Source organism: Streptomyces tyrfis (assembly GCF_037034285.1).
Lineage (GTDB): Bacteria > Actinomycetota > Actinomycetes > Streptomycetales > Streptomycetaceae > Streptomyces.
In genome coordinates, this window is sequence record NZ_JBAGJZ010000045.1 from 1 (window position 1) to 55,954 (window position 55,954).

The 55,954-nt window shown below is 72.5% G+C and carries 55 protein-coding genes and 1 pseudogene (1 of these 56 cut by a window edge); 32 read left to right on the forward strand and 24 right to left on the reverse strand.

Annotated features, from left to right (window positions below):
- Positions 1 to 140 precede the first annotated feature (140 nt).
- Positions 141 to 269 carry a morphogenic membrane protein MmpB gene (gene mmpB, locus WA762_RS27800; protein ID WP_335939263.1) on the forward strand — a complete coding sequence of 43 codons (129 nt, stop codon included), beginning with the start codon at positions 141 to 143 and terminating at the stop codon, positions 267 to 269.
- Between the two features lie 115 nt (positions 270 to 384).
- Positions 385 to 999 (forward strand): Maf family protein, encoded by a 615-nt coding sequence (locus tag WA762_RS27805; protein WP_335939264.1) that lies wholly within the window; start codon positions 385 to 387, stop codon positions 997 to 999.
- A 42-nt stretch (positions 1,000 to 1,041) separates the two neighbouring features.
- Here the strand turns inward: WA762_RS27805 and WA762_RS27810 are convergent, their stop codons facing one another.
- Positions 1,042 to 1,521, reverse strand: coding sequence for a hypothetical protein (locus WA762_RS27810; RefSeq protein ID WP_335939265.1), 480 nt, complete (start codon positions 1,519 to 1,521; stop codon positions 1,042 to 1,044).
- A gap of 389 nt (positions 1,522 to 1,910) precedes the next feature.
- Between WA762_RS27810 and WA762_RS27815 the strand changes: the two genes are divergently transcribed.
- Together WA762_RS27815 and WA762_RS27820 are read left to right on the forward strand one after the other, a co-directional pair.
- Positions 1,911 to 3,674: an acetyl/propionyl/methylcrotonyl-CoA carboxylase subunit alpha gene (locus WA762_RS27815; RefSeq protein ID WP_335939266.1), complete on the forward strand. Its 1,764-nt coding sequence runs from the start codon at positions 1,911 to 1,913 to the stop codon at positions 3,672 to 3,674.
- Between the two features lie 257 nt (positions 3,675 to 3,931).
- Positions 3,932 to 4,495 (forward strand): TetR/AcrR family transcriptional regulator, encoded by a 564-nt coding sequence (locus WA762_RS27820; RefSeq protein ID WP_443080699.1) that lies wholly within the window; start codon positions 3,932 to 3,934, stop codon positions 4,493 to 4,495.
- A 304-nt stretch (positions 4,496 to 4,799) separates the two neighbouring features.
- Here the strand turns inward: WA762_RS27820 and WA762_RS27825 are convergent, their stop codons facing one another.
- Complete coding sequence (locus WA762_RS27825; protein WP_335939268.1) at positions 4,800 to 5,783, reverse strand: DeoR/GlpR family DNA-binding transcription regulator; 984 nt, start codon at positions 5,781 to 5,783, stop codon at positions 4,800 to 4,802.
- 196 nt (positions 5,784 to 5,979) lie between these two features.
- The gene (locus WA762_RS27830) at positions 5,980 to 7,419 is read right to left on the reverse strand and encodes an NAD(P)H-quinone dehydrogenase (protein ID WP_335939322.1); all 1,440 of its coding nucleotides are present in this window, start codon (positions 7,417 to 7,419) and stop codon (positions 5,980 to 5,982) included.
- Positions 7,420 to 7,717: 298 nt separating this feature from the next.
- Here WA762_RS27830 and WA762_RS27835 point away from each other — a divergent pair, with 298 nt between their 5' ends.
- The 4 genes from WA762_RS27835 to WA762_RS27850 all read left to right on the forward strand — a co-directional run bounded on the left by WA762_RS27835 (position 7,718) and on the right by WA762_RS27850 (position 11,603).
- The gene (locus tag WA762_RS27835) at positions 7,718 to 8,155 is read left to right on the forward strand and encodes a gamma-glutamylcyclotransferase family protein (protein ID WP_335939269.1); all 438 of its coding nucleotides are present in this window, start codon (positions 7,718 to 7,720) and stop codon (positions 8,153 to 8,155) included.
- 102 nt (positions 8,156 to 8,257) lie between these two features.
- Entirely contained in the window at positions 8,258 to 9,082 is an 825-nt protein-coding gene (locus WA762_RS27840) for a purine-nucleoside phosphorylase (RefSeq protein WP_335939270.1), read from the forward strand.
- 216 nt (positions 9,083 to 9,298) lie between these two features.
- On the forward strand, positions 9,299 to 10,957 hold the full coding sequence (locus tag WA762_RS27845) for a phospho-sugar mutase (protein ID WP_335939271.1): 1,659 nt from the start codon (positions 9,299 to 9,301) through the stop codon (positions 10,955 to 10,957).
- A gap of 256 nt (positions 10,958 to 11,213) precedes the next feature.
- Entirely contained in the window at positions 11,214 to 11,603 is a 390-nt protein-coding gene (locus WA762_RS27850) for a hypothetical protein (protein ID WP_335939272.1), read from the forward strand.
- A 117-nt stretch (positions 11,604 to 11,720) separates the two neighbouring features.
- Here WA762_RS27850 and WA762_RS27855 read toward each other — a convergent pair whose 3' ends face one another.
- Positions 11,721 to 12,155: a hypothetical protein gene (locus WA762_RS27855; RefSeq protein ID WP_335939273.1), complete on the reverse strand. Its 435-nt coding sequence runs from the start codon at positions 12,153 to 12,155 to the stop codon at positions 11,721 to 11,723.
- Positions 12,156 to 12,354: 199 nt separating this feature from the next.
- On the opposite strand from WA762_RS27855, the gene WA762_RS27860 reads away from it, so the two are divergent.
- The 4 genes from WA762_RS27860 (at position 12,355) to WA762_RS27875 (ending at position 15,717) form a co-directional block, all read left to right on the forward strand.
- Positions 12,355 to 13,131: a hypothetical protein gene (locus WA762_RS27860; protein WP_335939274.1), complete on the forward strand. Its 777-nt coding sequence runs from the start codon at positions 12,355 to 12,357 to the stop codon at positions 13,129 to 13,131.
- Positions 13,132 to 13,424: 293 nt separating this feature from the next.
- Complete coding sequence (locus WA762_RS27865) at positions 13,425 to 14,045, forward strand: TetR/AcrR family transcriptional regulator (protein ID WP_335939275.1); 621 nt, start codon at positions 13,425 to 13,427, stop codon at positions 14,043 to 14,045.
- Positions 14,042 to 15,130: a DMT family transporter gene (locus WA762_RS27870; protein ID WP_335939276.1), complete on the forward strand. Its 1,089-nt coding sequence runs from the start codon at positions 14,042 to 14,044 to the stop codon at positions 15,128 to 15,130. Before WA762_RS27865 ends, WA762_RS27870 begins: the two co-directional genes overlap by 4 nt.
- Complete coding sequence (locus tag WA762_RS27875) at positions 15,115 to 15,717, forward strand: dihydrofolate reductase family protein (RefSeq protein WP_335939277.1); 603 nt, start codon at positions 15,115 to 15,117, stop codon at positions 15,715 to 15,717. Before WA762_RS27870 ends, WA762_RS27875 begins: the two co-directional genes overlap by 16 nt.
- Before the next feature lie 134 nt (positions 15,718 to 15,851).
- On the opposite strand, the gene WA762_RS27880 is transcribed toward WA762_RS27875, so the two are convergent.
- The gene (locus WA762_RS27880) at positions 15,852 to 16,622 is read right to left on the reverse strand and encodes a PH domain-containing protein (RefSeq protein ID WP_443080695.1); all 771 of its coding nucleotides are present in this window, start codon (positions 16,620 to 16,622) and stop codon (positions 15,852 to 15,854) included.
- Positions 16,623 to 16,749: 127 nt separating this feature from the next.
- Between WA762_RS27880 and deoC the strand changes: the two genes are divergently transcribed.
- The 3 genes from deoC to WA762_RS27895 are packed head-to-tail and all read left to right on the forward strand — an operon-like array spanning position 16,750 to position 20,148.
- Complete coding sequence (gene deoC, locus WA762_RS27885; protein ID WP_335939323.1) at positions 16,750 to 17,799, forward strand: deoxyribose-phosphate aldolase; 1,050 nt, start codon at positions 16,750 to 16,752, stop codon at positions 17,797 to 17,799.
- Positions 17,800 to 17,804: 5 nt separating this feature from the next.
- Positions 17,805 to 19,244, forward strand: coding sequence for an aldehyde dehydrogenase family protein (locus WA762_RS27890; protein ID WP_335939278.1), 1,440 nt, complete (start codon positions 17,805 to 17,807; stop codon positions 19,242 to 19,244).
- A complete protein-coding gene (locus WA762_RS27895; protein WP_335939279.1) occupies positions 19,234 to 20,148 on the forward strand; it encodes an aldehyde dehydrogenase family protein in 915 nt (304 codons plus the stop codon). Before WA762_RS27890 ends, WA762_RS27895 begins: the two co-directional genes overlap by 11 nt.
- A 295-nt stretch (positions 20,149 to 20,443) precedes the next feature.
- On the opposite strand, the gene WA762_RS27900 is transcribed toward WA762_RS27895, so the two are convergent.
- Entirely contained in the window at positions 20,444 to 20,857 is a 414-nt protein-coding gene (locus WA762_RS27900; RefSeq protein ID WP_335939280.1) for a hypothetical protein, read from the reverse strand.
- A 61-nt stretch (positions 20,858 to 20,918) separates the two neighbouring features.
- Here WA762_RS27900 and WA762_RS27905 point away from each other — a divergent pair, with 61 nt between their 5' ends.
- Entirely contained in the window at positions 20,919 to 21,626 is a 708-nt protein-coding gene (locus WA762_RS27905) for a uridine kinase family protein (RefSeq protein WP_335939281.1), read from the forward strand.
- Between the two features lie 403 nt (positions 21,627 to 22,029).
- Here the strand turns inward: WA762_RS27905 and WA762_RS27910 are convergent, their stop codons facing one another.
- Entirely contained in the window at positions 22,030 to 22,866 is an 837-nt protein-coding gene (locus WA762_RS27910; protein WP_335939282.1) for a SigE family RNA polymerase sigma factor, read from the reverse strand.
- Between the two features lie 191 nt (positions 22,867 to 23,057).
- Here WA762_RS27910 and afsQ1 point away from each other — a divergent pair, with 191 nt between their 5' ends.
- From afsQ1 to WA762_RS27935, 5 genes are all read left to right on the forward strand, one after another.
- Positions 23,058 to 23,735, forward strand: a complete 678-nt coding sequence (gene afsQ1 / locus WA762_RS27915) for a two-component system response regulator AfsQ1 (protein ID WP_335939324.1) — start codon at positions 23,058 to 23,060, stop codon at positions 23,733 to 23,735.
- Entirely contained in the window at positions 23,732 to 25,294 is a 1,563-nt protein-coding gene (locus tag WA762_RS27920; protein WP_335939283.1) for a HAMP domain-containing sensor histidine kinase, read from the forward strand. Before afsQ1 ends, WA762_RS27920 begins: the two co-directional genes overlap by 4 nt.
- The gene (locus tag WA762_RS27925) at positions 25,294 to 25,992 is read left to right on the forward strand and encodes a hypothetical protein (RefSeq protein ID WP_335939284.1); all 699 of its coding nucleotides are present in this window, start codon (positions 25,294 to 25,296) and stop codon (positions 25,990 to 25,992) included. The genes WA762_RS27920 and WA762_RS27925 overlap by 1 nt, the downstream gene beginning before the upstream one ends.
- Positions 25,993 to 26,195: 203 nt before the next feature.
- Positions 26,196 to 26,744, forward strand: coding sequence for a VanZ family protein (locus WA762_RS27930; RefSeq protein WP_335939285.1), 549 nt, complete (start codon positions 26,196 to 26,198; stop codon positions 26,742 to 26,744).
- Positions 26,745 to 26,837: 93 nt separating this feature from the next.
- Positions 26,838 to 27,041: a PspC domain-containing protein gene (locus tag WA762_RS27935; RefSeq protein ID WP_335939286.1), complete on the forward strand. Its 204-nt coding sequence runs from the start codon at positions 26,838 to 26,840 to the stop codon at positions 27,039 to 27,041.
- Between the two features lie 94 nt (positions 27,042 to 27,135).
- On the opposite strand, the gene WA762_RS27940 is transcribed toward WA762_RS27935, so the two are convergent.
- Positions 27,136 to 27,453: a hypothetical protein gene (locus WA762_RS27940; protein WP_335939287.1), complete on the reverse strand. Its 318-nt coding sequence runs from the start codon at positions 27,451 to 27,453 to the stop codon at positions 27,136 to 27,138.
- A gap of 147 nt (positions 27,454 to 27,600) precedes the next feature.
- Positions 27,601 to 28,755 carry an adenosine deaminase gene (locus WA762_RS27945; protein ID WP_335939288.1) on the reverse strand — a complete coding sequence of 385 codons (1,155 nt, stop codon included), beginning with the start codon at positions 28,753 to 28,755 and terminating at the stop codon, positions 27,601 to 27,603.
- Between the two features lie 102 nt (positions 28,756 to 28,857).
- Between WA762_RS27945 and WA762_RS27950 the strand changes: the two genes are divergently transcribed.
- Together WA762_RS27950 and WA762_RS27955 are read left to right on the forward strand one after the other, a co-directional pair.
- Positions 28,858 to 29,625, forward strand: a complete 768-nt coding sequence (locus tag WA762_RS27950) for an alpha/beta hydrolase (protein ID WP_335939289.1) — start codon at positions 28,858 to 28,860, stop codon at positions 29,623 to 29,625.
- Positions 29,626 to 29,694: 69 nt separating this feature from the next.
- Positions 29,695 to 30,339 carry a dihydrofolate reductase family protein gene (locus WA762_RS27955; RefSeq protein WP_335939290.1) on the forward strand — a complete coding sequence of 215 codons (645 nt, stop codon included), beginning with the start codon at positions 29,695 to 29,697 and terminating at the stop codon, positions 30,337 to 30,339.
- A gap of 493 nt (positions 30,340 to 30,832) precedes the next feature.
- Here the strand turns inward: WA762_RS27955 and WA762_RS27960 are convergent.
- Positions 30,833 to 30,989, reverse strand: a pseudogene (locus tag WA762_RS27960) (transcriptional regulator); the annotation flags it as partial.
- A gap of 76 nt (positions 30,990 to 31,065) precedes the next feature.
- On the opposite strand from WA762_RS27960, the gene WA762_RS27965 reads away from it, so the two are divergent.
- Positions 31,066 to 31,590, forward strand: coding sequence for a MepB family protein (locus tag WA762_RS27965; protein WP_335939291.1), 525 nt, complete (start codon positions 31,066 to 31,068; stop codon positions 31,588 to 31,590).
- Between the two features lie 496 nt (positions 31,591 to 32,086).
- Here WA762_RS27965 and WA762_RS27970 read toward each other — a convergent pair whose 3' ends face one another.
- Both WA762_RS27970 and WA762_RS27975 read right to left on the reverse strand, forming a co-directional pair.
- On the reverse strand, positions 32,087 to 32,692 hold the full coding sequence (locus WA762_RS27970; RefSeq protein WP_335939292.1) for a hypothetical protein: 606 nt from the start codon (positions 32,690 to 32,692) through the stop codon (positions 32,087 to 32,089).
- A gap of 425 nt (positions 32,693 to 33,117) precedes the next feature.
- On the reverse strand, positions 33,118 to 33,312 hold the full coding sequence (locus WA762_RS27975; protein WP_443080696.1) for a hypothetical protein: 195 nt from the start codon (positions 33,310 to 33,312) through the stop codon (positions 33,118 to 33,120).
- 160 nt (positions 33,313 to 33,472) lie between these two features.
- Between WA762_RS27975 and WA762_RS27980 the strand changes: the two genes are divergently transcribed.
- The 3 genes from WA762_RS27980 (at position 33,473) to WA762_RS27990 (ending at position 34,961) form a co-directional block, all read left to right on the forward strand.
- Positions 33,473 to 34,312: a helix-turn-helix domain-containing protein gene (locus WA762_RS27980; protein ID WP_335939294.1), complete on the forward strand. Its 840-nt coding sequence runs from the start codon at positions 33,473 to 33,475 to the stop codon at positions 34,310 to 34,312.
- Positions 34,309 to 34,524, forward strand: coding sequence for a DUF397 domain-containing protein (locus WA762_RS27985; protein ID WP_335939295.1), 216 nt, complete (start codon positions 34,309 to 34,311; stop codon positions 34,522 to 34,524). The genes WA762_RS27980 and WA762_RS27985 overlap by 4 nt, the downstream gene beginning before the upstream one ends.
- Positions 34,525 to 34,745: 221 nt before the next feature.
- Complete coding sequence (locus WA762_RS27990) at positions 34,746 to 34,961, forward strand: DUF397 domain-containing protein (protein WP_335939296.1); 216 nt, start codon at positions 34,746 to 34,748, stop codon at positions 34,959 to 34,961.
- A gap of 54 nt (positions 34,962 to 35,015) precedes the next feature.
- Here WA762_RS27990 and WA762_RS27995 read toward each other — a convergent pair whose 3' ends face one another.
- Entirely contained in the window at positions 35,016 to 35,969 is a 954-nt protein-coding gene (locus tag WA762_RS27995; RefSeq protein WP_335939297.1) for a LysR family transcriptional regulator, read from the reverse strand.
- A gap of 62 nt (positions 35,970 to 36,031) precedes the next feature.
- Here WA762_RS27995 and WA762_RS28000 point away from each other — a divergent pair, with 62 nt between their 5' ends.
- The gene (locus WA762_RS28000) at positions 36,032 to 37,372 is read left to right on the forward strand and encodes an MFS transporter (RefSeq protein WP_335939298.1); all 1,341 of its coding nucleotides are present in this window, start codon (positions 36,032 to 36,034) and stop codon (positions 37,370 to 37,372) included.
- 169 nt (positions 37,373 to 37,541) lie between these two features.
- On the opposite strand, the gene WA762_RS28005 is transcribed toward WA762_RS28000, so the two are convergent.
- Positions 37,542 to 38,012: an alpha/beta fold hydrolase gene (locus WA762_RS28005; RefSeq protein WP_335939299.1), complete on the reverse strand. Its 471-nt coding sequence runs from the start codon at positions 38,010 to 38,012 to the stop codon at positions 37,542 to 37,544.
- Between the two features lie 78 nt (positions 38,013 to 38,090).
- Between WA762_RS28005 and WA762_RS28010 the strand changes: the two genes are divergently transcribed.
- Together WA762_RS28010 and WA762_RS28015 are read left to right on the forward strand one after the other, a co-directional pair.
- Entirely contained in the window at positions 38,091 to 38,807 is a 717-nt protein-coding gene (locus WA762_RS28010) for a L,D-transpeptidase (protein WP_335939300.1), read from the forward strand.
- A 270-nt stretch (positions 38,808 to 39,077) separates the two neighbouring features.
- Entirely contained in the window at positions 39,078 to 40,076 is a 999-nt protein-coding gene (locus WA762_RS28015; RefSeq protein ID WP_335939301.1) for a sigma-70 family RNA polymerase sigma factor, read from the forward strand.
- Between the two features lie 186 nt (positions 40,077 to 40,262).
- On the opposite strand, the gene WA762_RS28020 is transcribed toward WA762_RS28015, so the two are convergent.
- Complete coding sequence (locus WA762_RS28020; protein ID WP_335939302.1) at positions 40,263 to 40,607, reverse strand: STAS domain-containing protein; 345 nt, start codon at positions 40,605 to 40,607, stop codon at positions 40,263 to 40,265.
- A gap of 383 nt (positions 40,608 to 40,990) precedes the next feature.
- Between WA762_RS28020 and WA762_RS28025 the strand changes: the two genes are divergently transcribed.
- Positions 40,991 to 44,323: a S8 family peptidase gene (locus WA762_RS28025; RefSeq protein ID WP_443080697.1), complete on the forward strand. Its 3,333-nt coding sequence runs from the start codon at positions 40,991 to 40,993 to the stop codon at positions 44,321 to 44,323.
- A gap of 257 nt (positions 44,324 to 44,580) precedes the next feature.
- Here the strand turns inward: WA762_RS28025 and WA762_RS28030 are convergent, their stop codons facing one another.
- From WA762_RS28030 to WA762_RS28060, 7 genes are all read right to left on the reverse strand, one after another.
- Positions 44,581 to 45,858: a thymidine phosphorylase gene (locus WA762_RS28030; protein WP_335939303.1), complete on the reverse strand. Its 1,278-nt coding sequence runs from the start codon at positions 45,856 to 45,858 to the stop codon at positions 44,581 to 44,583.
- A 155-nt stretch (positions 45,859 to 46,013) separates the two neighbouring features.
- Positions 46,014 to 46,415, reverse strand: a complete 402-nt coding sequence (locus WA762_RS28035) for a cytidine deaminase (RefSeq protein WP_335939304.1) — start codon at positions 46,413 to 46,415, stop codon at positions 46,014 to 46,016.
- Positions 46,412 to 47,677 carry an ABC transporter permease gene (locus WA762_RS28040; RefSeq protein ID WP_335939305.1) on the reverse strand — a complete coding sequence of 422 codons (1,266 nt, stop codon included), beginning with the start codon at positions 47,675 to 47,677 and terminating at the stop codon, positions 46,412 to 46,414. Before WA762_RS28040 ends, WA762_RS28035 begins: the two co-directional genes overlap by 4 nt.
- Positions 47,674 to 48,792 carry an ABC transporter permease gene (locus WA762_RS28045; RefSeq protein ID WP_335939306.1) on the reverse strand — a complete coding sequence of 373 codons (1,119 nt, stop codon included), beginning with the start codon at positions 48,790 to 48,792 and terminating at the stop codon, positions 47,674 to 47,676. Before WA762_RS28045 ends, WA762_RS28040 begins: the two co-directional genes overlap by 4 nt.
- The gene (locus WA762_RS28050) at positions 48,792 to 50,387 is read right to left on the reverse strand and encodes an ABC transporter ATP-binding protein (RefSeq protein WP_335939307.1); all 1,596 of its coding nucleotides are present in this window, start codon (positions 50,385 to 50,387) and stop codon (positions 48,792 to 48,794) included. The genes WA762_RS28045 and WA762_RS28050 overlap by 1 nt, the downstream gene beginning before the upstream one ends.
- 271 nt (positions 50,388 to 50,658) lie before the next feature.
- Positions 50,659 to 51,708: a BMP family lipoprotein gene (locus WA762_RS28055; protein WP_335939308.1), complete on the reverse strand. Its 1,050-nt coding sequence runs from the start codon at positions 51,706 to 51,708 to the stop codon at positions 50,659 to 50,661.
- 138 nt (positions 51,709 to 51,846) lie between these two features.
- A complete protein-coding gene (locus tag WA762_RS28060; protein WP_335939326.1) occupies positions 51,847 to 53,076 on the reverse strand; it encodes an amidohydrolase in 1,230 nt (409 codons plus the stop codon).
- A 439-nt stretch (positions 53,077 to 53,515) separates the two neighbouring features.
- On the opposite strand from WA762_RS28060, the gene WA762_RS28065 reads away from it, so the two are divergent.
- On the forward strand, positions 53,516 to 53,860 hold the full coding sequence (locus WA762_RS28065; protein ID WP_335939309.1) for a hypothetical protein: 345 nt from the start codon (positions 53,516 to 53,518) through the stop codon (positions 53,858 to 53,860).
- A 105-nt stretch (positions 53,861 to 53,965) separates the two neighbouring features.
- Here the strand turns inward: WA762_RS28065 and WA762_RS28070 are convergent, their stop codons facing one another.
- Both WA762_RS28070 and WA762_RS28075 read right to left on the reverse strand, forming a co-directional pair.
- Positions 53,966 to 55,021 (reverse strand): hypothetical protein, encoded by a 1,056-nt coding sequence (locus WA762_RS28070; protein ID WP_335939310.1) that lies wholly within the window; start codon positions 55,019 to 55,021, stop codon positions 53,966 to 53,968.
- Positions 55,022 to 55,032: 11 nt separating this feature from the next.
- Positions 55,033 to 55,954 carry the 3' portion of an N-acetylneuraminate synthase family protein gene (locus WA762_RS28075; RefSeq protein ID WP_335939311.1) on the reverse strand. 11 nt of this gene lie beyond the right edge of the window, so 922 of the gene's 933 nt are visible here — the last part of the coding sequence; the start codon falls outside the window, past its right edge; its stop codon occupies positions 55,033 to 55,035.

The following is a 55,954-nucleotide window of genomic DNA, read 5'->3' on the forward strand; positions in this document are numbered from 1 at the left end:
CGGGGCGGCCCGGGCCCGGGCGCCCGCCCGCCCGGGCCCGGACCTCCGGCGTGTCGCGGCACGATCTGGCCCGTAGGCACCACGGCGCCTGAGTACGCGTACTCAGGCGCCGTGGTGCGCCGCCGCATCAGGATCGGTCCATGCTGTGGTCCGACCCCGAGAACAAGCCGCCGAAGGAACTGCGCGACGCCCAGGACATGATCCGTCGCGCGGGGCTGGTGCTCGCTCTCGCGATGGTCGTCGCGATGCTGGTGCTCGGCACCCGCTGAGGACCGGGCCGGATCGGAATCGGGTCGCATCGGGACTCGCGGGATTCGGGTCGGGGCCCGGGGTCCGCGGGACGAGGACGGTGCCGGGCGAGACCCCCGCCGCGCCCCTTCTACCATGGCGTGCATGACTGATCAGCGCCGTCTCGTGCTCGCCTCCGCCTCTCCCGCCCGGCTCGGTCTGCTGCGGCAGGCCGGATTCACGCCCGAGGTGATCGTCAGCGGGGTGGACGAGGACGCGCTCAGCGCCGCCACACCGGCCGAGCTGGCGCTGGTGCTCGCGCGGGCGAAGGCCGCCGCGGTGGCCGGCCTGCCGGAGGCGGCCGGCGCCCTGGTCATCGGGTGCGACTCGGTGCTGGAGCTCGACGGCGAGGCGCTCGGCAAGCCCGCCGACGCCGAGGAGGCCACGGCCCGCTGGAAGTCCATGCGCGGCCGCGCCGGCGTGCTGCGGACCGGCCACAGCGTGATCGACACCGCGACCGGGCGCACGGCCGCGGCGACCGCGTCCACCACGGTCCGCTTCGGCGAGCCGACGGACGCCGAGATCGCCGCCTACGTGGCCTCGGGCGAGCCGCTCCATGTGGCGGGCGCCTTCACCCTGGACGGCCGGTCGGCGCCGTTCGTCGACTCGATCGAGGGCGACCACGGCAACGTCATCGGCCTCTCGCTGCCGCTGCTCCGCCGCCTCCTGGGCGAACTGGGGCTCTCCGTCACCGACCTGTGGGCCGCCTGAGCCCGTCAGGCAGCCGCCGGGGCCGCCCGGTCCGCCCGCCGGTCAGGCAGCCGCCGGGGCGCCCGGCCCGGGGTCGTCCGCGGCGGCCCCGCCCCCGGGGGCGCGTCCGGCGGGGACGCCGTCCTCGGGCCCGTACGCCACCAGCGTCAGCACGACCAGGCCCAGCACCGCCATCAGGCACGCGAACGCGGTCCAGCCGACCAGCCCCACCGCCAGCGCCCCCAGCACCCCGTGCGCCACCGCGCAGCCGATCAGCGCGATGCGGCCGAGCCGCCCCGGGGCCCGGTCGCGCACCCCGGTCGCCAGCAGCACCAGCCCGCACAGCAGCAGCCCGAGCCCGAACACGCCGCCCATGGCCCAGGTGCCGTCGGCCATGGCGCCGGACTCCATGCCCGCCAGGGACATGTCCTGGTTCCTGACGACCGTCGCCAGGACGCCGTTGACGAACACCACTCCCACGGCCTCCGCGAACAGCGCGAGCGCGGCCACGAACGCCACCGGTCTGCGGACCACGACGCCCACCCCCTGTTACCAGTAGTAAGTCCGACAGCGCGGACCCTACAGGGAGGCACCCCCTGCCCGTGAAGAGCCCGGAGGCCCCTCCTGAAAGAGCCCGGCGCGCGGCCGGCGCCGGGGCGGGGCCTCGCGCGCCGGGCAAAGAATTGTTCCCCCATTAGTGGGGACTCCACAAAGAAACACCGATCGCCGCTGGTTGCATGAACAGAGACCCGGACCACACCTTGTGGCTACTGTGCGGTCATGAATCCCGGCGTACCGTGGTGCCACAAGGGATTTCGCGACTTGAGCAAGCCTCGAATCACACTCCGTGTGGGCAAGCTCACCATTGGGGACGGGTCGTAGCGTCGTGTCGGTAGTCCCTAAACTCAGCTTGTTTCAAGGAGGGAGCCATCGTGCGCAAGGTGCTCATCGCCAACCGTGGCGAAATCGCTGTCCGCGTCGCCCGGGCATGCCGGGATGCCGGGATCGGGAGCGTAGCCGTCTACGCCGACCCGGACCGCGACGCTCTGCACGTCCGCGCGGCCGACGAGGCGTTCGCCCTGGGCGGTGACACCCCCGCCACCAGCTATCTGGACATGGCCAAGGTGCTCCAGGCCGCCAAGGACTCCGGGGCGGACGCGATCCACCCGGGATACGGCTTCCTGTCGGAGAACGCCGAGTTCGCCCAGGCCGTGATCGACGCGGGCCTGACCTGGATCGGCCCGCCGCCGCACGCGATCCGGGACCTCGGTGACAAGGTCGCCGCCCGTCACATCGCGCAGCGCGCCGGCGCCCCGCTGGTGGCCGGCACGCCCGACCCGGTCGGGGGTTCCGCCGAGGTCGTGGCGTTCGCGGAGGAGCACGGGCTGCCCATCGCGATCAAGGCCGCGTTCGGCGGCGGCGGGCGCGGGCTGAAGGTCGCGCGCACGCTGGAGGAGATCCCGGAGCTGTACGACTCGGCGGTCCGCGAGGCCGTCGTCTCGTTCGGCCGGGGCGAGTGCTTCGTGGAGCGCTACCTGGACAAGCCGCGCCACGTCGAGACGCAGTGCCTGGCGGACCAGCACGGCAACGTGGTCGTGGTCTCCACCCGTGACTGCTCGCTCCAGCGCCGCCACCAGAAGCTGGTCGAGGAGGCTCCCGCGCCGTTTCTCTCCGAGGAGCAGAACGCCCAGCTGTACGCGGCGTCCAAGGCCATCCTCAAGGAGGCCGGCTACGTCGGCGCGGGCACCGTGGAGTTCCTGGTCGGCAACGACGGCACGATCTCCTTCCTGGAGGTCAACACCCGTCTCCAGGTCGAGCACCCGGTCACCGAGGAGGTCGCCGGCCTGGACCTGGTCCGCGAGATGTTCCGCATCGCCGACGGCGAGGAGCTGGGCTACGGCGACCCGGTCATAAGGGGTCACTCCTTCGAGTTCCGGATCAACGGCGAGGACCCGGGCCGCAACTTCCTGCCCGCCCCGGGCACGGTGACCGTGTTCGCCCCGCCGAGCGGCCCCGGCGTCCGGCTGGACGCGGGCGTGGAGTCCGGTTCCGTGATCGGCCCCGCCTGGGACTCGCTGCTGGCGAAGCTCGTGGTGACCGGCGCGACCCGTGAGCAGGCCCTCCAGCGCGCGGCCCGTGCGCTGGCCGAGTTCGACGTCGAGGGCATGGCCACGGCCATCCCGTTCCACCGCGCGGTCGTCGTGGACCCGGCGTTCGCCCCGGCGGACGGCACCCCGTTCACGGTCCACACCCGGTGGATCGAGACCGAGTTCGTCAACGAGATCAAGCCCTTCACCGCCCCCGCCGACGCGGAGCCGGAGGAGGAGACCGGGCGTGAGACGGTCGTCGTCGAGGTCGGCGGCAAGCGCCTGGAGGTCTCGCTGCCGTCGTCGCTGGGCATGTCCCTGGCCCGTACCGGGCTCGCGGCGGGCGCCAAGCCCAAGCGCCGCGCGGCGAAGAAGTCCGGCCCGGTGGCCTCCGGCGACACCCTGGCGTCCCCGATGCAGGGCACCATCGTCAAGATCGCCGTCGAGGAGGGCCAGCAGGTGCAGGAGGGCGACCTCGTCGTCGTCCTGGAGGCCATGAAGATGGAGCAGCCGCTGAACGCGCACCGCGCCGGCACCATCAAGGGCCTGACCGCCGAGGTCGGCAACTCGCTCTCCTCCGGCGCCGTGATCTGCGAGATCAAGGACTGACCGAGGACACGACGTCCAGCGGAGCGGCCGGCCGGCGCCGGACGTTCCGCCCCGGGCCCCCGCGGAGCCGAGAAGGCGCCCGCGGGGGCCCGGCCGTTTCGCGTGCGCACGCGCGTACGGGCGCCCCGGCGCCGACGGCGATGGGGCGGCCCGGGGCCCCGCGATGGCATCCTGGATGCCGGGGCGGACGGAAGAGGGAGGACCTCGCGATGGTGACGAGCACGGCGACGAGCGCGGCACGGACGCCGTCCCGGCCCATGCGCGCCGACGCGCGCCGCAACTACGAGCGGCTGCTCGGCGAGGCCCGTACCGCCTTCGCGGAGCACGGCACCGACGTGGCGCTGGAGGACATCGCGCGCCGTGCGGGCGTCGGCATCGGCACGCTGTACCGGCACTTCCCGAACCGGCACGCGCTGATGAACGCCGTCTTCCAGGAGGCCCTGGCCGAGCTGATCAGCCGTTCCCGCGAGCTCGCGGCGGCGGAGCAGCCGTGCCGGGGGCTGGTGGAGTGGCTGGGCGCGATCATCACGCACGCGGGCGCGTACCGGGGCCTGGCGCAGGCGCTCATGTCGACGTCACGGGACGAGACTTCGGCCCTGTCGCAGTGCAATGTGCCGCTGCGCGAGGCCGGTTCGGTGCTGCTGGCGCGGGCCCAGGCGTGCGGGGCGGTGCGGGCCGAGGTCTCCATCGACGACCTGATGCAGCTGACGAACGCGATCGCGCTGGCGTCGGAACAGTCGCCGGACGATCCGGAACTGGCGGACCGGCTGCTGGCGCTGACCCTGCGAGGGCTGAAGGGGTCGGCGTCGGACGACAGTTGACGCCCCGTCGGCTCACGACCGGTCGGCCCCCGCCCCGTCGGCTCACGCCCCGTCGGCTCACGACCGGTCGGCCCCCGCCCCGTCGGCTCACGACCGGTCGGCTCACGGCCGGTCGGCCCCCGGGACGACGTTCGGCGGTCGGCCCCCCGCCGACGGCCGGCGACTGACAGCGGTGGTCGGCGGAGACGGAGGCGGGCGCCGACGCGGGGGCTGCCGTACGGGCGCGCTCCGCACCGCCGCGCCGGTCCCGCCGTCCCGCCGTCCCGCCGTTCCGGCGTCCCCTCGGCCCGCCCGTCCCTTCGGCCTACCGGCGGCGCAGGTCCGCCACCCTGGGCCGGTCCTGCTGCCCCTGCCCCTGGCCCTGCTCCGGCAGCACCCCCGCGCCGCGCAGTTGCTGCCCGCCCGGCGCGCCGGGACCGCCACGGGTGCGGCGCTGGCCGGGGAGCGGCACATCGCGGCGGCCCTGCCGTCCGGGCGGGGGCGCCTCGGCCGGGGCCGGGCCGCTTCCCGCGCCCGCCACCGCGATCTGCACCCCCTGGTCCGCCAGGGCCTGGAGTTCGGTGGCGGCGCGGTCGTCGTGGGCCGGCGGCTCGTCCGTCACGAGACGGGTGATGAGATCCGTGGGCACCGTCTGGAACATGGTGTCGGAGCCGAGCTTGGTGTGGTCGGCCAGGACCACCACCTCCGCCGCGGCCTGCACCAGGGCCCGGTCCACGCTGGCCGAGAGCATGTTGGAGGTGGAGAGGCCGCGCTCCGCGGTGAGACCGCTCCCCGAGAGGAACGCCCGGGAGACCCGCAGCCCCTGGAGGGACTGCTCGGCCCCGCTGCCCACCAGGGCGTAGTTCGAACCGCGCAGCGTGCCGCCGGTCATCACCACCTCCACCCGGTTGGCATGGGCCAACGCCTGGGCGACCAGCAGGGAGTTGGTGACGACGGTCAGACCCGGCACCCGGGCCAGTCTGCGGGCCAGCTCCTGCGTGGTCGTACCGGCGCCCACGACGATGGCCTCGCCCTCTTCGACGAGCGCGGCGGCGGCGTCGGCGATGGCCGTCTTCTCGGCGGTGGCGAGATGGGACTTCTGCGGGAAGCCGGACTCCCGCGTGAACCCACCCGGCAGCACCGCACCGCCGTGCCGGCGGTCGAGGAGTCCTTCCGCCTCCAACGCCCGCACGTCCCGCCGTACGGTCACTTCGGAGGTCTGGACGACACGGGCGAGCTCACGGAGCGATACCGCCCCGTTGGCGCGCACCATTTCGAGGATCAATTGGCGACGTTCTGCAGCGAACACGAAACTGACAGTAACGTGACCGCCCGAGCGTTTTCAGCACTTTGCACCGAATAGCAGAAATTGGACACACAACGGGTCGCCAAGTGGTATAAGCGATCCCGTTGTTGTTCCGTACTGATCGTCCGACGGTCGTTCTAGTTCCCGAGTTGTCGGGAATCGTCGGGAGAATCCGGCGGACGCCGGGCTCCCGGCGGCCCTACGCCTCGCCCGCCCGCTTACGGGTGTGCAACTGGCGGGCCACTTCCCCGATCGAACCCGACAGCGACGGGTACACCGTAAAGGTGTTTGCGATCTGTTCGACCGTCAGATTGTTGTCAACCGCGATCGAGATGGGGTGAATCAGCTCGCTCGCCTTCGGCGCGACGACACAGCCGCCGACCACGATGCCGGTGCCGGGACGGCAGAAGATCTTGACGAAGCCGTCGCGGATGCCCTGCATCTTGGCGCGCGGGTTGCGCAGCAGCGGGAGCTTGACCACCCTGGCGTCGATCGCGCCGGAGTCGACGTCGGCCTGGGTGTAGCCGACGGTGGCGATCTCGGGGTCGGTGAAGACGTTGGCGGAGACCGTCTTCAGGTCGAGCGGGGCCACCGCGTCGCCGAGGAAGTGGTACATCGCGATCCGGCCCTGCATGGCGGCGACCGAGGCCAGGGCGAAGACGCCGGTGACGTCGCCGGCCGCGTAGACGCCGGGGGCGCTGGTGCGGGAGACCCGGTCGGTCCGGACGTGACCGGACTCCTTGAGCCGGACGCCGGCCTCCTCCAGGCCCATGCCCGCGGTGTTCGGGATCGCGCCGACGGCCATCAGGCAGTGCGTGCCGGAGATGACCCGCCCGTCGGCGAGGGTGACCTCGACGCGGTCGCCCACCCGCTTGGCGGCTTGGGCGCGGGAGCGCGCCATCACGTTCATGCCGCGGCGCCGGAACACGTCCTCCAGCACGGCGGCGGCGTCCGGGTCCTCGCCCGGCAGCACCCGGTCGCGCGACGAGACCAGGGTGACGCGGGAGCCGAGCGCCTGGTACGCGCCCGCGAACTCGGCGCCGGTCACGCCGGAGCCGACCACGATGAGCTCCTCGGGCAGCTCGTCGAGGTCGTAGACCTGGGTCCAGTTCAGGATGCGTTCGCCGTCGGGCTGCGCGTCCGGTATCTCCCGGGGGTGGCCGCCGGTCGCGATCAGCACGGCGTCGGCGGTGAGCCGCTCCTCCGTGCCGTCCGCGGCGGTCACGACGACCGTGCGGGAGCCGTCGGCGGCCTGCAGGCCCTCCAGCCGGCCGCGCCCGCGCACCACCCGCGCCCCCGCCCTGGTGACGGAGGCGGTGATGTCGTGGGACTGGGCCAGGGCCAGGCGCTTCACCCGTCGGTTGACCTTGCCGAGGTCCACGCCGACGACCCGGGCCGGCCGGTCGACGGGCGGGGTGTCGTCCGCGACGATGATGCCCAGCTCCTCGTACGAGGAGTCGAAGGTGGTCATCACCTCCGCCGTCGCGATCAGCGTCTTCGACGGCACGCAGTCGGTGAGCACCGACGCGCCGCCGAGGCCGTCGCAGTCGACGACGGTCACCTCCGCGCCGAGCTGGGCGCCCACCAGCGCCGCCTCGTAGCCGCCGGGTCCGCCGCCGATGATCACGATCCGGGTCACGAAAAGTCCGCCTCGCATGTGTCATCCCGCGGCCGTCCGCCACCCCGGCCGGGGGTCCGGGGGATCGCCCCGGGGGAATGCAGTACGTACTTCATTGTCCCGCACGCGCCAAGGTGCTTCGCCCCGGGGCCCTCCATCCGTGCGCGACGCCCCGCACCGGGCCGCCCGCCGCGCCGCGCGCCGTCCCCGCCCCGCCCGTGCGCGCCGCCCCGCTTCCGGCCCCGGCCCGGACCCCCGTACGGGGTCTTCCGTCCCCGGAACCGGCGTTCCGGCCACGACCTCCCGTACCCTCGGTCTCATGTCGCTCTACGCCGCGTACGCCGGCAACCTCGACGCGCGGCTGATGACGCGCCGCGCACCGCATTCCCCGCTGCGCGGCACGGGCTGGCTCAACGGCTGGCGGCTGACCTTCGGCGGGGAGCAGATGGGCTGGGAGGGCGCGCTCGCCACGGTGGTGGAGGCACCCGGCTCGCAGGTCTTCGTGGCGCTGTACGACATCGCGCCGATGGACGAGGACTCCATGGACCGCTGGGAGGGCGTCGGCCTCGGCATCTACCGGCGGACGCGGGTGCGCGTGCACACCCTGGACGGCGAGGAGCCGGCCTGGGTCTACGTGCTGAACGGGTACGAGGGCGGGCTGCCCTCCGCCCGCTACCTGGGCGAGATCGCGGACGCCGCGGAGTCCGCGGGCGCACCGCACGACTATGTGATGGAACTGCGCAAGCGCCCCTGCTGACCCAGCCGACCAGCATTTTTGTCTGATTGCACGAGAAAGCGCGCGCAGACTCTGCGCAGAGGCATCTACGCGCGTAGGGAATCAGCGGTTACGCTCATCCGCGTGAACGCATCAGTTATTCCGGACCACATCCAGGGCGACCCGCGGGCCGCCGCCGACGCCGCCGCCGCACGCCTGCGCGAGCTGACCGGTGCCGAGACCCACGACGTCGCGCTCGTGATGGGCTCCGGCTGGGCTCCGGCGGGCGACGCGCTCGGCACTCCGGAGGCCGAGTTCCCGGTGACCGAGCTGCCGGGCTTCCCGGCGCCCGCCGTGCAGGGCCACGGCGGCACGATCCGTTCGTACCGGATCGGCGAGAAGCGCGCGCTGGTCTTCCTGGGCCGCACGCACTTCTACGAGGGCCGGGGCGTCGCCGCCGTCGCGCACGGGGTGCGCACCGCCGTCGCGGCGGGCTGCAAGACCGTCGTGCTGACCAACGGGTGCGGCGGCCTGCGCGAGGGCATGCGCCCCGGGCAGCCGGTCCTGATCAGCGACCACATCAACCTGACGGCGGCGTCCCCCATCGTCGGCGCGAACTTCGTCGACCTGACCGACCTGTACTCGCCGCGGCTGCGGGCGCTGTGCAAGGAGGTCGACGAGACCCTCGAAGAGGGCGTGTACGTGCAGTTCCCCGGGCCGCACTACGAGACGCCCGCCGAGATCAACATGGTCCGGGTCATGGGCGGCGACCTGGTCGGCATGTCCACCGTGCTGGAGGCGATCGCCGCACGGGAGGCGGGGGCCGAGGTGCTGGGCATCTCCCTGGTGACGAACCTGGCGGCCGGGCTGAGCGGCGAGCCGCTCAACCACGAGGAGGTGCTCCAGGCGGGGCGCGACTCCGCGACCCGGATGGGCGCGCTGCTGGCCCGGGTGCTCGAACGGATCTGAGCCGCCCCGGCCGGCCCGCGCCCGGCCCCGCTCACGGCGGGGCCCGCCCGGGCCCGCCCCGGCCGGTCCGGGCCGACGCGGCCTGTGCCTGCGCGGTCCGGGCCGGCGCGGTCCGTGACCGCCCGGCGCGGTGGGCGCGGACCGGCGTCCGGCCGTCGCCCGCGCCCCGGTGGCCCCCGGCGCTCCTCCCCACCATCCCGCAGAAAGGCGGACCCCATGCAGCAGGACCTCATGGCCCGGGCCAGGACGTGGCTCGCGGAGGACCCCGACCCCGAGACCCGTGAGGAGCTGGCGGCGCTCGTCGAAGCCGCGGACGCCGGGAAGGCGGGGAGCGCCGACGAGCTCGCCGCGCGGTTCGCCGGCACGCTCCAGTTCGGCACGGCCGGGCTCCGCGGCGAGCTGGGCGCCGGGCCGATGCGGATGAACCGCGCCGTCGTCATCCGGGCCGCGGCCGGGCTCGCCGCGTACCTCAAGGCCGAGGGGCGGGGCGACGGGCTCGTCGTCGTCGGGTACGACGCCCGGTACAAGTCGGCCGACTTCGCGCGCGACACCGCCGCCGTGATGACGGGCGCGGGCCTGCGCGCGGCCGTGCTGCCCCGCCCGCTGCCCACCCCGGTGCTCGCGTACGCCATCCGGCGTCTGGGCGCCGTCGCGGGCGTCGAGGTGACGGCCAGCCACAACCCCCCGCGCGACAACGGATACAAGGTCTACCTCGGCGACGGCTCGCAGATCGTCCCCCCGGCGGACGCCCGGATCGCCGCCGAGATCGCCGCGGTCGGCCCGCTGGACACCGTGCCCCGCCCCGACGGCGGCTGGGAGATCCTCGGCGACGAGGTCCTGGACGCCTATCTGGCCCGTACGGACGCGGTGCTCGCCGCCGGGTCGCCGCGCACCGCCCGGGTCGTGTACACGGCGATGCACGGCGTCGGCGCCTCCGTGCTGACCGCCGCCTTCGCCCGCGCCGGGTTCCCGGAGCCGGTGCGGGTCGCCGAACAGGCCGAGCCCGACCCGGCGTTCCCCACCGTCGCCTTCCCCAATCCGGAGGAGCCCGGCGCGATGGACCTGGCCTTCGCCACCGCGCGCCGGGCCGGGCCCGACCTCGTCATCGCCAACGACCCGGACGCCGACCGCTGCGCCGTCGCCGTACCGGACCCGGCGGCCGACGGGGGCTGGCGGATGCTCAGCGGCGACGAGGTCGGCGCGCTGCTCGCCGCCCATCTGGTGGACCGGGGCGCGACGGGCGTGCTCGCCGAGTCGATCGTGTCGTCCTCGCTGCTGGGTCGGATCGCCGGGAAGGCGGGCCTGGGCTACGAGGAGACGCTGACCGGCTTCAAGTGGATCGCCCGCGTCGACGGCCTGCGCTACGGGTACGAGGAGGCGCTCGGCTACTGCGTCGACCCGGACGGCGTGCGCGACAAGGACGGCATCACGGCCGCGCTGCTCGTCGCCGAACTCGCCTCCGTGCTCAAGGAGCGCGGGCGCACGCTGCTCGACCTTCTCGACGACCTGGCGGTCGAGCACGGGCTGCACGCCACCGGCCAGTTGTCGGTCCGGGTGGAGGACCTGTCGGTCATCGCGGACGCCATGCGGCGGCTGCGCGAGCACCCGCCCGTCTCGCTCGGCGGCCTCGACGTGGTCTCGGCCGAGGACCTCTCGCGGGGCTCCGCGCAGCTGCCGCCCACCGACGGGCTGCGCTACCGCCTGCGGGGCGCCCGGGTGATCGTCCGCCCCAGCGGCACCGAGCCGAAGCTGAAGTGCTACCTGGAGGCCGTGGTGCCGGTCGGCTCGGCGGACGAACTGCCGGCGGCCCGCGCGGAGGGGGCCCGGCTGCTGGCCGGAATCAAGCGGGACCTGGCGGCGGCCGCCGGCCTCTGACGCCGGGGGCCCGGGCCCCGGACCTGCGCCTATGGTCTCCGGGGCCTGGGTCCGGGCCTCCCGTCACGGGGCGGGCCCGGGATGGGTCCGGAAGTAGGCCCGCCGACCCTCTTCGAATCGTTTCTTCCGCTTCTAGCCCGCCCACGTCGGACGGGGGTCGGTCGAACGATTCGCCCAGGGGGGCTCACAGACATGCGGACGAGGCTCGGGCACACGCGAACGCGACGCGGGCGGGCGGAATACGAGCATCCGGGGCATGGACGCCCGGGGCGCGGGCGGGCGGCGGACCGGGGCCGACGGAACGCGGGCGGCCGGCGAGGCGATGCCGTCGCCCGCTTCCATGGCCGAGCCACTGCCGGACGACGCGTCCGCGATCCAGCGGCTGCCGCACGACAAGGGGCAGCTCCAGCGACTGGACCACAAGGTCGAAACCGACTGGTGGAACGCCTCGCTGGGCATCGGTTTCGGGCTCTCCGCCGGGCAGTTCAGCCTCGGTTTCAAGCTGTTCGGCATCGACATCACCCATGAGCACCGGGCGCAGACGCTGACCGGCGACCCGACCTACGCGAGCGCGCCGGGACGGGACGGCACACGGCCCTGGAAGGACTTCACCAACCGCTCCCGGACCAGCCCGATCACGGCCTGATCCCGGGGACCGACGGGACCCGTACGCCGCCGGTCGCCGGGCCGGCCGCGTGCGGGAGGAGGGTCCTCCGGCGCCGTGCCGCCCGCCGGCTCCTGGCCCCCGCCCCCCCCAACTCCCTCAGACGCACCCGCAGTTGCTGCCGTACAGCACGAACCAGACCACGACCGCGGCGAGAACGGCGAGCAGGACCGTCCCCATCCGTCTCGCCCACCCCGGTCCGGTGTGCCGCCGCAATGTGTACACCGCGACCGGGCCGAGCAGAAGCACGGCCAGGGTGCCGAGCGTGATCCCGGGGCTCCTGTGCCAGCCCCAGGTCACGCCGATCACGACCCCCACGAGCAGAAGGCAGCTCAGCGCCTGGACGGCGAAATCGCCAACGGCCTCCCCGACGAGTTCCCCGAGGAACTCGCCGATGCGCGCCGCGACCCGGTGGGGCCGCCCGCGCCCGCGTCTGCGACTGCGCCCGTGCCCGCGTTCGGACGCGGCGGGCCGCCGGGAGCCGGCGATCGGCCCGGCGGGCTCCGGCGCGCGGTCGTCCGGCGTCACCGTCATGAACTCCCCCTTGTGGACGTACGACACGGCGTCTGAACGAGGGACGCCGCTGCGGCCCGAACCGTTCGCGGCGTCCGCGACCGCTTCCCCCCGGACGCCAGCCGTTCGATATGCCCGATATGACATGAATGGTGAGCAAAAGTACGTTCAGTCACGGGTCGACTACACCGTCGACCGCTCCCGGAAAGGAGAAAGTGACATGGTCACACGTTCCACCATCATCGCCGCCACGACCACCGTCGCGGTCGCCGCAGCGGCCGCGGCGGCCCTGGCCGCCACCGGTACCGCCTTCAGCTCGGACTCCTCCGAGACTCCCCGGACGCCCCCGGCCGCCCGGTCCGCCGCCCACGCGGCGGCCCCGCACGAGGGGTCCGCCGCCGCGAAGACCGGCGCCGGCAAGGCCGCCGGCGCGGGCGACGCGGCCAAGGCCGGCGCCGGCGAGAACGGCGCCGGAGGCAAGGGCGGCGACGACGCCGCGCGAGGCCGCGAGGAGGGCCGCGGCGACGACGAGGGCCGTGGCGGCGGCCGGGACGACGAGGGCGAGGGCTACGGCGAGGACGGCGGCTACGGCGGCGAGGGAGGCTACGACGAGGGCCGCGGAGGCGGCGAGGACCGCGGGGGCCACGACCGGGACCGGGGTCACGGCCGGGGGCGCGGGCACCACGAGGGCCCGGGCCGCATCCACTTCAACGAGCGCACCTACCCCGCCTACCCGGACGGCTGCGTCACAGCGGCCAGCGGCCTCGGCTCCACCAGCTTCAACATCTTCAACGAGAGCCGGATGACCGTCGAGGTCTTCTCCGGGGCGACCTGCGACAACGGCGGCCCCATCGCCGTCGTCGGCCCCTGGGGCGACACCGCGGGCGTGATCCCGCAGCACGTCCGAGGAGGCGTATCCGTGTTCGACGGCGTGGGCGCGAGCTTCCGGGTGATCAGGCACGGCCACGGAGGCGGCGGGGACGACTGGGACGACTGAACCACCCGCCTCGCCGCGCACGAAGCGCGGCCGACCTGGCATGAAGCATGCGTGACGCGGCTTGAAGCACGCACGATGCGGCATGGCATGACATGGCATCGCATGACACCGCATGACACGACATGACGTCAGCGCCATGACGCGAAGCGCCACGAAGTGAGGCGACCAGGGGCGAGGCGCCCAGGGGCCCGACCGCCGGAATCGCGCCGGGGCCACCCCTCCCCCGCCCATCCGCCTCACCCCCTCGCCGCTATTGGATAGACTGGTCTACCTAATAGCGGAGAGGGGCAGCCATGTCCGACACCAGAACCCCCGGGACGCGGCCGGACGCACGGCGGCGCGGGACCGCCCGGGGCCGGATCCTCGACGCCGCGGCGCGCCGGTTCTACGCCGACGGCGTGGCGGCGACCGGGATCGACACGATCACCGCCGAGGCCGGCGTGGCCAAGATGAGCCTCTACAACAACTTCGAGTCCAAGGCCGATCTGGTCCGCGCCTACCTCCAGGCCCGGCACGAGGAATGGCTCGGGCTCTACCGGCGGCGCCTGGCCGACGCGCGGGGCCCCCGGGAGGGCGTGCTCGCCGTCTTCGACGCGTACGCCGACCACGCCCAACTCGCCCGCGAGCACGGCTCCCGGGGCTTCCGGGGCTGCGGACTGCTCAACGCCGCCGCCGAGCTGCCCACCGGGGACGAGGGGCGCGCGGCGGTGCGCGAGCACAAGGAGGAGGTGGAATCGCTGCTGGCCGGCCACCTCCGGGAGCTGCTGCCCGGCCGGGAGGAGCGGGTCGGTCTCCTCGCCGAGCATCTGTCGTTCCTGCTGGAGGGCGCCATCGTGCGCGCGGGCCTCGAAGGCGACGGCGAGCGCGTGCGGCACGCCCGCGACCTGGCGGAGCGTCTGGTGGACGACCTGTGAGCCGGCCCGCCGGGCACGCCTCCGGAGCGGGGGCCGGCGCGGTCGCGGTGCTGGTGGCCTCGGTGCTGTGGGGCACCACGGGCACCGCGGCGACCTTCGCGCCGGGGGTGGGGCCGCTGGCCATCGGCGCGGCGGCGATGGGGCTGGGCGGGCTGCTCCAGGCGGCGGTGGCCGGGCCACGCGTCCTGCGGGCCCGTGACGATCTCCGGGCGCGGTGGCGGACCGTGCTGATCGGCGGGGCGGGGGTGGCGCTGTACCCCCTGGCGTTCTATACCTCGATGCGACTGGCCGGTGTCGCGGTGGGGACGGTCGTCTCCATCGGCTCCGCCCCGCTGGCGTCCGCGCTGATCGAGCGGCTCGTCGACCGGCGGCGCCTGACCCGGCGCTGGATGGCGGGCGCGGGGCTGGGACTGGCCGGGACGGTTCTGCTGTGCGCGGCCGAGGCGGCGCGGGCCGGTTCCGGTTCCGGTGCGGGCTCGGCCGCCGGGACCGTCGCCGGGGTGGGGCTCGGGCTGCTCGCGGGCGTGACGTACGCCGTGTACGCGTGGGCCGCGCACCGCCTCATCACGCACGGCGTGCCGTCGCGCGCGGCGATGGGCGCGGTGTTCGGCCTGGGCGGGCTGATGCTGGTGCCGGTGCTGCTCGCCACCGGCGCGCCGCTGACCGCCTCCTGGACGAACGCGGGGGTGGGCCTCTACATGGCGCTGGTGCCGATGTTCACCGGGTACGTCCTGTTCGGCTTCGGTCTGGCCCGGGTCCCGGTGAGCACGGCGACCACCCTGTCCCTGCTGGAGCCCGCCGTGGCGGCCGTGTTCGCGGTCCTGGTCGTGGGCGAGCGCCTGCCCGCCGCGGGCTGGGCCGGGATCGTCCTCGTCATCGCGTGCCTCGGGGTGCTGACCGTTCCCGCCCGCCGCCCGCGCGCGTCCCGCCGGGCCGGTTCCGGGCGGGCGGCGGCGGTGCCGGCGCCCGCGTACGGCGGGACGGCTTCCCGGACGTCCGATGAGTTCCGGGCGGCCGGGCAGTCTCCCCTGTGCACACCGAAGATTCGAACGAGGAGCGGGCGAGACCCATGGGACGCATCGTGATCAGCGAGTTCATCAGCCTGGACGGTGTCGTCCAGGCGCCGGGCGGGCCGGAGGAGGACACCGAGGGAGGCTTCGCGCACGGGGGCTGGTCGCACGCGTTCTTCGACCCCGAGGTGGTGGGCGGTTTCATCAACGACGCGATGTCCCGGACCGACGCGCTGCTGTTCGGGCGCGCCACCTGGCAGTCGATGGCGGCCGCCTGGCCCGACCGGGCCGGGGACCCGCTGGCCGACGAGATGAACGCCATCCCGAAGTACGTCGTGTCCGACACGCTGGGCGACGCCGAGGTGAAGACCTGGGCCAACACCACCCGGATCCCCGTCGACGAGGCCCTGGCCCGCGTCCGCGAACTGCGCGCGTCCGAGGGCGGCGACGTGCTGATCATGGGCAGCCCCACGCTGGTGCGGGCGCTTCTGGGCGAGGGGCTGGTCGACGAGCTCGGGCTCATCGTCATGCCGGTGCTGCTCGGCGGCGGGAAGCGGCTCTTCCCCGACGACGGCGTGCTGCGCACCCTCGAACTGGTCTCGTCCGTCACCGGTGCCACCGGCGTCAACGTCTGCGTCTACCGTCCGGCCTCGACGGCGTAGCCGGCCGGACGGTCACCGGGCGGGCGGGCCGCCCCGCCCGGTGAGCGGTCACGGCGTGTCGGGAACGCGCGGCCGCCGGTCCGCGCGACGGGCCCGCGCGCCGGCACCGGCCGTGTGTCACGCCGGGGCAGCCCTCAGCCGATCGCGAGCAGCACCACGAGAAGCACCGCGCCCACCGCCGCCGGCACGATCACCTCGTACGCCCACCGCACCGAGACCGACGCGTCCGGCGCGCCCGCGCTCGCGCTCGCGCCCGCCGACGCGACGGAGGCGCCTTCCGGAGCGGCGGACTCCGGAGCGGAAACGGACTCCGGAGCGGCGGACTCCGAAGCGGAGGCGGACTGCGCCGCGGCGGACGCCTCCGAGAGGGCCGCCGCCTTGGCCCGCTCCGCGAGCTCCCGCAGGTCCGCCATGGTCCGGTCGGCCGGCGCCATCCGGGACGCGGCGTCACCGAGTTCGGGGATCCCCGAGGTCCGGCCGGTGGGGTCCTGCGCCGAGGCCCGCATCTGCCGCCGGGACGCCCGCTTCCGCTGCCGCAGCGACACCGGCACCGACCACAGCTGGAACTTGGCGCCGTCCTCGGTGAACAGCTCGCTCGAATATCCGGCGCGCAGGTCCGCGACCTCGGTCCACGGCACGGTGATCGTCCGGAACGGGTTGCGGATCCGGATGCGCCGGTCGTTCGCGAAGACGACCGGCCGCACGGTGAACGCGACGACGAGCGGCACCGCGGTCAGCAGCCCGGCCAGCGCCAGCCAGGGCACCCGGCCGCTCCCCCTGAACAGGGCGTCCCCGCCGAGCCAGCAGATGATCAGAAGCAGCAGGACACCGCCTGCGATCCCGGCGGGCGACCGGAAGGTCCGGTCGGCGTAGGTCGGCTCGGTGGGCGGTGTGGGGCTCGTCATGGGGCCGATTCTGCCTGACGTGCCCCGGGGGACACAGGGGGGCGGCCGACCGCCCGCCGCGCGGGCCGCGGTGGAGCGGACCCCCTGTACACGCCGCTACGCGCGTAGATATGCTCCTCTGGTGACCATGCCCACCACAGCCCCCTCCCCCAGGCTCTCCACCGCGCCCGAGCAGGGAGGCACGCCCTTCTCCGGCGCGACCGCGTCCGACAGTGCGCTGCGTCGCTTCCTGCACGGGCTGCCCGGCGTCGACGCCGTCGGCCTCGAAGCGCGCGCCGCGTCCCTCGGCACCCGTTCGATCAAGACGACGGCCAAGGCGTACGCCATCGATCTGGCCATCTCGATGATCGACCTGACGACACTGGAAGGCGCGGACACCCCGGGCAAGGTCCGGGCCCTCGCCGCGAAGGCCGTCCATCCCGATCCGGTCCGCTACACCCCGCACCGGCTCCCGGCCGACCTCCCGGACGCGGTGCCCGAGCGTCCCGTCCCGCACACCGCCGCGGTCTGCGTCTACCCCGACATGGTGGAGACCGCCGTCGCCGCGCTCGCCGGGTCCGGCGTGAAGGTGGCGTCCGTGGCGACGGCGTTCCCCGCCGGGCGCGCCGCGCTCGACGTCAAGCTCGGCGACGTCCGCGAGGCCGTGGCCGCCGGGGCCGACGAGATCGACATGGTGATCGACCGGGGCGCCTTCCTCTCCGGCCGCTATCTCAAGGTGTACGAGGAGATCCTGGCCGTGAAGGCCGAGTGCGCCCGGGCCGACGGCCCCGACGCCCGGCTGAAGGTGATCTTCGAGACCGGCGAGCTGTCCACGTACGACAACATCCGCCGCGCCTCCTGGCTCGGCATGATGGCGGGCGCCGACTTCATCAAGACCTCGACCGGCAAGGTCGGCACGAACGCCACCCCGGCGAACACCCTGCTGATGCTGGAGGCCGTCCGCGACTTCCGCGCGCAGACCGGCGTGCAGATCGGCGTGAAGCCGGCCGGCGGCATCCGCACCTCCAAGGACGCCGTCAAGTTCCTGGTCCTGGTGAACGAGACGGTGGGCGAGGACTGGCTGGACAACCACTGGTTCCGGTTCGGCGCCTCCAGCCTGCTGAACGATCTGCTGATGCAGCGCCAGAAGCTCGGCACCGGCCGTTACTCCGGCCCCGATTACGTGACGGTGGACTGATCCCCATGGCATCCGCATTCGAATACGCTCCCGCTCCCGAGTCGCGCGCGGTCGTCGACATCGCGCCCTCCTACGGCCTGTTCATCGACGGCGAGTTCGCCGACGCGGCCGACGGCAAGGTCTTCAAGACGGTCTCGCCCAGCACCGAGGAAGTGCTGTCCGAGGTCGCGCGGGCCGGCGCCGAGGACGTCGACCGGGCGGTGAAGGCGGCCCGCAAGGCGTTCGAGAAGTGGTCGGCGCTGCCCGGTTCCGAGCGCGCCAAGTACCTCTTCCGGATCGCCCGGATCATCCAGGAGCGCAGCCGCGAGCTCGCCGTCCTGGAGACCCTGGACAACGGCAAGCCGATCAAGGAGACCCGGGACGCGGACCTCCCGCTGGTCGCGGCGCACTTCTTCTACTACGCGGGCTGGGCCGACAAGCTGGACCACGCCGGTTTCGGCGCGGACCCGCGCCCGCTGGGCGTCGCCGGCCAGGTCATCCCGTGGAACTTCCCGCTGCTGATGCTGGCGTGGAAGATCGCCCCGGCGCTGGCCACCGGCAACACCGTCGTCCTCAAGCCCGCCGAGACGACCCCGCTGTCCGCGCTGTTCTTCGCGGACATCTGCCGCCAGGCGGGCCTGCCCAGGGGCGTCGTGAACATCCTTCCCGGGTACGGGGACGCGGGCGCCGCCCTCGTCGCCCACCCGGACGTCGACAAGGTCGCGTTCACCGGCTCGACGGCGGTCGGCAAGGCGATCGCCCGTCAGGTCGCCGGCACGGACAAGAAGGTCACCCTCGAACTGGGCGGCAAGGGCGCCAACATCGTCTTCGACGACGCCCCGGTCGACCAGGCCGTCGAGGGCATCGTCACCGGCATCTTCTTCAACCAGGGCCAGGTCTGCTGCGCGGGCTCGCGGCTGCTGGTGCAGGAGTCGGTCCGGGACGAGGTGCTGGACGCGCTGAAGCGGCGGCTGTCCACGCTCCGGCTGGGCGACCCGCTGGACAAGAACACCGACATCGGCGCGATCAACTCGGCCGAGCAGCTGGCCCGGATCACCGCGCTCGCCGACACGGGCGAGGCGGAGGGCGCCGAGCGCTGGACGGCGCCCTGCGAACTCCCGTCCGCCGGCTACTGGTTCGCACCGACGCTGTTCACCGGCGTCACCCAGGCGCACACGGTCGCCCGCGAGGAGATCTTCGGCCCGGTGCTGTCCGTGCTGACGTTCCGCACCCCCGACGAGGCGGTCGCCAAGGCCAACAACAGCCAGTACGGCCTGTCGGCGGGCATCTGGACGGAGAAGGGCTCCCGCATCCTCGCGGTGGCGAACAAGCTCCGGGCGGGCGTCGTCTGGGCCAACACGTTCAACAAGTTCGACCCGACCTCGCCGTTCGGCGGCTACAAGGAGTCGGGCTTCGGCCGCGAGGGCGGCCGTCACGGCCTGGAGGCGTACCTCGATGTCCGATAACCGTCCGAACCGTCTGAGCGTGTTCAAGACCTACAAGCTGTACGTCGGGGGCAAGTTCCCCCGCTCCGAGAGCGGCCGGGTGTACGAGGTGACCGACTCGAAGGGCAAGTGGCTGGCGAACGCCCCCCAGTCCTCCCGCAAGGACGCCCGCGACGCGGTCGTGGCCGCCCGCAAGGCGTTCGGCGGCTGGTCGGGCGCGACCGCGTACAACCGCGGCCAGGTCCTCTACCGCGTCGCGGAGATGCTGGAGGGCCGCCGCGACCAGTTCACGCGCGAGGTCGCCGAGGCGGAGGGCCTGTCGAAGTCCAGGGCGGCGGCCGTCGTGGACGCGGCGGTCGACCGCTGGGTCTGGTACGCGGGCTGGACCGACAAGATCGGCCAGGTCGTGGGCGGGGCGAACCCGGTCGCGGGCCCGTTCTTCAACCTGTCGACGCCCGAGCCGACCGGCGTGGTCGCGGTCCTGGCGCCCCAGGAGTCCTCGTTCCTGGGCCTGGTCTCGGTGATCGCCCCGGTGATCGCGACCGGCAACACCGCGGTCGTCGTCGCCTCGGCCGCGTCCCCGCTGCCCGCCCTGTCCCTGGGCGAGGTGCTGGCCACCTCCGACGTGCCGGGCGGCGTGGTGAACATCCTGTCCGGGAGGACCGCGGAGATCGCGGCGCCGCTCGCGTCCCACCAGGACGTCAACGCCATCGACCTCACGGGCGCGGACCCGGCCCTGGCGAAGGAGCTGGAGACCGCCGCGGCGGACAACCTCAAGCGCGTCCTGCGTCCACAGCCTGTGGACGAGGGCGGCGCGGCCGACTGGTCGGCCGACCCGGGCACCCACCGGCTGACGGCCTTCCTGGAGACCAAGACGGTCTGGCACCCGACGGGCGCGCTGGGCGTGTCGGGCTCCTCGTACTGACCCGTCCCAACGGTGTGGCGGCGGCCCGCCTCCCAGGATCCCGGGAGGCGGGCCGCCGCCGTGTCCGCGCCGGCGCCGGAGGACGCGCCCGCGTCGGCGGGACCTAGGGGGTGTCCCGTAATCCGTGGTGGATCAGCGTGCGGCGTCGGATGTGGTGCATCGCAAGGCGGAGGGGCACCCGCATACGGGCCGTATGCGGGCGTTCCGACAACGCCGCGAGGCGCCGCAGCTGTCGTCGCACGCCCGCCAGGGATTACGGGACACCCCCCAGCCCGTACGAACGTGCGCGCCCGCGTCAGCCGTGCAGAAGCTGCGTCAGCTGTCCCACCACCGGCAGGTCCTTGAGCGCGCCGCCGCTGGTCAGCGGGTCGGTGACGAGGCCCGTGGTGAGCGGCTTGAAGTCGGCGACCTGCGTGCCGACGGTGTTGTCCAGCGGGTCGGTGCCGGTGCCGGCCAGCGGGTCCAGCCGCAGGTGCGTGACCGGCGCGATGCCGCTCTGGAGCGACTGCCCGAGCGCCCCGGACACCGCGTTGCCCGCAGCCTGGACGCCGGTGGCGGCGCCGTCGGCGCCCGCGGCCGACGGGAGGGGCAGGGGGGCCGCCTGGGCGACCGCGCCGCCGGCGCCCAGCGCGGCGCCGATCGCCGTGACGGTCAGACCCGCCCTCAGCAGGGCGCGGCGCCGGGACTTGTTCAGTACGTGACGTGCCATATGTTCCCACCTGATCGTTCGGTCGGGTAATCAATCGGATGCGTAGCGTAGTTGAGGTGTGATGCTCGATACCAACACGACGTCCGGGGGATCCCCTGCGCGGGTCAATGCCTCACACTCATGTCCTGTGAATTCCCAATCGACCCCGACCCGCGTCGTGCTGCTCGCCGGGCCCTCCGGTTCCGGCAAGTCCTCCCTCGCCGCCCGCACCGACCTGCCGGTGCTGCGCCTGGACGACTTCTACAAGGAGGGCGACGACCCCACGCTGCCGCTCGTTCCCGGCAGCACGGACATCGACTGGGACTCCGTGCGGTCCTGGGACGCCGACGCGGCGGTCGCGGCGATCATGGAGCTGTGCGGCACCGGGCGCACGGACGTCCCGGTGTACGACATCGCCACGAGCTCCCGGGTCGGCCGGGAGACCCTGCACATCGCGCGCACCCCGCTGTTCGTGGCGGAGGGGATCTTCGCGGCGGACATAGTCGGGCGGTGCCAGGAGCTCGGGGTGCTCGCGGACGCGCTCTGCCTGCGCGGCCGCCCGACGACGACGTTCCGCCGCCGGCTGCTGCGGGATCTGCGGGAGAGCCGCAAGTCGGTGCCGTTCCTGCTGCGGCGCGGCTGGCGGCTGATGCGGGCGGAGCGCCGGATCGTGGCCCGCCAGACGGCGCTGGGCGCCCACCCCTGCGGCAAGGAGGAGGCGCTGGGCCGACTGGCCGCCGCCGCGGCGGGCCGATGCCGCCGCACCCCCACGGCCCGCGAGACGGCGTGACGGCGGAAAGCCCGGCGGCGTGACGGCGTGACGCTCCTGGGACGATCCCTCGGGCGGCCCCGGCCCAGCCCCGACCGCCCCGCACGCCCGGCGAACCGCCCCCGCCCCCGCGCACGCCGAAGGGGGCGGACAGGCCCCCCGGCCCGTCCGCCCCCAGGGCGTTCCCCCCTCCGTCCCCCGTGATCCCCCGTCATTCCCCCGGGTTCCCGTGATCCCCCGCGGTCCCCCGGTTCCCCCTGTCCCCCCGGACTCCCGGAACCCGTGCCCCGGACCGCCGCCTCCCCCGAAGCGGCGAACCGTTTCTCCCCCGTGGTCCCGCGATTCCCCCGTCTCCCGAGGCCCCCTGTCCCCGGGTTCCCCCGTTCTTTTCCCGCTTCCCCCGTTTTCCTGCTCCCCCGTTCCTTCAGGCCACCAGCTCGCCGAAGGACTCCTCCTGGTCACGGCCGAAGCTGAGGACCTCGTCCTCGCGCAGCCGGCGGAGCGACCGCCAGATGCTGGACTTCACCGTGCCGACGCTGATGTCGAGGATGGCCGCGATCTCCGGGTCGGTGCGGCCCTCGTAGTACCGCAGGACCAGCATCGTGCGCTGGAGTTCGGGCAGCCGGGCCAGCGCCTGCCAGAGCACGGTCCGCAGCTCCGTGCCGCGCATCGCGTCCGTGTCGCCGGGCGTCTCCGGCAGCTCCTCGGTCGGGTACTCGTTGAGCTTGCGCCTGCGCCAGGCGCTGATGTGCAGATTGGTCATGGTGCGGCGCAGATAGCCGCCGACCGCCGCCTTGTCGCTGATCCGGTCCCATGCCCGGTACGTCGAGAAGAGGGCGCTCTGCAGCAGGTCCTCGGCCTCGAACCGGTCACCGGTCAGGTGGTAGGCGGTCGCGTACAGGGAGGCGCGGCGTTCCCGGACGTAGGCGGTGAACGCCGTGTCGGCGTCCTCGGCCCGCGCCGGTCCCTTCCGCTCCCCCGCGGCCCCTCCGTACGCGGCCTCCGCCTGCTCCCCCCGGCGGCTTCCCCCTTCGCCCCCCACGGGCGCGTCGACCACCGTCATCCAGGGCCTGCGCCCCGGCTCGGCGGACGACGGATGCGGACGCCCGGCGCCACGGGTGCACCCCCGTGCTCCCCCGTGTTCACGGCCCCGTTCGAGCAGGGCCGTCCCCGTTCCGGCGCCGGGCTTCTCGGAGCTCCGGCCGACGTCGTGGAGACGCGTGACGACTGCGCTTGCGGTGATGCTGTGAGTTGCGTTCATCTCGCGCCCCCCTCGGTGGAGTCCGTCCGTTCCGTGTGCCAACGAGCTTGCCGGGGCAGTTTCATCACGCTGTCCGCCGACTGTCACAGCCCTGTCACAGGGCCTGTCGTCGGTGCGCGGCCCGCGCGCGGGGTGTACGAGTGGGCGCCGGCGGTCGAACTGAGGCTCCACCATGGGTCAGAATGACCAGCGTGCCTTTCCTGTTGCTGATCGAGGACGACGATTCCATCCGCACGGCCCTCGAACTCTCGCTGTCACGCCAGGGCCACCGTGTGGCCACCGCGGCGACGGGAGAGGACGGCCTGAAACTGCTGCGTGAACAGCGGCCGGACCTGATCGTGCTGGACGTGATGCTGCCCGGCATCGACGGTTTCGAGGTGTGCCGCCGCATCCGGCGCACCGACCAGCTGCCGATCATCCTGCTGACGGCGCGCAGCGACGACATCGACGTCGTCGTCGGGCTGGAGTCCGGCGCCGACGACTACGTGGTGAAGCCGGTGCAGGGCCGGGTGCTCGACGCCCGCATCCGGGCGGTGCTGCGCCGCGGCGAGCGCGAGTCCACCGACTCCGCGGCCTTCGGGAACGTGGTGATCGACCGTTCCGCGATGACCGTGACGAAGAACGGCGAGGACCTCCAGCTCACCCCGACCGAGCTGCGGCTGCTGCTGGAGCTGAGCCGCCGGCCGGGCCAGGCGCTGTCCCGGCAGCAGCTGTTGCGGTTGGTCTGGGAGCACGACTACCTGGGCGACTCCCGGCTGGTGGACGCCTGTGTGCAGCGGCTGCGCGCCAAGGTGGAGGACGTGCCGTCCTCGCCGACCCTGATCCGTACCGTTCGGGGTGTGGGCTACCGGCTGGATTCGCCTCAGTGAGCGATGCCGCCGCACGGGGCCTGCTCAGCGGGCTCCGCTGGACGAGCCTGCGCCTGCGTCTCGCCGTCGTGTTCGGGCTGGTGGCGCTGACCGCCGCCGTGTCGGCCTCGGGGATCGCGTACTGGCTGAACCGCGAGGCGGTGCTGACCCGTACGCAGGACGCGGCGCTCGGGGACTTCCGTCAGGAGATGCAGAACCGGGCCGCGTCGCTGCCGCTGCGGCCGACCAAGGACGATCTGCAGAACGCCGCCGTGCAGATGGCGAGCAGCTCGCCCGGCTACAGCGTGCTGCTGGTCGACGAGCGCGACACCGGGAAGCCGATCGTCGGCAACTCCGACCTGGACACGTTCACGCTGGACAACGTGCCGGCCTCGCTGCAGAAGGCGGTCACCGAGGAGCTGCGGGTCGGGCCGGGCAACAAGTACGAGTACCACCTGTTCTGGCAGCGGACGAGCATCCGCGGCACGCCGTACCTGGTGGGCGGTACGAGGATCATCGGCGGCGGCCCGACCGGCTACATGCTGAAGTCGCTGGACCAGGAGCGGCAGGACCTGAACTCGCTCGCCTGGTCGCTGGGGATCGCCACCGCGCTGGCCCTGATCGGCTCGGCCCTGCTGGCGCAGGCCGCGGCGACGACCGTGCTGCGGCCGGTGCAGCGGCTCGGGGACGCCGCGCGCAAGCTCGGCGAGGGCAAGCTCGACACCCGGCTCGTGGTGTCCGGCACCGACGAGCTCGCGGATCTCTCGCGCACGTTCAACAAGACCGCCGGCTCGCTGGAGAAGCGGGTCGCGGACATGAGCGCCCGGGAGGAGGCCAGCCGACGGTTCGTCGCGGACATGTCGCACGAGCTGCGGACCCCGCTCACCGCCCTGACCGCCGTCACCGAGGTGCTGGAGGACGAGGCGGACAACCTCGACCCGATGATCGCGCCCGCGGTGCATCTGGTGGTGAGCGAGACCCGGCGCCTCCACGACCTGGTGGAGAACCTGATGGAGGTGACCCGCTTCGACGCGGGCACGGCCCGGCTGGTGCTGGACACCGTCGACGTCGCCGACCAGGTCACCGCCTGCGTCGACGCCCGTGCCTGGCTGGACGCGGTGGACCTGGACGCGGAGCGCGGCACGATGGCCCGGCTCGACCCGCGCCGGCTCGACGTGATCCTGGCGAACCTGATCGGCAACGCGCTCAAGCACGGCGGCTCGCCGGTGCGGGTCGCGGTGCGGACCGAGGGCGACGACCTCGTCATCGAGGTCCGCGACCACGGCCCGGGCATCCCCGAGGACGTCCTGCCGCACGTCTTCGACCGTTTCTACAAGGCCAGCGCCTCGCGCCCGCGCTCCGAGGGCAGCGGTCTCGGTCTGTCGATCGCGATGGAGAACGCCCATATCCACGGCGGCGACATCACGGCCGCGAACTCACCGGACGGCGACGGCGCGGTGTTCGTGCTGCGGCTGCCGCGCGACGCCGAGCCCCTCACCCGTTCCGGGGACGGGGAGACCGACGACACCGCCGGGGAGCACGGGGCGAGACGCCGGGACGAGGAGGACGACGCGACGTGATGGACAGCAACCCCCGGACACGCCGTGCGGCGGCGGCGCTGGCCGGCGCCGCGCTCACCGCCGCACTGGCCGCGGGCTGCGGGATCAGGACCACGTCCGTGCCGGTGGACGCGGGGGCCGCGCCGTCCCGGGTGCCGTGCTCGATGCCTGCGGAGGACGTGACCACGCAGGCGCTCCAGGGCATCCCCGTGCAGGTCTATCTGGTCTGCTCCTCGCAGCTGGCGACGGTGGACCGCGCCGTGCGGGTCGACGAGGCGACCGCGAACCGCGTCCGGGTCGCGCGGGCGTTCCTGGCCGAACTGGAGCGGAAGCCGTCGGCCGACGAGCGGCGCGCCGGGTTCACCACGGCCGTCCCGGCGGACCTGCGGATAGGCGGGGCACGCGACGGCGACCCGCAGGGCGCCCTGCGGCTCAGCCAGCAGCCGGAGGACCTGTCGTCCGAGGCGCTGGCACAGATCGTGTGCACCTTCGCCGAGAGCCCGACGCTGGCCTCGGACGGCACGGTCCTGCTGGGCGGGCCCGGGAAGTACCCGGCGCGCGGCTACCTCTGCACCTCGGAGACCAAGGCCCGGCCGCAGGCGGCCACCACGCGGAGGACGGACCCGGACACGGCCCCGGGCGGGAGCGGGGGCGCGGCCACCACGCTCCCGGGCGGCACGGGCACGGAGCCCGCCGCCGGTCCGGCGACGGGCGACTGAGCCCGGTCCTGCGCGCCGTGGACGACGGTGGGCCGCGGTCCCGGGGGCGCGGGCCGCGAGCCCCGGACGGTGGCGGTGGGCCGCGGTCCCGCTCCCGCCCGGCGTCCTGGTCCTGTCCTCGGACTGCCGCCCGCCGTGCGACGGCGGTCCGAAGACAGGACCCGGGCGGAACCGATCCCGCCGCTCGACGCGTCTAGGGGTGCGTGCGTCAAGGTTCGGGCAACCACACTGTCATCCGCTTCCGCGCGGCCGGGGTGCTTCTCCTCGTCGCGCATCTGCTGTTCGTCGGGTGGCTGACCCTGCGTCCGCTGGATGTGCCCTGGATGACCGCCTCGAATCTGCGTCCGCTGGCCGGCATCAGAGCCGACCTCTCCCTCGGCCCGGTCGAGGCCACCCGCCGGATCGGCGGGGAACTGCTGCTGCTGGCCCCGCTCGGCGTCCTGCTGCCGATGGCCGGGGGCCGGGTGACCGTCTCCCCATGGGGCTCGATGGCCCGTACCGTCGCCGCCGGGGCGCTGATCTCGCTGGGCATCCTGCTCCTGCAGACCGGAGTGCCCGGACAACGCGTCGACGTCGACTCGCTGCTGTTGAACACCATCGGCGTGGCGCTCGCCCATCTGCTGGTCGTCCCCATGTGCCGGGCGCGGCTGCGCCGCAGGAGGCGACGGCGCACCGGGGCCGTGCCCCGCCCGTCGGACAAGGCGCCTCAGGGCTCGACCCCGACGATTCCCAGGGTCGGCATCGCACCGTAGAGCGACGCTTTGCCCCCGTTCGCCGGGCGACGATGGGTACATCGGGAGCACAACGGAACCGCTTCCCGGAAACCGTTCGCGAAGGAGCCCATCATGGCCGCACTTGTCCGCCCCCGCGACGGACGCATGATCGGCGGAGTGTGCGCGGCGCTGGCACGGCGCTTCGGCACCTCCGCGGGGACCATGCGCGTGATCTTCCTGCTCTCCTGCCTGCTGCCGGGGCCGCAGTGCCTGGTCTACCTGGCGCTGTGGGTGCTGTTCCCGTCGGAGGAGAAGTCGGCCGGCACCGCCTGGTGACCCCCGGCCCGTGACACGACCGCGGGGCGGGCGCCGGTACCCGGCCGCCCGCCCCGCGCGCGTGTGTCGCACGTGTGCGTACCGCTCGCGCCGGTCAGCCGCCGAGCGGGATGCCGTTGGCGGACAGGCCGCCGGTCTTGGCGCCGCCCGCCGGCAGACCGCCGAGCAGACCCTTGACCGGGGCGGTCACGCCGTTGACGAGCTTCTGCTGCCCCGTGCCGAGGAGCGTGGTGGCGGTGTCCTCGACGGGCGCGGGCTTGGTCACGGCCCCCAGCGCCGAGCCGACGGCCGGCAGGGCGGTGGCCGCGGCGTCGGCCGGCAGCACGGCGGCGGAGGCGGTACCCGCGGCGACGGCGGCGAAAGCGGCGCCGAGAGCGGCGACACCGAGGGTCCTGACAGCGGACTGCTTCATGGGGAATTCATCCTTGGGGAGGGGGGATGTGAGCGGCTCCGAAAAGTAGCCAGCCCACCGCCTTTCCCGCAAACACCCGCAACACGGAAAACGGCCGGGAATTCCGCGCCCCCGCGCTGCCCGGCCGTCTTCTCCGCATCCCGCGCGTCAGTCCGCCGAAGCGGTAGAAATGCTGGTCGCGGCGGTCTGCTCGAAGAGCCACTCCGACTTCAGCTCGGCGTAACCGGGCTTGATCACGTCGTTGATCATCGCCAGACGTTCATCGAAAGGAATGAACGCGGACTTCATCGCATTGACGGTGAACCACTGCATGTCGTCGAGCGTGTATCCGAAGGTCTCGCTCAGCTTCTCGAATTCATGGCTCATGCTCGTGCCGCTCATCAGCCGGTTGTCCGTATTCACGGTGGTACGGAAATGCAGCTTCCGCAGCAGCCCGATGGGGTGCTCGGCGTACGAGGCGGCGGCCCCGGTCTGGAGATTGGAGGTCGGGCACATCTCCAACGGGATGCGCCGGTCCCGTACGTACGAGGCGAGGCGGCCCAGCCGCACGCTGCCGTCCTCCGCGACCTCGATGTCGTCGATGATGCGGACGCCGTGGCCGAGCCGGTCGGCGCCGCACCACTGGATGGCCTGCCAGATCGACGGCAGGCCGAACGCCTCGCCCGCGTGGATGGTGAAGTGGTTGTTCTCGCGCTTGAGGTACTCGAACGCGTCGAGGTGCCGGGTGGGCGGGAAGCCCGCCTCGGCGCCCGCGATGTCGAAGCCGACGACGCCCTGGTCGCGGTACGTGTTGGCGAGTTCGGCGATCTCCAGCGAGCGGGCGGCGTGCCGCATCGCGGTGAGGAGCGCGCCCACGCGGATGCGGTTGCCGTCCCGGCGGGCCCGCCGCTCGCCCTCGCGGAAGCCCTCGTTGACCGCCTCGACGACCTCTTCGAGGGTCAGGCCGGCCTCCAGGTGCTGCTCGGGGGCGTACCGCACCTCGGCGTACACCACACCGTCCGCGGCCAGGTCCTCGGCGCACTCGGCGGCGACCCGGACCAGGGCCTCGCGGGTCTGCATGACGGCGCAGGTGTGTGCGAACGTCTCCAGATAGCGCTCCAGCGAGCCGGAGTCGGCCGCCTCGCGGAACCAGACGCCGAGCTTGTCGGGCTCGGTCTCGGGAAGCCCGTCGTATCCGTTCGCGAGGGCGAGGTCGACGATCGTTCCCGGGCGCAGACCACCGTCGAGGTGGTCGTGGAGAAGGACCTTGGGGGCGCGCCGGATCTGATCCCGGCCGGGCAGGTGCGGGGTGGGACTCATCATTGCTGCACTCTAGCTCCTACGCGCGTAGATCGCCCGGGTCGATACGTAACAGTGACCGCGAATACGGGTGGCGTACACCCGCCCTTCTGACACTGTTCTGCCATGGCACTGCGCGCACTCCCCCAACCTGCCGCGAGGCTGGGACGGGCCGTCGGAACGGCCGGAGCACCGACCGCGGTCAGCGGCGTGGTCCTGCTGCTGCCGGACGGCGAGCCCCTCTCGCACCGCCGCCCCTCCCTCCTCTCCTACACCCGTCGGCTGCCCCTGGCCCGCACCCTGGCCCGCACCGGCCGGGCGGACGGCCTCGCCGTCCACGTCGTGCGCTACCGCTGCCGCGGCTGGAACACGGCCGAGGCCCGGCTCGCCGCCGACGCCGAATGGGCGGCGGACGAGGTCGTACGACGCTACGGCGACGTCCCCGTCTGCCTGGCCGGCCACGGCATGGGCGGCCGGGCCGCCCTCCGCGCCGGCGGCCACACGGCGGTCAACTCCGTTCTGGCGATGTCCCCCTGGCTCCCCGAGCCGTCCCCCGACGCGTCGGAGCCGGAACCGGTGAAACACCTGCTCGGCCGACGGGTCCTGCTCGTCCACGGCACGAACGACGCCCGCACCGACCCCGAACTCTCCTTCCGGCTGGCCGAACGCGCCAAGAAGGCCAACCGCGACACCTGTCGTTTCGAGGTCCACTCCGACGGCCACGCCCTGCGCCAGCACCGCGCCGAAGTGACCGCCCTGGCCGCGGACTTCATCCGCGGCTCCCTGCTCGGCCGCTCCTACGCCCGCCCCATCGCCGACGCCCTCGCGGCCCCGCCGCCGCTGGGCCTGCGCATGCCCCTGGCGGCGGGCTTCGGGAAGTCGCTGCGGGGGTGAGGGACACGGCGATGAGTTTTCCCGGCCCGGAGAGTCTCACCCTCATTGTCGGCAGCACAGGAGAAACACGTGGCTCAACTGTTGAGGGTCCAGAACTTCAACGTCTCAAGTGACGGAATCGGCGCCGGTGAGGACCAGAGCCTCGACAGGCCCTTCGGCCACGTCGATCCCGAGAGACTGTTCGCCTGGGCCGGCGCCACGGCGAGCTGGCCCATGCGCACCGCGCCAGGAGGAAGCCGGGGGCTCGACGACTACCTCACGCGGGACTACAGACGCAACATCGGCGCCGAGATCATGGGCCGCAACAAGTTCGGCCCCCAGCGCGGGCCCTGGCACGACCACGAGTGGCGCGGCTGGTGGGGTGACGAGCCCCCGTTCCGCACCCCGGTGTTCGTCATGACCCACCACCACCGCCCTTCGCTCACGCTCTCGGACACCACGTTCCACTTCGTCGAAGGCGACCCGGCCACGGTCCTCGGGCAGGCGCGGGAGGCCGCGCAGGGCAAGGACGTCCGGCTCGGCGGCGGGGTCACCACCATCCGGCAGTTCCTCGACGCCGACCTCGTCGACACCATGCACGTTGCGGTCTCGCCCGTGAAGCTCGGGACCGGACTGCGCCTCTGGGAGTCGCCCGACGAGCTGCTCGACCGGTTCCACCTGGAGGTCGTGCCGAGCCCGAGCGGTGTGTCGCACCACCTGTTCTGGAGGAAGTGACACGAGGGCCCACTGGGAGATGCCGACACGGCCGATGTCGGCGCTTTCGTGAAGGGCCGAGCAGTTGCGGGCGTTGCCGACGCGGGCGGCGGCACTCGCCCGCGACTGTCGAACCGCGGGCACGGCCCCCTCCCGCCCCGACACCGGCCCGGTCCGCCACCAGTGGAACGGCAGCGAACTCCTCACCCTCACCACCTGGCACACGCACGTGGACCCGGTAGCCCAGCGCACCACCCGGTGGCTCCGCCATGAAGCCTGGAAGGACGGCACGCTGACGCGCACCGAGCTCCAGATCTTCTCCCTGCTGTGGTTCGGCCTGGCCGAGTTCACGGCCATGCTGCACCGGCGGGCTTCGCCGACGTCATCGCCCACGGCGGCTACCGGGCAGGCGCCGCACCAACAGCCGCAGACGACGTATGGACCTTCGAGGCCACCCGCGCATAGCGCACCCGCCCTCACCATCAAGCCGCCGGGGCAATCGTCGCTTGACGCGCTGCCGCGTCCTGCGGGACCGGGCCTGGTCCTCGGTGTCACGCGGCGACCTCCGGAGCTCCGCGTACCGCGTACCGCGTGAAGACCGATCGGGCACGGTCCGGTGTCTGGAGAATCCCGAAGATCACGGAGGACTCCCGGCCATGGAAGACGGAGGCGTAGGGCGGCGGCTGCGCGGCTGGTGGTATGACGGGCCAAAAACAGTGCGAACGGGCGCGGTGGCAGGATGACCGCATGGTGATGAATCAGCCGTGGACGGGGCTTCACGGCGACCTGCTGGCGGCGAAGGCATTGGTGTACGCCCCAGGCGGTTTCGCCTGCTCACTGCCGGTGCCGGAACCCGAGAGCACCGAGTACGCGGCTTGCGCGTTCACGCTTGACGGCCGCTCGGTTCGGTTCCGCGTGGCCAAGACCACCCCGACGAAGGCGGGCCAGTTCGTCACCGTGTGGCAGCGGTCCGAGGAGGGACCGATCCGGCCCTTCGACACCTCCGACGGGGTGGACCTCTTCGTCATCAGCAGCCGTGACGACGACGGCTTCGGGCAGTTCGTGTTCCCGCGCGAGGTGTTGTGCGAGCGCGGCATCGTCTCCCGCGACGGCTCCGGCGGGAAGCGCGGATTCCGCGTCTATCCGCCGTGGGTGACCACGGCCAACCGGCAGGCCCGCAGCACTCAGGCATGGCAGGTGAACCACTTCTTCAACCTCGGCCGGGACGAGCCTGCCGATCTGAGTCGCGCCCACGCCCTCTACCACCCCTGAGACTGACCAGCGGATCACGAGCGAAGCCGGAGCAGGACCGCAGGCGCGGCTTCAGGTGCTGAGCAGGCCGGGGTTCATACGGACGTACACCCCCGCACGCGCGGGGAGCACAGTTCCTGACCTGGGGGTTTAGACGGCGGAGTGGCTGTTTTTACTCACTTCCTGGAATCGCGACATTGCGAACAAAAAAACCCAATCGACGCACCGATCCGTCACCCCTTCCGCTTGCACGAAGCTCATGCCCGGCACAGTTGTCATGCGCTATGGAGACTACTCGGCGAGCGCCTGCCTCCGACAAGGAACGCCAGCCATCCCGAAGGGCCGCACGCCGGGTGGCTGGCGGAACCGGGGGCCGGGGCTGGGCTTCCGGGAGTGTGCTCGGCTCCGGCCGTGTGGCGTCGCACGGTACCGGGCGGCCGCCGTCGGATGGCTGTCGGTTGTGAGCGAGCGGTCCGGAGTTCCGGGAAATCTCCACCGCCGACGCGGAGTTGTGGGGTTACGGCAGGTCGACGATCGTGACGCCGCGCAGCCTGCGATGGAGGCGGGAGGCGAGCATCCCGGGAAGCCTGCGCTCGCCGTACGCGGAGAGCACGTCCAGCTCGGAGGTGTGCCATCCGGTGTCCGTGAGTCGGTAGAGGGTGCCCGAGACCCCGTAGAGCTGGGGTTTACGTACGCGCAGTACGGCGTACTCGGTCCGGCGGAGGAACGGGCACTGGCGTACGGACACGCGGGCGTGCTCGACGCACAAGGGAGGCATGGAGGTGATGGACCGTTCGGGCCAGGTCGGGGGCGAGTCCGGGCGGCGCCAATCGAGGAACAGCCAGCCCTGTTCGTTCCGGTCGGCCGGTTCGGCGCAGACCTGACATAAAAGGCGTTCCATGCAATGGCGTTGGCGCGATGTGTGCATGGAGGCGTACACAGGGCGCCCCTCCGGGGACTCCGACATACGAACCCAGAGGTTTCCGTGGTGATCGCGGTCGCCCGGACGGGGCTTCCGGTACGCGAGTTGGGGCCCGCTCGCGGCGAACTGGACCGTCAATTCGGATACAGCAGGCGTCAGTTCGTCACCGCGCAGGACGACGAACGGGGTCAGAAGTGGCACGATTTCTCCGGTCTCCAGTCGACAGTCGGGATCGGCAGTCGGCGGTCGGCGGTCGGGATCGGCGGTCAGTGAGCGGCGAACGGTGAACGGCGAACGCTGATCTGGTGTCCGCGACCTGCGGGGCGGCCGACGATTCGCGGCCCGCGAGGGTTGAGTCCGTCCCACTGCCGCCGCCTTCACACACGGGGCAGCCGGGCGGGGGATTCGAGTGACTAAGGGCTGTCCGGCATGTCAGCCTTTTGAGTGAAATCCGTGATGCGCAAGAGCCGGGGCCGTCAGCCCTGGCGCGGCCCGTCGAAAACCAGATCGTGCAACTCGGCTGCCGCTCCGGCCCGTTCGGATCGTGGGGTGCGGCGGGCGGGTCCGGCGGGACGGGGCGGTCGCGCGTGCGCCGCCCGGGCGCTCCTCGGCAACGGCCTGCGTTGTCACAGCAGTTCGCCTCGGCTGCGACGATTGGCGCGGACGGTCTCGGCGCGCAGCCGCTCCATCGGGTCGGCGGGCCGGACACGGGTGGGATCGGCTTCCCACTCGACGCCGCCGCGCACCGGTCGCAACGACCAGTACGGGCCGGCGGTTCCGCGGAACTCCCCCACTCGTTCGCCCTGTGTGGTGTCCACCATGAGCGCGCCGATGGCAGGGAGTCGTGGGGGTTCCTGTCCGTTGCACGGGGGGTCGTTCGCCGCAGGCACGACCGCTCCTCTCTGTAGCGCTTCCACTACGGGGCGCTCAGCATCGGCCTACTGTGAGTAGGTAATCAACATCTCGGAAGGGGAGGACACGTTGGTAAACCGCAATGAGCTGAATCCGGAAGCGAGCCCGGAAGCGGCCTTCGGCGCACGGTTACGCAGTTCACGGGAGGAGCGTGGCTGGAGGCAGGACGACCTCGGCGAGCGAATCGGGTATTCCGGGCGGCATGTCTCGGGGGTCGAAAACGGCCGTAAGTCGCCAACCCGCAGGTTTGCGACCGCCGTTGATGCCGCGTTCGGACTCGAAGGAACAGCCGACACATTCGAACGTGCGTGGCGTGAGATCCGGCACGGTGTGCTGCTACAAGGGTTCCCCGAGTACGTCGGGCTTGAGGGCCGGGCGGCCGAGATCAAGGTGTTCGACTCGGGTGTGATCCCCGGCCTGCTTCAGACGCGCGAGTACGCGCAAGCCCTGGCCGGAAGCGCCGCCGAGCGGGGCGGCATCACGCGCGAACAGGCGGATGAACGGGTCTCGTTTCTCATAGAGCGACAGGCGGCGCTGGTGCGGCCCCTGCCGCCCTTGTTGATCGCGGTGTTGGACGAGAGCTGCATCCGCAGACCTGTCGGCGGCCCTGCCGTCATGGACGCGCAGTTGCAGCATCTGATCGACTTCGCCGCACAGCCGAACACCATGCTCCAGCTCGCCCCCTACAGCCTTGGCGAGCAGCGCCCCTTCAACCGGCTGGTGAACCTGCTCACCCTTCAGGACCGGTCCGTGGTCTCCTATGTCGAGTCGCAGACGCAGGGGCACCTGGACCGCGAACTACCCTCCGTGCTACCGCTGGTGAGGGACTACCATCACTTGCAGGCCGTATCTCTGTCGCAGACGGCTTCCGTGGATGTGATCCACCAACTACGAAAGGGCACCCTGTGACGACCGACTGCACGACCCTGTGCTGGGTCAAGTCCTCCCACAGCGACAACGGCGGTTCCTGCGTGGAGTGGGCTCCGCGCGGTGTGGCCGCCACCGGCATGGTCCCCGTGCGCGATTCGAAGGACCCGCACGGCCCGGTGCTGAGCATCCCCGCCCACGCGTTCACCGCGTTCGTGACGGGCGTCAAGTCCCCGGATTTCGGCGCGATCTGACCGTACGTCGGGCGCGACGCGAGCCCCGCGACACTCCCCGCTCGGGAGTGCGGCGGGGCTTGCGGCCGTGTGGTGCGGCTCGCGTCCGTGTTGCGGGCCTGTGGGCGGTGCGCGCGAACCGGCCGTCGTGCCGACGCCGGGACTGTCCGCACCCGCGCGTGGGTATCCCTGTCGCGGACGGCTTCCGTGAATGTGATCCACCGGCTACGAAAGGGTGCCCCGTGACGACCGACTCCACGACCCTGTGCTGGGTCAAGTCCTCCTACAGCAACAACGGCGGTTCCTGCGTGGAGTGGGCTCCGCGCGGCGTGGCCGCCACCGGCATGGTCCCCGTGCGCGATTCGAAGGACCCGCACGGCCCGGTGCTGAGCATCCCCGCCCACGCGTTCACCGCGTTCGTGGCGGGCGTCAGGGCCGGAGAGTTCGGCACCGCCTGATCGGCGCGCCCTCCGCATACCGGCGGGACCGAGCCCCGCCGCCCCTCCCCCGGTTCAGTCCGGCAGCAGGTGGCCCCGGCGTGACAGCAGGAAGCGTTTGAAGGCCGCCACGGGCGGGGTGTCCGGGTGGCCGTCGAGCCAGGCGACGCCGATCTCGCGGGCCGCCCTCGGGGCCGTGACCGTCAGCTCGACGACGCCGGGGCGGGCCACCGCGGGCGGGGGCAGCAGGGCCACGCCGAGGCCGGCCGCGACGAGGCCGCGCAGGGTCTCCGCCTCCTCGCCCTCGAAGGCGACCCGGGGTCTGAAGCCCGCCTCGGCGCACAGGTCGTCGGTGATCCGGCGCAGGCCGTAGCCCGGTTCGAGGGTGACGAACTTCTCGTCGGCGGCCTCCGCGAGGCGGATGCGGCGGCGTGAGGCGAGGCGGTGGTCCTCGGGGACGACGAGGCGCAGCCGCTGTTCGTCGAGGCGGCGGGCTACCAGGTCGGGGGCGTCCGGGACGGGTGAGGTGAGGCAGAGGTCGAGGCCGCCGGCCCGGAGGCGTTCGATCATGGCCTCGCCGTAGTTCTGGACGAGCTGGAAGCGGACGCCGGGGTGGTCGGCGCGGAAGGCGCGGAGCAGGGCGGGGACGGTCTCGGAGCCCATGGTGTGCAGGAAGCCGAAGGCGACCTTGCCGGTGGCCGGGTCGGCGTCGGCCCGTACCGAGTCGGCGGCCTTCTCGACCTCGGCCAGGGCCCGCTCGGCGGAGAGGAGGAAGGTGCGGCCGGCGGGGGTGAGGGAGACGGTACGGCCCTTGCGGGCGAAGAGGGCGACGCCCAGGTCCTGTTCGAGCCGGACCATCGACCGCGACAGCGTCGACTGCGGGACGCCCAGCTCGTGCGCGGCGCGGGTGACGTGCTCGTGGCGGGCCACCGCGGCGAAGTGCGCGAGGCGCGGCGCGAGGACGGCGCGAATGTCTTCTTCGTAACTGCTCGGTGACAGGCGAGGCTGTGAGCTGGGTTCATGCGCCATGGGATCGATTATGGCGGTTTCATGCATTGGACGCATGAAACCGGGAGGCCTACGTTCGAAGCATGCCTCCTGCCAGTACCGGGGCGTCCACGCTCATCGTGGCCGCCTCGCCCCAGCCCTCCCCCGCCGTCGTCGCCCCCGTGTCCGCCGCGGTCGCCGGTCCCGTCGAGCCGGACCGTCTCGAACCCGGCCGCCCCGGCTACCGCCGGATGAGTCTCGCGCTCTTCGCCGCGGGCGTCGCGACCTTCGCGCTCCTCTACTCCACGCAGGCCCTGCTGCCAGCCGTCTCCGCCTCGCTGAACGCCACGGCCGGGCAGGCGAGCTGGACGGTCTCCGCCGCGACCGGCGCGCTGGCGCTGTGCGTGCTGCCGCTGAGCGCGCTCTCGGAGCGGTTCGGGCGGCGGCAGATGATGACCGCGTCGCTGGCGGTGGCCGTACTGGTCGGGCTGCTCGTGCCCTTCGCCCCCTCGCTGGGCTGGCTGGTCGCGCTGCGCGCCGTGCAGGGCGCGGCGCTGGCCGGGCTGCCGGCCTCCGCGATGGCGTATCTGGCCGAGGAGGTGCGGCCCAAGGCGCTGGTGGCCGCGATCGGGCTGTTCGTGGCCGGTAACAGCATCGGCGGGATGAGCGGCCGCATCCTCACCGGCTGGATCGCCCAGCTGTGGGGGTGGCGGGCGGCGCTGGGCGCGGTCGGGCTGCTGGCCGCGGGCTGCGCCGTCGCGTTCCACTTCCTGATCCCCCGGGCCCGGAACTTCACCCCCGGGTCGCTGAACCCGAAGGCCGTGGCGCGCACGGTCGGCCGGCACCTGGCCGATCCGCTGCTGCGGCGGCTGTACGCGATCGGCGCGCTGTTCATGACGGTGTTCGGCGCGGTCTACACGGTGATCGGCTACCGGCTGGTGGCGGCTCCGTTCGGCCTGCCGCAGGGCGTCGTCGGTTCGATCTTCCTGGTCTACCTGGTCGGTACGGTGTCCTCCGCCGCGGCCGGGAAGCTGGTCGCCCGGCTGGGCCGCCGGGGGGCGCTGTATCTGGCCGTGTCCACGACCGCCGCCGGGCTGCTGCTCTCGCTCGCCGACGAGCTGGCCGCCGTGCTGCTGGGCCTGGTGCTGATCACGGCCGGCTTCTTCGCCGGGCACGCGGTCGCCTCGTCGTCCGTGAGCCGTACGGCGACGACGGGCCGGGCGCAGGCGTCGGCGCTGTACCAGTCGGCGTACTACCTGGGTTCCAGCGCGGGCGGCACGCTCGGCGCGGTCGCCTTCCACGCCGGTGGGTGGGCCGGGACGGTGTCGCTGGGGCTGCTCGCGGTGCTCGGCGTCGTCACGGTCACGCTGTACGGCTCGCGGGCCGCGCGGCGCACGGCTCCGGCCCGGGGCCGGGCCGCGACGGCGTCGTCCGTGACCGGCTGAGCGGGCGGCGGCGCGCCCTGCCGGGCATCCCGTGGACGCCGCAGGGCACAGGGTGCCCCGTCGTCGGCCGGGGTGCCCGTCGTCGGGCGGGGCTCCCGTCGTCGGCCGGACGGCTTACGCCGCGTGCGATCCCCGCAGGGGGCGGTTCGGCCGGAATCACCGGCGCTCGTCACCGCGGGCGGCTCCCGCCGACGCGACCGAGGAAGTCCGCGACGGTTCGGGCGAAGCGGTCGGGGTCGTCGAGCCGTGGGTAGTGACCGGCACCCGGCTGAACAGCCAGTTCGCCATGCGGGAACGACTTCGCGATGTCTGCGGCGACACGGGGAAGCGGCCCCCCGTCCAGCTCGCCCGCGAGCACCAGCACCGGCGCGTCCAGGCGGGCGACGGCGGCGCGCGTCGCGGCGGGATCGAAGGCTCCGGGCATGGGGAAGGCGTCCGCCGCCAGAAGGTTGGTCTGTTCGGCCTCGGTCGCGGCATGGGCCTGTGCTGCGGCGTCCCAACGCCCGTAGGGGAACGGAACGATGGCCTCGACGTCGGCAGCAGCCTTGGCTCCGGTGCCGGTGCCGATCCCGGAGCCCGCCCCGGACCCGGCCCGGATGCGGGGTCCGGGCCGGGATTCAGGTACAGAACCGAGACACACGGCACACAACCATCGGCTCCCCGCCGCACGTCTAGTGGGCAGGACCATGTCACCGCTCGGAAAGGGGAGTCGGCGGAGATGAGAAGCACGGGAAACACGGGGGGAACCCGGACGCGGCGCGTGCTGGCGGCGTCCGTCGCCGGGCTGACGGCGGTACCCGCCTTCGTGCTCGGCACCGGGGGAACGGCGCAGGCGGCGTCCTGCACGTCGTCGGCCGGGCCGTACCAGAAGCAGGTCGAGAAGTATCTGCACCGGCCGGTCGACGGCAAGCAGTCGGCCGCCGACTGCAAGGCGATCCGGTCATTCCAGAACACCTACGGGGTCACCCCCGCGATCGGTTACGCCGGTACGGTCACCTGGCGCACCATGAAGACCCTCACGGCCCAGAAGGCGGCCGGCAAGAACCCGAACAAGGACAAGAAGTGCCCCACGAACAAGGGGCGCATCGCGTGTGTGGACCTGACCCGGCAGCTGACCTGGATCCAGGACGGCAAGAAGCTGAAGTTCGGTCCGGTGCCGGTGCGGACCGGGCGGGACGGGTACGAGACCCGGACGGGTCTGAAGAAGGTCTACTGGCGCAACATCGACCATGTGTCGACGCTGTACAACGTGCGGATGCCGTACGCCCAGTTCTTCGACGGCGGGCAGGCGTTCCACTCGGTCGGCGTGAAGATGTGGAACAACCCGGGGTCGCACGGCTGCGTCAACATGCGGAGCGCGGACGCGAAGGCGTACTGGAAGCTGCTGCGGAAGGGCGACGACGTGTTCGTGTACGGGCGCAAGCCCGGGACCTGACCGGGGTCCGACCGGGGCCTGGTCCCGGCCGGGCTCTGGTCCCGAACGGGGTCCGGCCGGGACCTGTCCCGAACGCAACCGGGATCTGACCGGGACCCGGCCGGAGTCCCGCCGGGGCGGGACGTGTGCGGGGCGCGCGCGGGCGGGGCACGGGGCGGTACTTGCCGGAATGCGCGCGGCTTCGGCGCTTCCGGGGCGCGTTGTCAGTGGTCTGTTGTAGCTTCCGAAGTGCCGAAGCGAACGGTGTCACAGCGCGACAGGGGTGGAGCGATGAGTGATCTGACAGTGGCGGGCGGGGCGTCCGACGTCGACAGCCGTCTGGAGGGATACCGGGTCGAGCTGACCGGCTACTGCTACCGGATGCTCGGCTCGGCCTTCGAGGCGGAGGACGCGGTGCAGGACACGCTGGTGCGTGCCTGGCGCAACTTCGAGAAGTTCGAGGGGCGGTCGTCGCTGCGCTCCTGGCTGTACCGCATCGCCACCAACGTCTGTCTGGACATGCTGAACGCGGGCAACAAGCGGGCGCGGCCGGTCGATCTGTCCGGCCCGACGCCGCTCGCCGAGGCCGCGCTCAACCCGCTGCCGGAGAACGTCTGGCTGGAGCCGATGCCGGACGGGCGCATCCTGCCGTCGCTCGACGACCCGGCGGAGGCCGCGGTGGCGCGGGAGTCGGTGCGTCTCGCGTTCGTCGCGGCGCTGCAGCATCTGCCGCCCAAGCAGCGGGCCGTGCTGATCCTGCGCGAGGTGCTGGCCTGGAAGGCGAGCGAGGTCGCCGAGCTGCTCGACACCACGGTCGCCTCGGTGAACAGCGCCCTCCAGCGGGCGCGGGCCACCCTCACGGAGCAGGGCGGCAAGCCCGCCGACGCGGCGAACCCGCTCGACGAGGAGCAGCGCAAGCTGCTCGACCGGTACGTCGCCGCCTTCGAGGGGTACGACATGGCGGCGCTGACGGCGCTGCTCCACGAGGACGCCGTGATGACGATGCCGCCGTTCGACCTCTGGCTCCGGGGGCACGACGACATCACCGGATTCATGCAGACCATCGGCGCTGGCTGCGCGGGCTCGCGACTGGTGCCGACGGCAGCGAACGGTTCCCCGGCGTTCGCGCACTACAAGCCGGACCCGGAGGGGGCGGGCTTCGTGCCGTGGGCCGTGCAGGTGATCGACGTCTCGGAGGGTTCCATCACCGGGCTGCACTGCTTCCTGGACACGCAGCGCTGGTTCCCGCTGTTCGGGCTGCCGGACCGCCTGGACGCCGAAGCGGCGTGAGGCACGGCCGGCATGCGTGAGACGCCACGCATGGGGCGCGCGGCGTGTCAGGCTCGGTGTATCAGGCTGCACATACGAGGCGCGGTGTACGGAACGGGCTGCCGGCGGGGCGGGGGCGCCGACGGCCGGGGCTGAGGGCGGAGCGGGGCGGGGCGCGCGGGGTCCGTGACCCGGGCGGGGCGCGTCTCAGTGGTCCGCCCCGTAGCCCCCGCGACCCCCGTAGCCCCCGTAGTCCACGTCCACCACGTCGGCCAGCCCCAACAGGTCGAGCAGTCCGCGCAGTTCGGGCGGGGCGTTGCGCAGGCGCAGGCGTTTGCCGCCCGCGCGGCGTGCGACGAGGCCCAGGCGCGCGATGGCCTCGGCCAGCACCAGGTCCGCCCGCACCACGCCGCCCACGTCGCAGTCCACGCCGTCGCCCGGGAGGCGGACGGCGCCCTCGGCGTCGTACAGCAACGACTCCAGCCGGGCGCAGAGTTCCGGGACGGCGGCGCGGGTGACCCGGCCGGTGACGACAAGAACGTTCGGGGTCATCGATTCCACGTCAGGCAGACCGGGGCGGCGGCCGAAACTCATCGCCGTCCGACCCGCCCGCGCTCCGCTCCCGCCCGCCCCCGCCCGCCCGCGCTCCGCCCCGCCGTCGCGCCGCCCGCCCTTCTCCCACCGGGCCCGGGCGGCGGCTGCCGCTCCCTCCTCCCGTACTCCTCCCCCGCTCGACCACCCGGACACGGACCGACGATCTTCCGTCAACTCCGGTCATCTGTACGCCTGCTGTGAACCTCCGCGGTCCATTCCCCCTCTAGGTACATGACCGGTCGGTGCCGCAGCGACGGCCGGACCCGCCGTCCGAGTGGCGCCGACTGACCAGTGGCCCTCGTGGGCCGCCTGATTCTCCAGGGGGAGAGTTGCGCAAACACGTGAGAAGCGCGTGTGTCCCGACCATCGCCGCGGCCGCCGCCGTGGCTCTCGCGGCGGGGATGACCACCCCGGCCGCGGCCCAGCCCACACCCGCCCGCCAGGCGGGCGCCACCGCCGGGACGACGCACGAGCTGACGCTCATCACCGGCGACCGCGTCACGGTGGACGCCAAGGGCCGGGTGCTGCGGTTCCAGCCCGCGAAGGGGCGCGAACACATACCCGTGCAGCGGCAGACCCGCGGCGGGCACACCCTGCTCGTGCCCGCCGACGCCCACCGGCTGATCGACTCCGGCAAGCTGGACCGCCGGCTGTTCGACGTCACCGAGCTGAGCCGCGCGGAGATCCGCAGGGCCCAGAAGTCGGGCCTGAAGCTGATCGTCTCCTACCGGGGCGCGCGGGCGTCGGCCGCCAAGGCCGAGGTCCATGACGCCGGCGGCACCCGGGTCGGCCGGACCCTGAAGTCGCTCAACGCCGAGTCGGTGACCACCCCGGCGGACGACGCCCAGGACATCTGGCAGGCGCTCACCGCCAAGCCGGCGCAGGGCGTCCAGCGCACCACGGCCGCCGGGATCGACCGGGTCTGGCTGGACGGCGTGCGCCGGGCGAGCCTCGACAAGAGCGTCCCGCAGATCGGCGCCCCGACCGCCTGGAAGGCCGGTTACACCGGCAAGGGCGTCAAGATCGCCGTGCTGGACACCGGTGTGGACGACACCCACCCGGACCTCAAGGGCCAGGTCCTGGCGGCGAAGAACTTCTCCGCCGCGTCCGACACGAAGGACCGGTACGGCCACGGCACGCATGTGGCATCGATCGCCACCGGCACGGGCGCCAAGTCCGGCGGGAAGTTCAAGGGCGTGGCCCCGGAGGCCAAGCTGCTCGCGGGCAAGGTGCTGGACGACAGCGGCTTCGGCGACGACTCCGGCATCCTGGCGGGCATGGAGTGGGCGGTCGCGCAGGGCGCGGACGTCGTCAACCTGAGCCTCGGCGGCGAGGACACCCCGGGGATCGACCCGCTCGAAGAGGCCGTCAACAAGCTGTCGGCCGACAAGGGCGTGCTGTTCGCCATCGCGGCGGGCAACGAGGGCGACGACCCCGGCACGGTCGGCTCCCCGGGCAGCGCGGACGCCGCGCTGACCGTCGGCGCGGTCGACGACAACGACCAGCTGGCCGACTTCTCCAGCCGCGGCCCGCGGGTCGGCGACGGCGCGATCAAGCCCGACGTCACCGCCCCCGGCGTGGACATCACGGCGGCCGCCGCCCCCGGTTCCGTCATCGAGCGGGAAGAGGGCCAGAACCCGGCCGGCTATCTGACGATCTCCGGCACGTCGATGGCGACCCCGCACGTGGCGGGCGCCGCGGCGCTCCTCAAGCAGCAGCACCCCGACTGGAAGTACACCGAGCTCAAGGGCGCCCTCACGGCCTCGACGAAGCCGGGCGCGTACACCCCGTTCCAGCAGGGTTCGGGCCGGATCGCCGTGGACCGGGCGATCGCCCAGACCGTCGTCGCGGACCCGGTGTCGGTGAACTTCGGCACGCAGCAGTGGCCGCACACCGACGACACCCCGGTCACCAAGCAGATCACGTACCGCAACCTGGGCACGACGGACGTCACCCTCGACCTCGCGGTCTCCGCCACCGGCCCGAAGGGCGCGCCCGCCCCGGCCGGCTTCTTCACCCTCGGCTCCGACAAGGTGACCGTCCCCGCGGGCGGCACCGCCGACGTGCCGCTGACCGTGGACACCCGGCTCGGCGGCGATGTCGACGGCGGCTACTCGGCGTACGTCGTCGGGACCGGCGGCGGCCAGACCGTCCGCACCGCCGCTGCGGTCGAGCGCGAGATCGAGTCGTACGACCTCACCCTCAAGATCATCGGACGCGACGGCAAGCCGGCCGTGTACTACGAGAACGACCTGGCCGGCCTCTCCGGTCCGGGGCTCGGCACGTGGCTCCACCCGACGGGTGAGAACGGCACGGTCAAGCTCCGTGTGCCCAAGGGCGGTTACGTGCTCAACACGGCCGTGTACACCGACCCCGAGGACAGCACCAAGGGCACCGACTGGCTGACCCAGCCGAAGCTGGACATCAGCCGGAACACCAGCGTGACCCTGGACGCGCGCACGACGAAGCCGGTGGAGATCACCCTCCCCGCGACCGGCACGAAGGGCCTCCTGGCCGCGCCGGAGATCCAGTTCGACACCAAGGAGACCGGCTACGGCTACGGCTGGTTCCTGGACTCGTACAAGGGCCTGCGCACCGCGCACCTGGGCCCGAAGGTGACGGACGGCTCACTCTCCCAGCAGTGGATCGGCGCCTGGACCAAGGGCGCCGCGACCCGGTACGACATCGCGGTCGGCGGGCCGGTGACCCAGGCCGCGACCGGCTACAAGCGGAAGTTCACCGCCGGTCAGATGGCCAAGGTGAACCTGGCTCTGGGCGCGTCCGTCAAGGGCAAGAGCGGTCAGGTCGGGGTGTGGGGTCTGCTCCCCGGTTCCTCCGGCTCCTGGGGGGCCTGGTCCACGCACAAGGTCCCCGGCACCGTCACCGCGTACGTATCCGCCGCCGACAAGGTGAAGTGGGACTTCGGCTTCCTGCAGCAAGGCGGGGTGGATCCGGACGGTTACCCGAACATCGAGTCGGGCTACACGCTCGGCGACCCGCGGTCCTACAAGGCGGGCGGCACGTACACCAAGAAGGCCAACACCGCCGTGTTCGGCCCCGCGCTCGGCACCGACCTGGGGCTCTTCCGCGAGGGCGACGAGATCGGCGGGCAGGTGCCGCTGACGGCCGACGGCAGCGGCAACTTGGGTGCGCAGCCCTACGGTTCGGTCAAGACCGTGCTGTACCGCAACGGCAAGAAGCTCGTCCAGAACGACAACCCGCTGGAGGGCGAGCCCATCGCCGTGCCGTCCGGCGTGGCCGACTACCGGCTGACCACCTCCGTGCGGGTCTCCCCCAAGGTGTCGGCCGTCTCCAGCCGGATCGACGCCAGTTGGACCTTCCGGTCGAAGAAGACCGGCGCCCCGACCGCGCTGCCGGTCTCCACGGTCCGCTTCACGCCCAATGTGACGCTGGACGGCAAGGTCACCGCGGGCAGGACCGCGTCCGTGCCGGTGAAGGTCCAGGGCGCGGCCGCCGGAAAGAACCTCAAGTCGCTGACGGTGTACGTCAGTTACAACGGCGGCAAGACCTGGAAGAAGACCGCGGTCAAGTCGGGCAAGCTCTCCGTTAAGAACCCGGCCAAGGGGAAGTCCCTCTCCTTCAAGGCCGATGTCGTCGACAAGAAGGGCAACAAGTCCTCGGTGGCGATCTACAACGCCTACTTCGGCAAGTAGCCGCCGGTGAACCGGGGAACCCGGTGAACCGGGGAACCCGGTGAACCGGGGAACCCGGTGAACCGGGGAACCCGGTGAGCCGAGGAACCCGGTGAGCTGAGGAACCCGGCGCCGGGTCCCCAGTGAAACGGACCCGGCGGACGGAAGCGGCCCGCCGGGCGGAGGAATCCGCCCGGCGGGCCGTTCGCGTTCCCGGACGGGAGTGGGGTCCCGTCCGGTGCCTGGGGACGCCCGCCGCCGCGCGGGGCGGCGGGGCGTTACGCGATGCGCTCGCGCACCACCGGGGTCGGGGCGAACTCCGTGCCCTCCGGGGCGATGTCGTACGCGTCGGGCAGGGCCTGGAGGGCGTAGGCGAACTTCTCTGGGGTGTCGGTGTGCAGGGTCAGCAGCGGCTGCCCGGCCGTGACCGGGTCGCCGGGCTTGGCGTGCAGTTCGACGCCCGCGCCCGCCTGCACCGCGTCCTCCTTGCGGGCACGGCCCGCGCCGAGCCGCCAGGCGGCGACGCCGATGTCGTACGCGTCCAGCCGGGTCAGCACTCCGGTCGCCGGGGCCGTCACCACGTGCCGCTCGCGGGCGACCGGGAGCGGGGCGTCCGGGTCGCCGCCCTGGGCGGAGATCATGCGGCGCCAGACGTCCATCGCGGAGCCGTCGGCCAGCGCCCGCGCCGGGTCGGCGTCGGTGAGCCCGGCCGCGTCCAGCATCTCGCGGGCCAGGGCCAGGGTGAGGTCGACGACGTCCTTCGGACCGCCGCCCGCCAGCACCTCGACGGACTCGCGCACCTCCAGGGCGTTGCCCGCGGTCAGGCCCAGCGGGGTGGCCATGTCGGTGAGCAGCGCGACCGTCCGCACACCGCTGTCGGTGCCCAGCGCGACCATGGTGGAGGCCAGTTCGCGGGCGTCCTCGATGGTCTTCATGAACGCGCCGGAGCCGACCTTGACATCCAGGACGAGCGCGCCGGTGCCCTCCGCGATCTTCTTCGACATGATCGAGCTGGCGATCAGCGGAATGGCCTCGACGGTGCCCGTGACGTCGCGCAGCGCGTACAGCTTCTTGTCGGCGGGGGCCAGCCCGTCGCCGGCGGCGCAGATCACCGCGCCGGTGGTGTCCAGGACGTCGAGCATCTCCTCGTTCGAGAGGCGGGCGCGCCAGCCGGGGATGGACTCCAGCTTGTCGAGGGTGCCGCCGGTGTGGCCCAGCCCCCGGCCGCTGAGCTGCGGCACGGCGGCGCCGCACGCGGCGACCAGCGGGGCCAGCGGCAGGGTGATCTTGTCGCCGACGCCGCCGGTGGAGTGCTTGTCGGTGGTGGGCCGGGAGAGCGACGCGAAGTCCATCCGCTCCCCGGAGGCGATCATCGCGGCGGTCCAGCGGGCGATCTCGGCACGGTTCATGCCGTTCAGCAGGATCGCCATGGCCAGCGCGGACATCTGCTCGTCCGCGACCTCGCCGCGGGTGTACGCGTCGATGATCCAGTCGATCTGTTCGGGCGTCAGCTCGCCCCGGTCGCGCTTGGTGCGGATGACGGAGATGGCGTCCATGTGCGGGGAGTCCTTCCGGCCGGTACGTGCGTGCGTGCGCAAGAGTCCGGTACGACTCTACGCGCATAGAGGGTGGGGCGGGGAGCGGCCCTGCCCGCGGCCCTCCCGATGGGTTTCCCGATGGGTGGGAGGGCCGCGGTGGCCCGCGCCGGCGGTTACGGCCGCAGATGCCCCGGCCCGAACGCCTGCGGCAGCATCTCGTCGAGCGTGCGCAGCCCGTCCGGGGTCTGGAGGACCAGTTCCGGCCCGCCGAACTCGTACAGCAGCTGCCTGCATCTGCCGCACGGCACCAGGATCTCGCCCGCCCCGTCCACGCAGGTGAAGTGGGTCAGCCGGCCGCCGCCGGTGGCGTGGAGCTGGGAGACCAGCCCGCACTCGGCGCACAGCCCGATGCCGTACGAGGCGTTCTCGACGTTGCAGCCGGACACGATCCGCCCGTCGTCGACGAGCGCGGCGGCCCCGACCGGGTAGTGCGAGTACGGGACGTAGGCGCGCGTCATGGCGGTCCGCGCGGCGCTCCGCAGCGCGGTCCAGTCGACCTCGGCGGGGACGGTCACTTGCCTTGGCCCTTCCGGTAGATCAGCCCGTCCGCCTTCGGCATCCGCAGCCGTTGCGCCGAGAGCGAGAGGACCAGGAGCGTGGTGACGTACGGGGCGGCGTCGACGAACTGGCTCGGGACCTGGTCGGTCAGCGCGTACCAGGTGAAGAGCAGCGCGGAGACGGCGGCCGAGACGACCGCGGCCACGTACTTCTTGCGGTACAGCTGCCAGAGCACCACGACGACCAGCAGGATGGCAAGCAGCAGCAGCATCGCATGCACGTTCTCGGCGCCGCCGCGCAGCTTGAGGCTGTCGGTGAAGCCGAAGAGGCCGGCTCCCAGCGCCAGGCCGCCCGGCATCCAGTTGCCGAAGATCATCGCGGCGAGACCGATGTAGCCGCGGCCGCCGGTCTGGCCCTCCTGGTAGATGCCGGAGGAGACGATCGCGAGGAAGGCCCCGGCGAGTCCGGCCAGGCCGCCCGAGACGACGACGGCGATGTACTTGTACTTGTAGACGTTGACGCCGAGCGACTCGGCGGCGACCGGGCTCTCGCCGCAGGAACGCAGCCGCAGGCCGAACGAGGTGCGCCACAGGACCCACCAGGTGCCGGGGACCAGCAGCAGGGCGATCACGGTCAGCCAGGACAGGTTGGTGATCAGACCGCCTACGATCCCGGCGACGTCGGAGACCAGGAACCAGTGCCTCTGCTGGAGGTCGAGCAGCCAGTCCGACAGCCCCGGAACGGTGATCCGGTCGATCGCGTCGATGCGCGGGGACTGCTTGGAGGAACCTCCCTCGACGCCGTCGAAGGCGAAGTTGGAGAGGTAACGGGTGAGGCCGACGGCGAGGATGTTGATGGCCACACCGGAGACGATGTGGTTCACCCCGAAGGTGACGGTGATGATCGCGTGGAGGAGTCCGCCGAGGGCCCCGCCGAGGATGCCGAACAGCACCCCCGCCCAGGGACCCCACTGGAAGCCGGCCCAGGCGCCGAACCAGGTGCCGAGGATCATCATGCCTTCGAGGCCGATGTTGACGACGCCGGCGCGTTCGGCCCACAGGCCGCCGAGCCCGGCCAGCCCGATCGGGACGGCGAGTTCCAGGGCGCCCGCGACCTGGCCGACGGAGGTCACGTCGTTGGCGCCGCTGATCAGGCGGACCAGCGAGACCAGGGCCAGGGCGGCCGCGACGATCAGCAGGACGACGGGCAGGGTGAGTCTGCGGCGGCCGCCGCTCTTCTTCGGGGCGACGCTCGCGGCGGAGACTTGGGTGGCGCTCACAGTGCGGCCTCCTTCTCGGTCGTGAGGGCGTGCCCTGCGGCGAGTTCCTCGCCGACCTTCTGCTGCTGGCGGCGGGTTGCGTAACGGCGGACCAGCTCGTAGCTGACGACGACCGAGATGACGATCAGGCCCTGCATGATCGTGGCGATCTCCTTCTCGTACCCGAACTGGTCGAGGGAGGAGGAGGTCTTGTCCAGGAAGGCGATCAGCAGGGCGCTGAAGGCGATGCCGAGCGGGTTGTTCCGGCCGAGCAGGGCGATGGTGATGCCCGTGAAGCCGATTCCGGTCGGGAAGTCGAGGCTGTAGGTGTGGGTGTCGCCGAGGAGCGTCGGCATGCCGGCGAGACCGGCCACCGCCCCGGAGATCAGCATCGAGGTGAGGACCATCTTCTTGGCGTCCACGCCGGAGGCCTGCGCCGCGCTCTCGCTCTCGCCGGTGGCCCGCAGGTCGAAGCCGAACCGGGTGCGGTTCAGCACGAACCAGTAGACGACCCCGAGGGCCGCCGCGACGAAGGTGAAGCCGTAGATCTCACCGGCCTCGTCGCCCATGGACAGGCCGGGGAACCAGCCGGATTCCGGGATGTCGCCCGTGGTCAGGTTGTTGGACCCGGCCGGCTGCACACCGAAGTTCTTCGGCAGGATCAGCCAGGCGATCAGCGCGGTGGCGATGGAGTTGAGCATGATCGTCGAGACGACCTCGCTGACCCCGCGGGTGGTCTTGAGGAAACCCGCGATGCCGGCCCAGAAGGCGCCGACCAGCATGGCGACGACCACGATCAGCACGATGTGGAGCGGCCCCGGCAGATGGACGGCCGCGCCGATCAGCGCGGCCGCCATCGCGGCGAGCCGGTACTGGCCGTCGACGCCGATGTTGAAGAGGTTCATCCGGAAGCCGACCGCGACCGCCAGGGCGGCGAGGTAGTACGTGCCGGCCTGGTTGATGATCAGTACCTGGACGTCCGCGTACGTCGCCGAGTCGAACATCAGCTGGTACGGCTCGAAGGGGTCCTTCCCCGAGGCGAGCAGCACGACCGTGGTGAGCACGAAGGCCACGGCCAGGGCGAGGACCGGCCCCGCGAGGCCCAGGACCAGCCGGTCCTTGTCGATTTTCTTCATCAGGACTCGTCCTCCGGTGCTGCCTCGAGATGACCGGTGGCGGCGCCGGTCATGGCCGAGCCAAGTTCCTCCGGGGTGATGGTGGCGGGATCGGCGTCGGCGACCAGCCGGCCGCGGTACATGACACGCAGGGTGTCGGACAGGCCGATCAGTTCGTCCAGGTCCGCCGAGATGAGCAGGACGGCGAGTCCCTCGCCGCGCGCCGCGCGGATCTGGTCCCAGATCTGCGCCTGCGCGCCGACGTCCACACCGCGGGTGGGGTGCGCGGCGATCAGCAGCTTCGGGCGGTGGCTCATCTCGCGGCCGACGATCAGCTTCTGCTGGTTGCCGCCGGAGAGGGAGGCCGCGGTGACGTCGATGCCGGGGGTGCGGACGTCGTACTCGCGCACGATCCGCTCGGTGTCGGCGCGGGCCGCCTTGATGTCCAGCAGGCCGCCCCGGCTGTTGGGCTTCTCCGTGACATGGCCGAGGATCCGGTTCTCCCAGAGCGGGGCGTCCAGCAGCAAGCCGTGACGGTGGCGGTCCTCGGGGACGTACCCGATGCCGCCCTCCCGCCGCTTGCGGGTGGGGGCGTGCGAGATGTCCTCGCCGTCGAGCGTGATCAGGCCGCTGTCGGGATTCCGCATGCCGATCAGGGTCTCGATCAGCTCGGTCTGGCCGTTGCCCTCGACACCGGCGATGCCCAGGACCTCGCCCTTGTGGATGGTGAGGTCGATGCCGGCCAGCACGTCACGCGTCACGCCGTCCGGGTCGGTCGCGCCGAGCGCGAGGCCCTCGACGCGGAGCATCGGGACGTCCGTCACCGTGGACTCACGGGTCTCGGGCGAGGGGAGTTCGCTGCCGACCATCAGCTCGGCCAGCTGCTTGGTGGTGGTCGTGGCCGGGTCGGCGGTGCCGACCGTCGTGCCGCGGCGGATCACCGTGATGTCGTCGGCGACCGACAGCACCTCGCCCAGCTTGTGCGAGATGAAGATGACGGTGAGGCCCTCGGCCTTCAGCTCGCGCAGGTTGTCGAAGAGCGCGTCGACCTCCTGCGGCACGAGGACGGCCGTCGGCTCGTCAAGGATGAGGATGCGCGCGCCCCGGTAGAGGACCTTGAGGATCTCCACGCGCTGGCGGTCGGCGACGCCGAGGTCCTCGACGAGGGCGTCGGGCCGGACGCCCAGGCCGTACGCGTCCGATATCTCCATGATCTTCTTGCGGGCGGCGGAGCCGATGCCGTGCAGCTTCTCGCCGCCGAGGACCACGTTCTCCAGCACGGTGAAGTTGTCGGCGAGCATGAAGTGCTGGTGCACCATGCCGATGCCGCGTCCGATGGCGTCGGCGGGGCTGCCGAACGCCACCTCGGCCCCGTCGATCTCGATCGTCCCCTCGTCCGGCTTCTGCATGCCGTAGAGGATCTTCATCAGGGTGGACTTGCCGGCGCCGTTCTCACCGACGAGGGCGTGAACCGTGCCCTTGCGGATGGTGATGTCGATGTCGCGGTTGGCGACGACGCCCGGAAAGCGCTTGGTGATGCCGTGCAGTTCCACGGCGGGGGGACTACTGGACGCGTTGATGACGCACTCTCCTCGGCCGGACGGGAGCGGGGACATGGGGGGACGGGGCGGGCTGAAGCTATCGCGGCAAAGGGTGGTCTACGCGCGTAGTGCTGCCGAATCGTAAGACTCCGACGTGCGACGAAACCGAAATCCCGGCTTCGCGGCCCGTACGGAGTGAAACCTGGGTCCGCGCGAGGAGGACGGGGCCGGAACGGAGTGAACGCCGCACCGGCGGACCCGTCCGCGTGGAGCACCCGCGGGGCCCGGAGCGGCGATGGGGCGCGCGCTCCGGGCTCACGACGGACCGGTCGTACGACAAGAGCCGTTACGGGGTGGTCTTGACGGTGATCTTGCCTTCGACGATGTCCTTCTTCGCCTTCTCGACCGCGGCCATGACGTCGGCCATCTTCCCGAAGGCGGGGTTGGAGCCGGCCAGGCCGACGCCGTCCTTGTCCAGGCCGTAGCGGACCTCACCGGCCTGCGGCTTGCCGTCCTTGACCGACTTGATCAGGTCGAGGACGGAGTCCGACACGTCCTTGGTGACGGAGGTCAGGATCTGGTCCTTGTACGTGGCCAGACCCTTCTGGTTGTACTGGTCGGAGTCGACGCCGATGGCCCACTTGCCCGCCTTCGCGGTGGCCTCGATGGAGCCGGAACCGGCGAGACCGGCCGCGGCGTAGACGACGTCGGCCTTCTTGTCGAGCTGGCCCTGGGCGGCGGCCTTGCCGAGGTCGGGCTTGGAGAAGCCGTCGAAGTTCGGCGGCTGGGTCAGGTACTGCGACAGGACCTTGACCGAGGCGTCGGTGTCCTTGACGCCCTGCTCGAAGCCCGCCTGGAACTTCTTGATCAGCGGGGTCTCCACACCGCCGATGAAGCCGACCGTCTTCGTCTTGGTGACCTTGGCGGCGGCGACGCCGGCGAGGTAGGAGCCCTGCTCCTCGTTGAACACCAGGTTGGCGATGTTCTTGCCGGTGACCGAGGCGTCGTCGATGATGCCGAAGGTCGTCTTCGGGAACTTCGGGGCGACCTTCTTGATCGCGGGCGCGTACGCGAAGCCGACGCCGATCACCGGGTTGTTGCCCGCGCGGGCCAGCGTGGTGAGGCGCTGCACCTTGTCGGCGTCGGACTCGCCGTCGGACGGCTCCGCCTCGGTGCCCTTGAAACCGAGCTCCTTCTCAGCCTTGGCCAGACCGGCGTAGGCCGCGTCGTTGAACGACTGGTCACCACGGCCGCCGATGTCGTACGCGAGCGCGGTCTTGGCTTCCTTGGAATCGGAACCGGCGTCCGACGAGGACTTGCCGCCGCACGCGGAGGCGGTGAGCGCGAGGGCCGCGGTGGCGGCACACGCGGCGGTGATCTTGGATACCCGGCGCAAGGGAAGGCTCCTTCAAACCTGACCGAAGCGCCTCTTCCGGCGCTGGTTTCGCGGCGATCGTAACGCGCGTAGATGTCAGATAAAGCCCCGTACGGAAGCCGTTATCGGATCGTCGCGAACGGGGGGTGAAACGCTCGGTCACGGATGGTTGCCGTGCAGCAACGCGGAGGCAGTGAAGAGCTCCACGGCGACCGTGATGGCCCGCTCGTCGGCGTCGAAATCGCCACGATGCAGGTCGAGGCGGGCGGTGTCGCCGGGGGTGCGGACGCCGAGCCGGGCCATGGAGCCGGGGACGTGTTCCAGGTACCAGGAGAAGTCCTCGCCGCCGAGGCTCTGCTCGGTGCTCTCGATCGCGTCTGCGCCGCGGCGGGCGGCCATCGCCCCGGCGAGCAGGTCGGTCACGGCGGCGTCGTTCACGACGGGCGGGACGCCCCGGACGTAGTCGATCACCGTCTTGGCGCCGTACATCGCGGCGACCTCGTCGACCGCCGCGTGCACCAGGTCGGGCGCCCGGCGCCAGGCGGCCAGCTCCAGGCAGCGGACCGTGCCGGAGAGCTCGGCGTGCTGCGGGATCACGTTGCAGGCGTGCCCGACGTCCAGCCGCCCCCAGGTGACGGCGAGGCCGGAGCGGGTGTCGACCCGGCGGGACAGCAGCGCGGGCACCTCGGTGGCGACCTTGGCGGCGGCGGTGACCAGGTCGGTGGTCAGGTGCGGCCGGGCGGTGTGGCCGCCGGGGCCGTCGAGGCTGATCTCCAGCCGGTCGCAGGCGGAGGTGATCGCGCCGGTCTTCAATCCGATCCGCCCGACGTCCACCCTCGGATCGCAGTGCACCGCGACGATCCGCCCGACGCCCTCCAGCGCCCCGGCCGCGACGGCGTCGGGCGCCCCGCCCGGCAGCACCTCCTCGGCGGGCTGGAAGACCAGCCGCACCGGGTTGGGCAGCAGCCCCCGCCGGTCGAGCTCGGCGAGCACGAGCCCGGCGCCGAGGACCGAGGTGGTGTGGATGTCGTGCCCGCAGGCGTGCGCCCGGTCGGGGACGGTGGAGCGGTACGGGACGCCGGACTTGGTGTCCGGGATCGGCAGGGCGTCGATGTCCGCGCGCAGGGCGAGCATGGGCGCGGTGGCCTCGTCCCGCGTGCCGACGTCGCAGATGAGTCCGGTTCCGTTGGGGAGCACCCGGGGGCGGAGTCCGGCCTTCTCCAGCCGGGCCTTGATGGCCGCGGTGGTGCGGAACTCCTGGTTGCCCAGCTCGGGATGCATGTGCAGATCGCGTCGGAAGGCGATGAGTTCGGCACGCAGGGCATCGGGCACGGTGCCGGGGAGAGGTTCGCCGTGGGTCGTCGGGGCGGTGTCGGACGCGCGGGACATCAAGTGGTTCACCTGGCGAAGGTTACGGCGCTTCCCCCTTCAACTGACCATGAAACAAGAAAAGTTCAGCCACATAGACGAATAAATGACTGGGTTGCCGCGTGTGAGCTGACGACGAGATGGGTAAACTCGCCCATTTCGTGCGCCGGGTGTACGCGGGCGTGATACGGGGCGTTCGGCCCACGCCCCCGGGCAGGCGTGCGTCGCCGCCCACGCGCCGGCCAAAGGCGCGGCTCCCCGGCAGGGCGGCCGTCGGCCACGCCGGCGAACCCGGCGGTGTCCGCCTCAACTCCCGCCCCGGATCTCATGGTTCGAGGCCTCGCACAACCGCCCAGTGATCGAACGGCGCCTCCTCCCGAGGCCGGATGCAAGAGGGCGGCGACTCTTGGCACCGTTCCCGGGAGCCACTTGCCGGCTCATCCCCAGGGAAGGATTTGTCATGAATCGCACTCGAATGAAGTTCGGAGTGATGGCTTCGGTCATCAGCATGGTGACCACCGGCGTGATGCTGGGCTCCATACCGGCGGCCGGCGCCGCCGTGCCCAAGCCGACCGGCTGCAGCGCCTACGTGAGCCACGGGAGCGTGAACGACGCCGTTGCCTGGTGCAACAAGGGGAACGGGTCCTGGTACGTGCAGGCCAAGTGCGCCAGCGCGGGTCGCGTGAACGGGCCGTACCGCGGCAGCAAGGGCTGGCGCAAGGGGGCCACCGAAGCCGCCTCGGTCCTGAAGTGCGGCACCAACGCCTGGCCCGTCGAGCTGAAGGTCGTCGACATCAGCGGCTGATCGCCCGGTTCGGCGGCGCCCGGTCCGGCGGCGACGGCACGCCCGTGCGACGGGCCCCGGCGCGGGCCGGCCGGGGGCCGTCGGCGGCGGGGCGCGTGCTCCTTCTCAGGCCTCCGTGACCGCGGTCGCCCGCCAGGGGGCCAGGCGTTGTACGTCGCGGGCGGTCGCTGTGACCCCGGCCAGGAAGCCCTGGGCGCGGGGGGACGCGGTGTCGCGGAGCCATTCCGGGGCTATGTCGCAGACCGCGACCCTGGCCTCCGTGCCCGCCAGGGCCAGCGGCAGGGTGTGGACGACGGTGGAGGGGAAGCTCAGGACGGTGCGGCCGATGGGGCCGCGGCGGGCGATGAGTTCGAGGGGGAGGTCGGGGCGGACGATCTCCAGGCCGGTGGCGGCCTCCAGGGCGTGGAGCTTGTCGGCGGACTCGCGGCGGTGGGCGAAGTAGCGGGCGGCCTGGTGGGTGCGGGCCAGGGCGGCGACGGCCTCCAGGTAGTGGTCCCGGTCGACCACGCCGGTCTCGACGAGGGAGGTGCCGACCAGGTCCGCGCCCTTGGCGAGCCGGGGCGGGCCGAAGCGGGCGCGGGTCCAGGCGAAGGCGTTGGGGGCGACGGCGATGCCGGGCGGGGCCTCGACCGGCATCGCGGTGAAGACCTCGACCGTACGGGTCGCGGAGGGGGTGAAGCGGCTGCGGGCGCGGGCCGTGACCGGGGCCAGGACCAGTTCGCGCGGGCCCGAGCCGCCCTTGCGGTGCCAGCGCACCAGCCTTTCGCCGCGCGCGAGTTGGGCGACGAACTCCATGGTGGCCGTGCCGTCGTCGACCACGGTGAGGCGGCGGGCGCGGACCATGGTCAGCAGGAGCTGGACGTAGCGGGAGAACGGGTCGCCTATGACAATCCGGTCCGCGTCGCGCAGCAGTCCGGCGAGCGCGCGCAGGGTCTTCAGGGGCGCGCTCGCTCCGCCGCGCGCCTCCTGCCATCGGACGGTGACGCCCTCGTCGCGGGCCAGCTCCGCCATCCGGCGCAGCTGGCCGCGCGACATCGGGTCGACCGGGGGGAGGACGACGACCGTGACGTCCGCCAGGACGTGGTCGTCGCCTCCCTCTGCGTAGGCCCACTCCAGGACGTTCAGGAGCTGGACCGGGCTCTCGACGAAGGCGAGGTTCACCGGTCGGCCCGTCAGACCGCGACCGGCTCGGCGGCCGGAGCCGCCTCGTTCTCGGCGACGACGCCCGCGACCCGGCGGAGCTTCTTCATCGGGCCGAGCTCGGACTCGTACACCTTCTTGACCCCGTCGCCGAGGGACGCCTCGATGGTGCGGATGTCGCGCACCAGGCGGCTGAGGCCCTGCGGCTCGACGGAGGCGGCCTGGTCGGAGCCCCACATGGCGCGGTCGAGGGTGATGTGGCGCTCGACGAACACGGCGCCGAGGGCGACGGCGGCGAGGGTCGTCTGGAGGCCGGTCTCGTGGCCGCTGTAGCCGATCGGGACGTTGGGGTACTCCTGCTGGAGGGTGTTGATGACCCGCAGGTTCAGCTCCTCGGCCTTGGCCGGGTAGGTCGAAGTGGCGTGGCAGAGCAGGATGTTGTCCGAGCCCAGGACCTCGACCGCGTGCCGGATCTGCTTCGGGGTCGACATGCCGGTGGAGAGGATGACGGTACGGCCGGTGGCCCGCAGGGCGCGCAGCAGCTCGTCGTCGGTGAGGGAGGCCGAGGCCACCTTGTGGGCGGGGACGTCGAACTTCTCCAGGAAGGCGACGGCCTCGGTGTCCCACGGGGAGGCGAACCAGTCGATGCCGAGCCGGGCGCAGTGCTCGGAGATGGCCCGGTACTCGTCCTCGCCGAACTCGACGCGGTGGCGGTAGTCGATGTACGTCATCCGGCCCCAGGGGGTGTCGCGCTCGATGTCCCACTGGTCGCGCGGGGTGCAGATCTCCGGGGTGCGCTTCTGGAACTTGACGGCGTCGCAGCCGGCTTCGGCGGCCGCGTCGATCAGGGCGAGGGCCTTGTCGAGGTCGCCGTTGTGGTTGATGCCGATCTCGCCGGTGACGTAGACGGGGCGGCCGGGGCCCGCGGTCCGGGTGCCGAGGGTGCGCAGACGG

Coding starts and splice junctions, on each gene's coding strand:
- mmpB (WP_335939263.1), top strand. CDS start 141: ATGCTGTGGTCCGACCCCGAGAACAAGCCGCCGAAGGAACTGCGCGAC.
- WA762_RS27805 (WP_335939264.1), top strand. CDS start 385: ATGGCGTGCATGACTGATCAGCGCCGTCTCGTGCTCGCCTCCGCCTCT.
- WA762_RS27820 (WP_443080699.1), top strand. CDS start 3,932: ATGCGCGCCGACGCGCGCCGCAACTACGAGCGGCTGCTCGGCGAGGCC.
- WA762_RS27835 (WP_335939269.1), top strand. CDS start 7,718: ATGTCGCTCTACGCCGCGTACGCCGGCAACCTCGACGCGCGGCTGATG.
- WA762_RS27845 (WP_335939271.1), top strand. CDS start 9,299: ATGCAGCAGGACCTCATGGCCCGGGCCAGGACGTGGCTCGCGGAGGAC.
- WA762_RS27850 (WP_335939272.1), top strand. CDS start 11,214: ATGGACGCCCGGGGCGCGGGCGGGCGGCGGACCGGGGCCGACGGAACG.
- WA762_RS27855 (WP_335939273.1), bottom strand. CDS start 12,155: ATGACGGTGACGCCGGACGACCGCGCGCCGGAGCCCGCCGGGCCGATC.
- WA762_RS27860 (WP_335939274.1), top strand. CDS start 12,355: ATGGTCACACGTTCCACCATCATCGCCGCCACGACCACCGTCGCGGTC.
- WA762_RS27865 (WP_335939275.1), top strand. CDS start 13,425: ATGTCCGACACCAGAACCCCCGGGACGCGGCCGGACGCACGGCGGCGC.
- WA762_RS27875 (WP_335939277.1), top strand. CDS start 15,115: ATGGGACGCATCGTGATCAGCGAGTTCATCAGCCTGGACGGTGTCGTC.
- WA762_RS27880 (WP_443080695.1), bottom strand. CDS start 16,622: ATGACGAGCCCCACACCGCCCACCGAGCCGACCTACGCCGACCGGACC.
- deoC (WP_335939323.1), top strand. CDS start 16,750: ATGCCCACCACAGCCCCCTCCCCCAGGCTCTCCACCGCGCCCGAGCAG.
- WA762_RS27890 (WP_335939278.1), top strand. CDS start 17,805: ATGGCATCCGCATTCGAATACGCTCCCGCTCCCGAGTCGCGCGCGGTC.
- WA762_RS27895 (WP_335939279.1), top strand. CDS start 19,234: ATGTCCGATAACCGTCCGAACCGTCTGAGCGTGTTCAAGACCTACAAG.
- WA762_RS27900 (WP_335939280.1), bottom strand. CDS start 20,857: ATGGCACGTCACGTACTGAACAAGTCCCGGCGCCGCGCCCTGCTGAGG.
- WA762_RS27905 (WP_335939281.1), top strand. CDS start 20,919: ATGCTCGATACCAACACGACGTCCGGGGGATCCCCTGCGCGGGTCAAT.
- WA762_RS27910 (WP_335939282.1), bottom strand. CDS start 22,866: ATGAACGCAACTCACAGCATCACCGCAAGCGCAGTCGTCACGCGTCTC.
- WA762_RS27925 (WP_335939284.1), top strand. CDS start 25,294: ATGGACAGCAACCCCCGGACACGCCGTGCGGCGGCGGCGCTGGCCGGC.
- WA762_RS27935 (WP_335939286.1), top strand. CDS start 26,838: ATGGCCGCACTTGTCCGCCCCCGCGACGGACGCATGATCGGCGGAGTG.
- WA762_RS27940 (WP_335939287.1), bottom strand. CDS start 27,453: ATGAAGCAGTCCGCTGTCAGGACCCTCGGTGTCGCCGCTCTCGGCGCC.
- WA762_RS27945 (WP_335939288.1), bottom strand. CDS start 28,755: ATGATGAGTCCCACCCCGCACCTGCCCGGCCGGGATCAGATCCGGCGC.
- WA762_RS27950 (WP_335939289.1), top strand. CDS start 28,858: ATGGCACTGCGCGCACTCCCCCAACCTGCCGCGAGGCTGGGACGGGCC.
- WA762_RS27965 (WP_335939291.1), top strand. CDS start 31,066: ATGGTGATGAATCAGCCGTGGACGGGGCTTCACGGCGACCTGCTGGCG.
- WA762_RS27975 (WP_443080696.1), bottom strand. CDS start 33,312: ATGGTGGACACCACACAGGGCGAACGAGTGGGGGAGTTCCGCGGAACC.
- WA762_RS27995 (WP_335939297.1), bottom strand. CDS start 35,969: ATGGCGCATGAACCCAGCTCACAGCCTCGCCTGTCACCGAGCAGTTAC.
- WA762_RS28000 (WP_335939298.1), top strand. CDS start 36,032: ATGCCTCCTGCCAGTACCGGGGCGTCCACGCTCATCGTGGCCGCCTCG.
- WA762_RS28010 (WP_335939300.1), top strand. CDS start 38,091: ATGAGAAGCACGGGAAACACGGGGGGAACCCGGACGCGGCGCGTGCTG.
- WA762_RS28015 (WP_335939301.1), top strand. CDS start 39,078: ATGAGTGATCTGACAGTGGCGGGCGGGGCGTCCGACGTCGACAGCCGT.
- WA762_RS28020 (WP_335939302.1), bottom strand. CDS start 40,607: ATGACCCCGAACGTTCTTGTCGTCACCGGCCGGGTCACCCGCGCCGCC.
- WA762_RS28030 (WP_335939303.1), bottom strand. CDS start 45,858: ATGGACGCCATCTCCGTCATCCGCACCAAGCGCGACCGGGGCGAGCTG.
- WA762_RS28045 (WP_335939306.1), bottom strand. CDS start 48,792: ATGAAGAAAATCGACAAGGACCGGCTGGTCCTGGGCCTCGCGGGGCCG.
- WA762_RS28050 (WP_335939307.1), bottom strand. CDS start 50,387: ATGTCCCCGCTCCCGTCCGGCCGAGGAGAGTGCGTCATCAACGCGTCC.
- WA762_RS28060 (WP_335939326.1), bottom strand. CDS start 53,076: ATGTCCCGCGCGTCCGACACCGCCCCGACGACCCACGGCGAACCTCTC.
- WA762_RS28065 (WP_335939309.1), top strand. CDS start 53,516: ATGAATCGCACTCGAATGAAGTTCGGAGTGATGGCTTCGGTCATCAGC.